Source organism: Streptomyces sodiiphilus, assembly GCF_039529215.1.
In the GTDB taxonomy this organism is placed as follows: domain Bacteria; phylum Actinomycetota; class Actinomycetes; order Streptomycetales; family Streptomycetaceae; genus Streptomyces; species Streptomyces sodiiphilus.
In genome coordinates this window covers 1-57,671 of record NZ_BAAAMJ010000002.1, presented here as the reverse complement: position 1 = coordinate 57,671, position 57,671 = coordinate 1, and the positions used below count along the sequence as shown (strand labels likewise).

Sequence of the window (57,671 nt, the reverse complement as noted above, 5' to 3'; positions counted from 1 at the left end):
TGTCAACCGCCGGCGGGGCCCTTCCGTCGCACATACCGACCGGTTAGTCTGCCCTCTGGCAGCGGGCCCAGCCGAAGGGACGGACAGCATGGAGACGATGCGCGACGCCGGTGTCGTGGTGACCGGGGCGGGCGGCGGGATCGGGGCGGCACTCGCCCGGGCCTTCGCGGACCTCGGCGCCCGGGTCGTGGTCAACGACCTGGACGCGGACAAGGCGGACGCGGTCGCGCGCGAGATCGGCGGCACCTCCGTACCCGGGGACGCCTCCGCGGTGGTCCCCGCCGCGAGGGACGCGCTGGGGGGCCGCATCGACGTCTTCTGCGCCAACGCGGGCATCGCGCCCAGGGGCGGGCCGGAGGCGGAGGACGCCGTCTGGGACGCCGCGTGGGACGTCAATGTGATGTCCCATGTCCGGGCCGCCCGGGAACTGGTGCCGCACTGGCTGGAGCGGGGCGAGGGCCGCTTCGTGGCCACCGTCTCCGCGGCCGGACTGCTCACCATGGTCGGTTCCGCTCCCTACAGCGTCTCCAAGCACGCCGCACTGGCCTTCGCCGAGTGGCTGTCGGTCACCTACCGGCACCGGGGCATCCGGGTGCACGCGGTCTGCCCCCAGGGAGTGCGCACCGACATGCTGCGCGGCAGCGGCAGGTCCGGCGACCTGGTGCTGGCCCCCGACGCCATCGAGCCGGAGGAGGTGGCCGCCGCGGTACTGGCCGGCATCGCCGAGGAGCGCTTCCTGATCCTGCCCCACCCGAAGGTGGCCGAGTACGCTACGGCGCGCGCCACCGACCCCGACCGGTGGCTGACGGGGATGAACCGCATGCAGCAGAAGCTCGAAAGGTGACGATCATGGAGCGCAGGACCGGGAACGGGACGGTGCCGGAGAGGCTGCTGGCGACCGCCACCCGGATGTTCGCCGAGCGCGGCTACGAGCGGACCTCGGTCCAGGAGATCGTGGAAGCGGCAGGCGTCACCAAGGGCGCGCTCTACCACTACTTCGGGGCCAAGGACGATCTTCTGCACGAGGTCTACGCCCGGGTGCTCAGACTCCAGCAGGAGCGGCTGGACGCCGTGGCGGGCGAGGACGCCCCCGTGGCCGACCGGGTGCGCCGCGCCGCCGCCGACGTCGTCGTCACCACCATCGAGAACCTCGACGACGCCATCATCTTCTTCCGCTCCATGCACCAGCTCAGCCCGGAGAAGCAACAGCAGGTGCGCGCCGAGCGGCGCCGCTACCACGAGCGCTTCCGGGCGCTCGTCGAAGAGGGCCAGCGGGCCGGGGTGTTCAGCGACGCCACCCCCGCGGACCTGGTGGTCGACTACCACTTCGGCTCCGTCCACCACCTGAGCAACTGGTACCGCAAAGACGGCCGGCTCACCCCGCAGCAGGTGGCCGATCATCTCGCGGACCTCCTGCTGCGTGCCCTGCGCCCGTGAAGCAGCAGTGATCCGCGACCCACAGAAGGAGAACGACCGGTGAAGGCATGGCGTGTCCACGAGAACGGCGAGCCGCGCGAGGTGATGCGCCTGGAGGAGGTGCCCGACCCGGAACCGGGCCCCGGGGAACTCCTCGTCGCGGTGCGCGCGGCGAACATCAACTTCCCCGACGCGCTGCTGTGCCGCGGCCACTACCAGGTCCGCCCGCCGCTGCCGTTCACCCCGGGCGTCGAGCTGTGCGGCGAGGTGCTGCGGGCCGGTGAGGGCGCCGGGGTGGCCCCCGGAACCAGGGTGATGGCCCAGCCCGGAGTGCCGGACGGCGCGTTCGCCGAGCGCGTGGTGGTGCCGGCCGCCGGGGTGCTGCCCGCTCCCGCCGCCCTGGACGACGCGGAGGCCGCCGCCCTGCACATCGGCTACCAGACCGGCTGGTTCGGTCTGCACCGGCGGGCCCGGCTCCAGGCCGGGGAGACGCTGCTGGTGCACGCCGCGGCCGGCGGGGTGGGCAGCGCCGCGGTCCAGCTCGGCAAGGCCGCCGGCGCCCGGGTCATCGGGGTCACCGGGGGAGCGGCCAAGGCCGAGGCCGCCCGGGAACTGGGCTGCGACGTGGTGGTGGACCGCACGGTCCAGGACATCGCGGAGGCGGTGAAGGAGGCCACCGGGGGGCGCGGCGCCGACGTGGTCTACGACCCGGTGGGCGGCGAGGCGTACGCGAAGTCGGTCAAGTGCATCGCCTTCGAGGGCCGGATCGTGATCGTCGGATTCGCCAGCGGCACCATTCCCAAGCCCGGCCTGAACCACGCGCTGGTCAAGAACTACTCGGTGCTCGGCCTGCACTGGGGGCTGTACAACACGCACGACCCGGCGGCGGTGCGGGCCTGCCACGAGGAGCTGGCCCGCCTCGCCGGCGAGGGCGCGGTGCGTCCCCTGGTGAGCGAGCGCGTGCCGATGGAGGGCGCTGCGGACGCGGTGCAGCGGGTGGCGGACGGCACCACCACCGGCCGCGTGGTGGTCACCCCCTGACCTGCCCCGGAGGCAGACGGAAACGGGCCGGGCCCGGACCGCGACGGCGGTCCGNGTCGGGGCCCGGCCCGTGTCTCACGCGTAGCGCTTGAGCTCGCGGCGGGCCAGCGAGCGCTGGTGGACCTCGTCGGGTCCGTCCGCCATGCGCAGCGAGCGGGCCGAGGTCCACAGCTCTGCCAGCGGGAAGTCCTGGCTGACCCCGGCCGCGCCGTGCACCTGAATCGCCCGGTCCAGGATCTCCGTCACGGTCCGCGGCACGGCGATCTTGATGGCCTGGATCTCGGTGTGCGCTCCGCGGTTGCCCACGGTGTCCATCAGCCACGCGGTCTTCAGCACCAGCAGCCGCATCTGCTCCACGGCCACCCGGGCGTCGGCGATCCATTGCTGCACGGCGCCCTGCTGGGCGAGCGGCTTGCCGAACGCCGTGCGGGTGACCGCCCGGCGGCACATCAGCTCGATGCCGCGCTCGGCCATGCCGATCAGCCGCATGCAGTGGTGGATGCGGCCGGGGCCCAGCCGGGCCTGGGCGATGGCGAAGCCGCCGCCCTCCTCACCGATCAGGTTGCTCACCGGCACCCGGACATCGTGGAAGAGGACCTCGGCGTGCCCTCCGTGGTGGTGGTCCTCGAAGCCGTAGACCCGCATGGCCCGCCGGATCTCCACGCCCGGGGTGTCCCGCGGCACCAGCACCATCGACTGCTGGCGGCGGACGTCGGAGCCCTCGGGGTCGGTCTTGCCCATCACGATGAAGATCGCGCAGTCGGGGTTCATGGCCCCGGAGATGTACCACTTGCGGCCGCTGATGACGTACTCGTCGCCGTGCCGCTCGATGCGGGTCTCGATGTTCGTGGCGTCGGAGGAGGCGACTTCCGGCTCGGTCATCGCGAACGCCGAACGGATCTCGCCCTCCAGCAGCGGGGTGAGCCACCGTTTCTTCTGCTCGGGGCTCGCGAACTGCGCCAGCAGCTCCATGTTCCCGGTGTCCGGCGCCGCGCAGTTCAGCGCGGTGGGGGCGAGCTGCGGGCTGCGGCCGGTGATCTCGGCCAGCGGGGCGTACTGCAGGTTGGTCAGGCCCGCGCCGTGCTCGGCGTCGGGCAGGAAGAGGTTCCACAGGCCGCGGCGCCGGGCCTCGGCCTTCAGCTCACCGACCACCGCCGGCGTCTGCCAGGGCGAGTCGAGCCGCTCGCGCTGTTCCTCGGCGACCGACTCGGCCGGGTACACGTGCTCGTCCATGAAGGACAGCAGCCGCTCGCGCAGCTCCTGGGTCCGGTCGTCGAATGAGAAGTCCATCGGTGCTCAGCCTTCCTGCAGCGTGGTCAGCCCGCCGTGCACGAAGTGCGGTACGACGGAGCCGATGCGGTCGAAGCCCCGGCCGACGGTCTGGCCCAGGGTGTAGCGGTAGTGGATGCCCTCGAGAATCACGGCGAGCTTGAAGTAGGCGAACGCGGTGTACCAGTTGATCCGCGACACGTCCCGGCCCGAGCGGGCCGCGTAACGTTCCACCAGTTCCCGGCCGTCGGGGTGCCCGGCGGCGCCGCGGGTGGTGTTGACGGGGGAGTCGGGCAGATCCATCGGCTGGCTGTACATCACCAGCAGCCCGAGATCGGTCAGCGGGTCGCCCAGGGTGGACATCTCCCAGTCCAGGACCGCCCGCAGCCGGTCGTCCTCGTCCACCAGCACGTTGTCCAGACGGAAGTCGCCGTGCACGACGGTCGCCTCCCGCGACTCCGGCAGGGAGGTCCCCAGTGCGACGTGCAACTCGTCGATCCCGGCCAGCTCCCGGTTCCGGGAGGCGTCCAGCTGCTTGCCCCAGCGGCGCAGCTGCCGCTCCAGGAACCCGGCCGGCCGCCCGAAGTCCGCCAGTCCGGCCGGCGCGGGATCGACGGCGTGCAGGTCCACCAGCGTGTCCGCGAGCCCGAGGACCACCTTCCGGGTCCGCTCGGGGCCGATGGCCTCCAGCTCCTCGGCGGTGCGGTAGGGCGTGCCGGGGACGAAGTCCATGACGTAGAAGGAGGCCCCGAGCACCTCCTGCTCCTCGCACAGCAGCACCGTGCGCGGCACCGGGACGGCGGTGGGGCCGAGCGCGGTCATGACCCGGTACTCACGTGCCATGTCGTGCGCGGTGGCCAGCACGTGCCCCAGTGGGGGCCGTCGCACCACCCAGGCGGAGGTACCGTCGGTCACCCGGTACGTGAGATTGGACCTGCCGCCCTCGATCAGCCGAGCGCTCAGCGGACCGCGCACCAGGCCGGGCCTGGCCCGGTCCAGATACTCCTGGAGGCGTGCCAGGTCCAGGCCTGGGGGGTGCTCCTCGCTCATGGGCTGCTCCTCGGGGAGTGGGAAGTGCGGTCGGGTCGGACACCATGATGCCGACCAGTCGGTATGCCGTCCAGTGCCGGGGTCACAAACCGCTCAGCGGCCCGGGGCGGACCGTCCGGAGCGCCGATCGGCGATGTCAGGTCGGAGTGGTGGGGCGGTGGCGGCATACCGCTTGGACGGCGCGAGCACCGGCACCCCCGAGGCCTAATACCAGGGCGAGCTCGGGCGGCTGCGCACGGTCCTGGCCACCGGTGACGGCCGAGCCCTGTGGCTGTCGACCACCAACGCCGACCGGAACGCCCCGCCCGGGACGGACGCGGTCCACGAGGTCACGCTGGAGTAGCGGGCCAGACCACCACCACGCCCAGCAGCGCCACGGCCACCACCGCCACCGCCGAAGCGATCATCGTGTGCGGCCGTGGCGCTGCCGGCCGGGCGGGCCTCAGCTCCCTGATCCTGCGGTGCGTCACCACCAGAAACGCCACCCAGAGCAGCCCGCACAGCGCGAAGGCGGCCACGGCGGGGGACACCGCATCCCCCTGCACCGCCTTCCTCCCGGCCAGCACCACCACCAGGGCGAACGTCAGCGAGGTGCGGCGCCAGGCCATGTGGGTGCGCTCCGGCTGGGCCGCCGGGTCCCGGACCGGAGCGGGGGGACGCCGGCTCACGGCAGATCCGCCCCGTTCAGCACCACCGCGGCGATCACCACCAGCGCCGCCACCGCCGTGCCCACCGCCAGCAGGGCGGGGAACCGGGTGGCCGGCAGGTCCTCCCCGCGCCGCATGGCCCGCTCGCAGCGCACCCAGTGGTTCACCGACCGCAGCGCGCACAGCGCCCCGCCCAGCAGCAGCACCAGCGCGATGGTGGTCCGCACCCCCCAGCTCAGATCGGTCAGGAACTGGTCGACCGCGATCCCGCCGGCCACCAGCGCCAGGGCCGTCCGCACCCAGGCCAGGAAGGTCCGCTCGTTCGCGAGCGAGAACCGGTAATCCGGGGTGCTGCCCTCGGCCCGCATCCTGGCAGGGGAGAACCACAGCCGCACCGCTTCCAGCACCCGTCTGATCATGTCTCCGAGCGTAAACGCCACGCTCCGCGGGGAGCATGCCGGGCCACGAGGTCCCCGGGTTCTGTTGACGTGATGTACAACGGGCCCCCAGGATCACACCGGATACGCAGCGGGCCCCGCGCGGCCGGACCGGAGGATCAGCCCATGGCATACGACGCCGACGTCATCGTGATCGGAGCGGGCCTGTCCGGGCTCGCGGCAGCCGCCGAGCTGACCGAGGCGGGCCGCACGGTCATCCTGCTGGACCAGGAGCCCGAGGCGAGTCTGGGCGGCCAGGCGCACTGGTCGTTCGGCGGGCTCTTCCTGGTCGGCTCACCCGAGCAGCGCAGGCTGCGCGTCCGCGACAGCCATGAGCTGGCCTGGCAGGACTGGCTCGGCACGGCCGGCTTCGACCGCGCCGAGGACCACTGGCCGCGGCGCTGGGCCGAGGCCTACGTCGACTTCGCAGCCGGCGAGAAGCGCGCCTGGCTGCGCGCCCAGGGCGTCCGGTTCTTCCCCGTGGTGGGCTGGGCCGAACGGGGCGGCTACGACGCGACCGGCCACGGCAACTCCGTGCCCCGGTTCCACATCACCTGGGGGACCGGCCCCGGACTCCTGGAGCCGTTCGAGCGGCGGGTGCGGGCGGCCGCCGCGCGCGGCCGGGCCGACCTGCGCTTCCGTCACCGTGTCACCGGGCTGAGCCGCACCGCCGGATCGGTCGACACCGTCACCGGCGAGATTCTCGCCCCCAGCACCGCCGCCCGGGGGACCGCCAGCAGCCGCGACGTCGTCGGTGCCTTCGAACTGCGGGCCCAGGCCGTCGTCGTCACCTCCGGCGGCATCGGCGGCAACCACGACCTGGTCCGGCAGAACTGGCCCGCCCGGCTGGGGCGCCCGCCCCGGCGCATGCTCTCGGGCGTCCCCGCCCATGTGGACGGCGCCATGCTCGGCATCACCGAGCGGGCCGGCGGCCGGGTGGTCAACCGGGACCGGATGTGGCACTACACCGAGGGCATCGAGAACTGGGACCCGGTCTGGAGCCGCCACGGCATCCGCATCCTGCCGGGACCCTCCTCCCTGTGGCTGGACGCCACCGGCAAGCGGCTGCCCGTGCCGCTCTTCCCCGGCTTCGACACCCTGGGCACCCTCCAGCACATCGGCACCACCGGCTACGACCACACCTGGTTCGTGCTCACCCAGAAGATCATCGAGAAGGAATTCGCGCTCTCCGGCTCCGAACAGAACCCGGACCTCACCGGCCGCAGCATCCGCGACGTCCTGGGGCGCGCCCGGTCCGGCGCCCCGGCCCCGGTGCGGGCCTTCATGGAGCGCGGCGCCGACTTCGTCGTGGAGAAGGACCTGCCGGCCCTGGTGCGCGGCATGAACGCGCTGACCGGGGACGCGCTGATCGACGAGGTGGCGCTCCGCGAGGAGATCGAGGCCCGGGACCGGGAGACCGGCAACACCTTCACCAAGGACCTCCAGATCACCGCCATCCGTGGTGCCCGCCGCTACCTGGGGGACCGGCTGATCCGGGTCGCCCCGCCCCACCGGCTGCTCGACCCCGCCGCGGGCCCGCTGATCGCCGTGCGGCTGAACATCCTCACCCGCAAGACGCTCGGCGGGCTGGAGACCGACCTGTCCGGGCGCGTGCTGACCGAGGACGGCGACCCGCTGCCCGGCGTGTACGCCGCGGGCGAGGCCGCCGGGTTCGGCGGCGGCGGCATGCACGGCTACCGCTCCCTGGAGGGCACCTTTCTCGGCGGCTGTCTGTTCTCCGGCCGGGCGGCCGGCCGGGCGGCCGCCCGCGCGATCGGCTGACGCGGCCGGGGAACCCGGCCCCTCACCGTCAGTCGTCGTCCTCGCAGACCACTTCGTCGCGCGGGGTGTAGCGGGTGGTGAACGCCTCCCGGCCCACTTCCTTGCCGCCGGAGGTGAGGACCCGCTCCACCTCGACGTCGAAGCCCTCCAGCGGCGGCTGCGGCACGCACTTGTCGCCCTTGGCCTCCCGGGTCCCCGGCTCCTTGACGTTCGTCCGCGGGCCGGTGACCGACTCCACCTTGTCGTAGACCTTGGTGCCCAGGAACGTGATGGTCACCGAGTTGTCGGTGGAGCTCGCCATGACGTAGATGGCGTTGCCCGAGTCGTTGTGCCAACGCAGGTCCAGACTGCCCCAGGCCACGGTGGCCTCGCGGCCCTCGGGGTAGCGCTCGATGTAGAACGAGTGCGGCCGGTACTCCACCGGCTTGACGCCCGCGAAGAAGACCGCGTTGAACATCGTGGTGGCCACGGCGGAGACGCCGCCGCCCTGGGCGTTCTGGTACCGGTCGTCGAGGATGATGATGCCCTCGACGAACCCGTTCTCCTTGGTGCGCTCGCCGACCGTGCGGTTGAAGCTCCACTCCTCGCCGGGCAGCACCACCGAGCCGTTGATCAGCTCCACGGCCCGGCCGATGTTGGTGGTGCGATAGGGGGCGGGATCGAAGCTCACTGTGAAGCTGGACATCTTCTCGGTGATGCCCAGTTCCCGGTAGTTCTCGCGGCTGACCTTCGGCTCGACCGTCTCGGTCTCCACCGGGCCGGTGCGCGCCGCCCCGGTGCCGGTCAGCAGCGGCATCACCGCGTCCCCGATGGCGTCCTTCACCACCCTGCTGCCCGGTTCCCCGCCGGCGGCCACCACGACCTCGTCGCCCTCCAGGCGCAGCCGGGCCTCGGTGGCCCGCACCTCCGCCTCGGCGACCGGCCCGGCCAGCCGTTCGTCACCGGCGAGCCCTTCGCCGTCCAGCTCCGGGACGAGCCGCCCCTCGTCGTCAGGCGTCATCGTCAGATGGTCGCCGAAGATCTCCGGGGCGATGAAGATCTCCTTGCCGTTCGCGGTCAGCACGACCGGGCCCGACACGGCCGGCCGGGCGAACTCGTTCAGCGCCCGCCGCACCTCCGCGTCGTCGGTCCGCGGCTCGGCCTCCGTCACCGGCAGCCGCACGGGGTCCGCGGCGGCCGGATAGCCCTCCCGGAGCCCGTCCAGCGCGCCGTCCACATCGAGCGCGGTGCCCGCCCGCGGCTCGGTCACCTCGATCTCGCCGCCCGCGAAGGAGATGGCGCCCTCCTGGACCGTGGACGCGGACTCCTCGGACAGGGCGTCCAGCTCGGCGCGCGCCTTCTTCTCGTCCACCAGCACCACGGGGGCGATCTCGCCGCCGCCGCTGCCGAAGAGCTTGCCGAGCAGCCCGGGCCGGTCCGCCCGGTCCACGGTGGCGGGGATGTCGAGGTCGAGTCCGGCGGCGACCGGATCCACCGTGTGGACCTCGTCCTCCGCTCCGCCGAGGATCACCGGCACCGGGGCCGTCCGGGCTCCGGCCAGCTCCCGGTCGAGCGTCTCACGGGCGGCCTGCGGGGTCAGCCCGCCGATGTCCACCCCGTGCACGCTGGTCCCCGGAGCGATGGTGCTGCCCACGACCAGCTGGCCGGTCAGGTAGGTGCCGCCGAGCGCGATGGCCACCGCGCCGCCGACCAGGGCGGGGCGGGGCAGCTGTGCCAGACGCTCGCGGAGCCCGCCGCGGGATATGCGGGGAGGCTCTGCGGGCGGTGGTGGGACGTTGGACACGGGTCTCCCTGAAGCGGCGGCAACGCGAGGTATCAGGGAAGGCTAGCAAAACGCAGATCCGCGGAGAAAAGGCAGACCCTGCCCGAAATGCCGCATCGGGTCCCGGGGTCCGGCCGGTGCGGGACGGAGGAAACCCCCGGCACCGGCCGGACGCGGAGCTCAGCTCACCGGCCGGCCCGCAGGCTCTCGGGCGGACCGAGATAGCTGGGGCGCAGACCGCCGGTGTCCACCACGATCTTCTGTACCACGACGGTGGGATCGACCATCCACAGCTTCAGCACGTGACGTCCCGGCCTGTTCACCGTGTGCGTCGTGACGGTGACGTTCACGTTGTCCGAGGTGTTCCGCTCCCACTGCTTGTTCATGGCGGTGTCGTCGGAACCGGTGGCGGAGATGATGTCCACCGTCTGTGGCCGGGCACCGTCCAGCGACACCGCGTACCGCAGCTCCGCCCGCGCCAGCACCGGATTCCTCGGCGAGAGGTACACCAGCACCCGTACCTCCCCGGCGGTCACCAGGTGCATGTCGTACTCCAGCCTGGGGCTGCCGCCCCCCGGAGTCCGGCTGGAGGCCGTGACGGGGAAGGGCGTCATGCCCGAGCCGGTGCGTCCGATGTCCGGCAGCTCCCCCCAGCGCACACCGTGGGCCGCCACCGCCCTGGAGCAGTGCGCGGCCTTCATCGAGACATAGCCGTTGGCCTCGACGAAGCCGGCGAACCGTCCCGGCAGCCGTCCGGGGTTGCGCACCACCGCGCGGACCTCGACCTCGGCCCCGTCAGGGCCGGTGACCGTGAGCGGCACCGTGGTGGTGCCCTTGGGGGCGCGGGCGAAGTCCACCCGCACGGTCGCGCGCAGTTCCTTCTCCACCCGGCCGCTGCCGCCCTCCACCTTCACCCAGGGCTCGGCCGCCCGGATGGTGCAGTCGAAAGGCTCCGACCCCCGGTTGAAGACATCGATGTACTGCTCGGGCTGGCTCTGGTGCGGACTGAACTCCGGCAGGACGGCAGGCTCCTGTGCCCGCGGCCACCAGCAATCCGAGCCGTCGACCGCCACGCCCATCTCGGCTCCCCGGGCGAGCTCGATACGCCGCACGGCGGGGAAGACCTCGTCTGGCAGGGCGACATGGTCGGGCGTCTGCGGCTGCTGCCAGGGGGCGTCCGGCCCGTACCTCTCGACATCGCCGTACCCGATCTTGGGCTGGGTCTGGAAGCCTTCCCATTTCCCGTCGGCCAGGGTGTAGTTGTAGTAGTCCGACAGCGCCTGGTCGTCCGCGAAGCGCGCGTCGGTGGCGTCCGCCAGGTCGTTGGTGGCGGCCCGCCCCTGTTCGGCGTAGAGGAGGTTGGTGAACTCCGCCTGCCGCAGCGCGTAGAGATTCGCGCTCGCCTTCACCGCGTACAGCACCAGCTGGAAGTAGGCGTCCTGCGCGGACTCCGGCAGTTCCCCGCCGATCCGCTCGGCCTCCTCGGCCAGTTCCCGCCACTCCTCGGTGACCCGGTCGATCTCCCGGTAGTCCGTGAGGCTGTAGGGGCTGGCCTCGTCGTCGTAGACGACGGCCGACGGGTCGGTGCTCAGGTCCTTGTCCGGGTCCAGGCTGATGTGGCGGTTGAGCAGCTCCGGCTTGCGCCGGGCCTGCAGGATGCCGTAGGTGTGCAGCACGGCGGCGATGTCCCGCGCGTGCCCGGGGCCGAAGTTCTCCTCGGCGTATGCCACCAGCCAATCGTCGAGCCGCTCCAGCGGCCGGCGCTCCGGGTCCCAGGCGTAGTCCAGGAAGAACTGCAGGGGCAGCTCCTCCGCCTTCATGTCGCCGGCGTTGACCACCCACAGCCGGTCGATGCCGTAGGCGTAGGACAGATGCAGCTGCTCCCAGGTGTTGGTGAGGTTGATGGTGTCGACCCACTTGTAGTTGCGGCCGCCGCCCACGTAGTCGAAGTGGTAGTAGAGGCCGTAGCCACCGCTGCGTTCGGGCAGCCGGGGGTCCGGGACCTTGCGCATGTTGCCCCAGTTGTCGTCGCAGAAGACGACGGTGACATCCTCCGGCGGGCGCAGCCCCTGGTCCCAGTACCGCTGGACCTCCTTGTAGAGGGTCTGCACCTGCGGGACGGTGGTGATGTCGGTGTCCCCGGTCAGCTCGTCGAGGATCTCCCGCTGGCTGGCGAGGATCTCCTCCATCAGGTCGATGCCGTCGCCGTCGGGCAGGCTGACGTCACCCGCGCCGCGCATCCCGAGGGTGACGACCCCCTCGAAGTCCTCCTCCAGCATGCGCGTGATGCCGTCGGCCCAGTACTTCTTGATGGCCTCGCCGTTGCGCCGGAAGCTCCACTCACCGGTGCCGCCGTAGGGGTCGCTGCCGGGGACGGTGATGTTGCCCTCGCTGTCCCGCTGGGCCGGGGTGGCGTGCCGGTTCCACTCCTCGATGCCGCGCATCATGGGCGCCTCGTGCGAGGTGCCCATGACGACGCCGTACTCCTTGGCGGTGCGGTGGTTGTCCGGGTCGTCCTCCGCGAACGCCCTGCCCCACACCGCCGGCCACAGGTAGTTGGCCTTGAGCCGGAGCATGACCTCGAAGACCTTGGCGTAGAAGGCGCTGTTGAACCCGTTCTCGAAACCCGGCGCGTGGCCCGGGCCGAAGTACCCGGGCGCCCAGGTGCCCAGTGCGGGGTTCTCGTCGTTGATGAAGAAGCCGCGGTACTTGACCGCGGGGGTCCCCTGGCTGTGCCGGCCCGGCCGTACGTACAGCTCCTCGTGCCGCTGGGCGGGGACGTCGTTCCACCAGTACCAGGGCGAGACCCCCATCTGGCGGGAGGTCTCGTAGATGCCGAAGATGGTGCCGCGCTGGTCGCTGCCCGCGATGACGAAAGCCCGGCGCACACCTGGCATCGGATGCTGGACGACCTGCTCGACGGTGGTCTCCCAGCGTCCGGCGATCCCCGTGACGTCCAGCTTCCCGGCCGCCACCAGGCCGTCGATCAGCGGGCTGTGGCCGATGGTGCCGATCAGCACGATGTCGCTCGTGCCTCGCGGCGGCTTGTCGGTGGCGACGACGGGCTGGACGCCCGTGACGCGCTCGGTGTCGTCCCGCAGATCGCCGACGGCCCGGCGCACGCCGGGGTAGTCCTCCGAGCTGACCACGAGGGGGGCCGCGGCCCCTCCGGCGACCAGCGGGAAGCCGCCGTGCACCGGCGAGGGGGAGACGTACCGGCGGCGGCTCCCGCCTCCCGGGGAGGGACGGCCGGCCGCGGCGGCCGGGCCGGCCAGGGCAGGTGCGGTGCCGGCGGCGACGGTGAGGGGAACCAGACCGAGGAATGATCGCCTGCTGGTCTGCCATTCGGGCCTTCTCATGGACTCTCCGAGACATGTGGGGCCGAAAATTTCCGGAGCGGTTCCGGAAGGCTAGTAATTGGTCATGGTCGGGTCAAGAGTGCGTTGCTGGGGTACCCCCGGCTCCTGAATGCCCTTGCTGGGGAGAAGGGAGGCGCGGGCAGTCGGAAAGTTTTCGGTGCGGCGTGTCTGCGAGCCGACTCCCGCGCCGCTGGTCACCCTGTCCGTATGTCGCACCATCAGACCCCTCTCCCGTACACCGGCTTCGACCGCATGCCGATCGGCGACCGATGGCGCGCCGGCGGCTCCGGGTCGGTGCAGACCGACACCGACCCCTACACCGGCGACGTCCTCACCGAGATTCCGCTGGCCGGGGCCTCCGATGTCGACGACGCCTACCGCTCCGCGCGCGTCGCCCAGCGCGACTGGGCCGACGCACACCCCACGGAACGGGCCGCGGTCCTGCGCCGCGCCGCCGGCATCATGGCGGAGCGCCACGAGGAGATCGCCGGCTGGCTGACCCGCGAGGCGGGCTGCACCCGGCTGCGGATCGGCATGGAGACGCAGATCTGCCGGGCCATCACCCAGGCAGCCGCGGGCCGCACGTTCCTGGAGATGGAGACCGTCCCTTCCGATGTGCCGGGCAAGGAGAACCGGGTCTACCGCCGGCCCGCCGGGGTCGTCGGCGTGATCAGCCCCTGGAACTTCCCGCTCTTCCTCTCCAACCGCTCCGTCGCCCCCGCGCTGGCCGTCGGCAACGCCGTGGTGCTCAAACCCGCCGGGGACACCCCGGTGACCGGCGGGCTGCTGCTCGCCAAGATCTACGAGGAGGCCGGGCTTCCCCCCGGCGTGCTGAGCGTCGTCATCGGCCGGGGCGGCGAGGTCGGTGACCCGATGGTCGAGCACGAGGTGCCCCGCATCATCTCCTTCACCGGCTCCACCCCGGTAGGCAAGGGCATCGCGGCCAAGGCCGGGCTCAAGCACCTGGCCCTGGAACTCGGGGGCAACGGCCCCCTGGTGATCCTCGACGACGCCGATCTGGACGCCGCCGCCGACGCGGCCGTGCACGGCAGCTACTTCCACCAGGGCCAGGTCTGCATGGCCACCAACCGGGTGATCGCGGACGCGGCCGTGCACGACGATCTCGTCGAGCGGTGCCTGGAACGGGCCAGGGCGCTGCGCACCGGCGACCCCCGGGACGAGAAGACCCAGATCGGTCCTCTGATCAGCGACAGCCAGCTGGATTCGGTACGGGACAAGATCGGCCGGGCCGTCGGGCAGGGAGCCGAGCTGCTGCTCTCCGGGGGACCGCAGGGCCCCACCGGACGGGTACTGCCGCCACACCTGCTGCTGGGCGGCAACGAGGTCGCGACCGCGGCGGAGGAGGTTTTCGGGCCGGTCGCCACCGTCATCCGGGCGGAGGGCGAGGAGGACGCTCTGCGCCTGGCCAACGCCACCGAGTACGGCCTGTCGAGCGGGGTGTTCACCCGTGACACCGAGCGGGGGCTGCGGTTCGCCCGGCGGGTGGAGGCGGGCATGACGCACGTCAACGGCAGCACGGTGCACGACGACATCAACGCCGCGTTCGGCGGTGAGAAGGAGTCCGGCCTGGGGCGCTTCGGCGGCCACTGGATCTTCGACGAGATGACCAGCAGGCACTGGATCAGCGTGCAGCACACCCGGCCCGGCCCGGGCTTCTGACGGCTCCTCGGGTGCGCCCTGCGGGGCGTCGGCCGTGCACTGGTCTTGACGCGGCAATGACAAGAATGGGTTGATAGGGAGGCGGCGCGGGGAGGCGGCCGGCCATCGTTGGGAGCGCTCCCATGCTCTCGGGAGGCCACCGTGCGCCAGTCCATCTCGGTCACCGGTCCCCCTGGCGGGGCCGCGTTCGTCTGGAGTCGCACATGAGAACTGGACCCCGCATCTTGGCGGCCTTCGCGGCCGCCATCGGCCTCCTGCTGTCCCTCCTGGGACTGAGTCGGACCGCGCAGGCCGAACCCGCCGCGGCAGCCACGGGCATCCACGTCCAGGACGGCCGGGTGCTGGAGAGCAACGGCAATGATTTCGTGATGCGGGGGGTGAATCATCCGCACACCTGGTTCACGGGGCGGACCGCCGCGCTCGGGCACATCAAGGAGCTGGGGGCGAACACGGTGCGGGTGGTGCTCTCCAGCGGTGACCGCTGGACCCGCAACGATGTCTCCGATGTACGGAACATCGTCTCGCTGTGCAAGCAGCACCGGCTGATCTGTGTGCTGGAGGTACATGACACCACCGGCTACGGTGAGGAGGGAGCTGCGGCCTCCCTGGATCAGGCTGCCGACTACTGGATCAGCATCCGGGACGCGCTGCGCGGCGAGGAGGACTATGTCGTCATCAACATCGGCAACGAGCCGCACGGCAACACCGGGTACGAGCGGTGGGCGGCCGACACCCGCGGGGCGATCGTCAAGCTGCGGCAGGCCGGGTTCGAGCACGCGCTGATGGTGGACGCCCCGAACTGGGGCCAGGACTGGACGCACACGATGCGGGACAACGCCCGGTCGGTGTTCGACGCGGACCCGCAGGGCAACACGATGTTCTCGATCCACATGTACGGGGTGTTCGAGCAGGAGTCGGTGATCCGTTCCTATCTGACGCACTTCGTGAACGCGGGGCTGCCGATTCTGGTGGGCGAGTTCGGGCATTACCACTCCGACGGCGACCCGGACGAGGACGCCATCCTGCGCATCACCCGGGAGCTGGGCCTGGGCTACCTGGGCTGGTCCTGGAGCGGGAACAGCGGCGGGGTGGACTACCTCGACATGGTCCGTGACTTCGACCCCGCCTCGCTGACCGACTGGGGCCGCCGCATCTTCCACGGCCCCGACGGCATCGGCGACACCTCCCGCGAAGCCACCGTCTACGGCTCCGGCGGCGGCGAGGACACCACACCGCCCACCACGCCCGGAACGCCCGTCGCCTCGGACATCACCGCCACGTCCGTCACCCTGTCGTGGGCCGCTTCCACCGACAACGTGGGGGTCACCGGATACGACGTGGTCCGCGTCGCCACAGGTTCGGAGACCGTGGTGGCCACCTCCGCCGGCAACTCGGCGACCGTCACCGGACTGACGCCGCAGACCGGCTACTCCTTCGCCGTCTACGCGCGCGACGCGGCCGGCAACCGCTCGTCACGCTCGCCCGCGGTGAACGTCACCACCGCGGACGGCGGCGGCCAGGAGCCGGGTGACGCCGCCTGTTCCGTCGCCTACCGGGTGGTGGGGGAGTGGCCGGGCGGCTTCCAGGGAGAGGTCGTGATCAGTAACACCGGCACCTCCGCCCTCGACGGCTGGACGCTGGGCTGGTCCTTCCCGGCCGGCCAGACCGTCACCAACCTGTGGGGCGGCACCGTGACGCAGTCAGGTTCGGCCGTCACCGTCCGGCCGGCCTCCTACACCTCGGTCATCCCGGTGAGCGGCTCGGTCACGCTGGGCTTCACCGGCACCTGGACCGGCTCCAACACCTCGCCGGACACCTTCACCCTCGACAACTCCGCCTGCACCACAGCCTGATTTCGGCGAAGGGCCGGACTGGGAGACCGGTCCGGCCCTTCGCCGTTCCTCCCGGGGCTCTGCTGCCCCCGGAGAGACGCCGATCCGGTCGTCCTCCGGCCGACGCATGATCGTCTGTCACCCGGCAGTCGGCGACGCTGGTGTCGGTCCGCCCGGGATCCGCCCCTCGTATGCACATTCCGTGACGCGGACCCCTGATGACGGATAGACTTCTGCCGCGGTGTGCACTTCTGCCCGTCGGTGGCGGTAATTGATTACGGCGCATCGAATCCGACCTTCCTGTGGCCACTCGGCGCCGGTAAATGTCGCCCTCGGGGCGTGCGGTAGACCCTGTGCGGCGCGTGCCATGAATGAAAATGCAGCCATGGCGCCGATAGTGCGCTCCCTCGTCCGTGGGATTTCTGCCCACGCAGTCTGGCGGCCGGGCAATAGGCGTGCGCCTACTGGAATCAGAGACACGCGGGCATCCAACTGTGCGTCGAATCAGTTGACTTCTGCGGCGCGAAGGCGCGATGAGCGGTGAGTGCTGCCATTTGGGGCCCGGAAGAGAGAAGTGCTTCACGGCGGCACGGAATCAGGCGAGCAAAAATGCCCCCTTCCTCGTCGTGAAGCTACCACGGAAGGGATCTCGATCATGTCAATCACCACACTGACCTCAGCACCCGACCCATCGGTCGTCGGGGAATTGGTCACCTTCACCGTGACGGTGGTCGCGGACGGAACAGAAACCGGCACGCCCACCGGCACGGTGCTGCTCACGATCGACGGCGTCCTGGTTGACGAGCCGCTGACTCTGGACGTGAACGGTCAGGCGGAATACTCGTTGGTCTTCGAGAACGCGGGCACCTACAACGCCACAGCGGCCTATCAAGGGGTGGTCGGCGAGTTCGATCCCTCGTCGGACACCGACACCCAGCAGGTCGATCCCGCGCAGACGACCACCACACTGGACCCTCCGCCCCAGGCGACCGCCGGTGAGCCGGTGACCTGGACCGCGTTCGTCGCGGTGGTGCCGCCCGGGGCCGGGACCCCGACCGGCACGGTGGACTTCACCTACAACGGCACCACGGTCACGGGCACACTGCAGCCCAATGGTGAAGCATCGGTCACCGTGCCTTCTCTCCCGGCGGGAACGTACACCGTCACGGCCGTCTACTCCGGGGACCCGGACTTCGTCTCCTCGACCTCGGCCGCGGTGAGCCAGGTCGTGGTGCCCGTCGACACCCAGACGGTCCTCACCTTCGAGCCGGTTTCCCCCGTGTCGGGTGAGACGGTGGATCTTGTCGCCACGGTGTCGGCGGTGGAGTTGGGTGCGGGAACACCGACCGGGACAGTGGAGTTCACGGTGGACGGTGTTCCGGTGGGAACGGGGACGCTGGACGGCAGCGGCGTGGCCACGGTCTCCACCTCACCGCTGCTGGTCGGTTCGTACACCGTGACCGCGGACTACCAAGGAGAGGGAGACTTCGGCCCCTCTTCGGACACGGCTGCACTGGTCGTGGCCCAGGCCGAGACGGGAATCGAGGTGACCGCAGACCCGGTTTCGCCTGTTGTCGGTGAGGTGGTGACGTTCACGGCGACGGTGTCGGCGGTGGCTCCGGGTGCGGGGACTCCGACCGGGACGGTGGAGTTCACGGTGAACGGTACGGTGCTGACCGGGACGCTGGACGGCAGTGGGGTGGCCACGGCATCCACTCCTCTGGATGTGGGCACCTACACCGTGACCGCGACGTATCAGGGTGATGGTGATTTCACGTCGTCTGTGGGCGTGGTGCAGCAGGTAGTTCAGCAGGCTTCGTCGGAAACTTCGGTTTCGGTTGATCCGAGTCCGTCGGTGGCGGGTGAGGTGGTGTCGCTGACGGCGACGGTGTCGGCGGTGGCTCCGGGTGCGGGGACTCCGACGGGTCTGGTGCAGTTCACGGTGGACGGCGTTTCGGTGGGGACGGGGACGCTGGACGGTAGCGGTGTGGCGACGGTGACGACCGCGTTGCCGGATGCGGGTTCGTATTCGGTGGTGGCGACGTATCTCGGTGATGCCGAGTTCGTGCAGTCGTCGGACACGGTGCTGCAGGTGGTGGAGCAGGCGTCGTCGGAGACGTCGTTGGTGTCGGATCCGAATCCGTCGGTGTCGGGTGAGGTGGTGACGTTCACGGCGACGGTGTCGGCGGTGGCTCCGGGTGCGGGGACTCCGACCGGGACGGTGGAGTTCACGGTGAACGGCACGGTGCTGACCGGAACGCTGGACGGCAGCGGAGTGGCCACGGCGTCCACCACCCTGACGACCGCCGGCCCCTACACACTGACGGCAACCTACTCGGGTGACGCCGAATTCCTCGGTGCAACGGACAGTGATTCCTTGGTCGTCCAACAGGCGTCGTCGGAGACGTCGTTGGTGTCGGATCCGAATCCGTCGGTGTCGGGTGAGGTGGTGACGTTCACGGCGACGGTGTCGGCGGTGGCTCCGGGTGCGGGGACTCCGACCGGGACGGTGGAGTTCGTGATCACCGGTGGTCCGACGCTGACGGGGACGCTGGATGCCGGTGGTGTGGCGACGGTGTCGGCTCCGCTGACCGGGGGGTCGTACCCGGTGACTGCGACGTATCAGGGTGATGGTGATTTCACGTCGTCCTCGGACAGTCTGGTCCAGGTCGTCGGGCAGGCCCAGACCACTACCTCGCTGGTCACCGACCCCAACCCGTCCGTGGTGGGCGAGACGGTGACGTTCACAGCCACAGTGGCGGCGGTGACGCCGGGCTCGGGAACTCCCACTGGGTCCGTGCTGTTCGAGGTGAACGGCACGATGCTGACGGGGACGCTGGATGCCGGTGGCGTGGCCACGGTGTCGACCGAACTGGACACCGCAGGACTGTTCGCGGTCACCGCGACCTACCAGGGGGACAGCGAGTTCGCGCAGTCCTCGGGCACCGTGCTGCAGGTGGTGGAACCCGCGGCTACCACCACCGTGCTGACCTCGGCTCCGAACCCCTCCTCCTCCGGAGAGCAAGTGACGTTCACCGCCACGGTGACAGCCGACGCTCCGGGGGCCGGGACACCGACCGGCACGGTTCAGTTCTTCGTCGACGGCGCCTTGCTGACCGGGACGCTCGACGGCAGCGGTGTGGCCACGGTGTCCACCGCATTGCCCGCCGGCACCTACACCGTGACCGCCAACTACCAGGGGGACGGGAACTACCAGTCCTCCTCGGACAGTCTGGTGCAGGTGGTGGAGCCGGCAGAAACCACGGTCACGCTCACCGCCGCCCCGAATCCGGCGGTCTGCGGCGAACAGGTGACGCTCACCGCGACCGTGGCATCCACGGGTGACGGTGTACCCACCGGTGCCGTCGAATTCGTGGTGCAGGGCGGCCCGACCTATACGGCCGTGCTGGACGGCACAGGAACCGCCACGGTCACCGCCGACTTCCAGCCGGGTACCTACCTGGTGACCGCCACCTACGCGGGAGACGGAGAGTACGCGGGCGCCACCTCGAACCAGGTGACGCTGCAGGTCAACCAGGCGCAGAGCAATCTGACCCTCACCTCGTCACCCAACCCGTCCTCCATCGGCCAGACCGTGACGTTCTGCGCCACTGTGCAGGCGAGTCCCCCCGGGGCGGGCACGCCCTCCGGAACGGTGACCTTCGTGGTCGCCGGCGGCCCCACGCTGACCGGCACGCTCAATGCGAACGGCCAGGTGTGCGTGACCACCAGCTTCGCCACGGCCGGGCCGCGCACCGTCACCGCGACATACAGCGGGGACACCTGCTTCGCCGGGTCCACGGGCAGCATGACGCACAACGTCGGTGCCACCGCCACGCGGATGACCGCCTCACCGGCAACGGTCAGGCTCCGCTACAACGGCACCCTCGTCATCCCGGTGCTCAGCGCCAGGCTCATCAACACCACCACCGGAGCCGGGATTCCGGGCCAGCCGGTCACGTTCCGGGCCAACACCACCTCCGGCCCGGTCCTGCTGGGCACCGCGGTGACCGATGCCAACGGTGTCGCCACCCTGACCAATGTGCCGGTGTCCTGGCTGGTGGTGACCGCCGACACCTACACGGCGAGCTTCGCCGGCGGCGGGGGCTACGGCCCGTCCAGCGCCCAGGGGCGGCTCACCACGGTCTACTACCCCCCGGTCCCCTGATCTGACCACGGTGCTGCCGGCCTGACACAGGCAGCACCCCGGACGCCGCCTCCCGCCGGCCCCTTCCGCCGGGAGGCGGCACGCACCGCCCCGGCTTCCCGCCCTCTTCCGGAGGGGAGGCCGGGGCGGTGTCCTGTCCGGAGCGCTGGGGGAGAGACAGTCGGGCACCCCCGCCACATCGCGCCTATGCCTGAGCCGGGCGGGCGGCGCCCCCGCGCAGAGCCCGCACCGCCAGCCCGAGCAGCGCCGCGTTGATCACGGCCGCCACCGCGACCGCCGCGAAGTAGGCCACGGCCGACCCCTCCGGCAGCAGCAGGACGACGAGACTCGTCGGCGCGGTGAACAGCATCGGGATCACCGCCGCGAAGGAGGCGTCCGCGTGGTCGACGAACATCGTGTCCACGGCCACCCAGGTGAGCAGCGCGAAGGCCGCCGCGAGGTAGATCCGCGACGGCCACGTGCCCGAGATCGCCGAAAAGAAGCGCTGCACCCGCTGGTTGCTGTTCATGTGTCCCCGTCCCTTTCCTGTCTGTGCCACGAGTCTCGCAACGGCGGCCGGCCATGCCATGAGTACGCGTACTCACTTCTGCCGGTGCGCCGCGCGCGGAGTCCTGGGGTCCGTGCACTGGGTGTCCCGGGCCGGGACCCCCGCTCACTCGATGTACAGCACCTCCTCAGCCGGGCGGCGCGGGGACCCGGGTGCTTCCGGTCCGTAGCCGAGCCGCATCACCATCTGCACGTACCCCATGTCGGACTGCGGGTCGCGGGCCACCCACCGCAGGTCGGGCCATTCCAGCGCGTGCGAGGTGAGGGCGGTGGACAGGCCGTTGAGGGTGGCGGCGAGCAGCACCCGCTCCATCGCCTGGCCGGCCCGCAGCCAGTCGCTCCGCCGGTCCTCGGCGGTGCCCAGCAGGACCAGATTGGGGGCGGATTCGAACACCGCCGCCTCGCGGTCGGTCACCGGCCTCCGGCCGGAGAAGTCCCGCACCGGCGCCTTGCCGTCGTGCTTGCGCGGCCCGAAGGTGTACTCCGGGACGCCGTCCCTGGCCGTCTCCGCGGCCTCGTGGCCGACGCGTGTCCAGCGGGCGAGATCCTCCGCACGCCCCGGGTCGGCCGCGTCCCGCCCCTCGGCGTCGTACACCAGGTCCAGCACGTTCTGGACGTGATAGCGGTCGGGAAAGACCAGGCACGCGGCCTCCCGTCGGGCGGCTTCCCGCAGCTCCTCCTGGAGCGCCGCCGGTACCTGCCGCTCATCGAAGGGGGCTCTGCTCGTCCTCCTGCGGGAGATCGCCGGGTGCAGCGCGGCAAGCTCCGCGGCGTCGTCACCGGCCGGGACCAGACGGACCAGGGCCAGCAGCTCCGGGTCCGAGGGGTCCGGCAGCAGCTCGGCCGAGGCCTTCCACCCGCGGTGTGCGGCGGCGACCCGCAGGTTGAGCAGGGCGGCGCCGCAGCCGATGTGCAGGGCCCGGGAGTCGGGGTCGGAGTGCGGCACGGTGCGTCCGGGGTCGGAGCGGAGCTGGAACGTCCGGCTTTCCTTCAGGTACCGGAAGCGCCACGGCTGGGCGTTGTACATCGACGGCGCGGCCGTCGCCTCGGCGACCAGGTCCGTCACGGTTTTCGTGTCGAGTGCGGTTTCGTGCACCGGGGGCCTCTCCCAGGGAGCGTCCCCGGCCGGGGGGCCGGACGCTCCGTCGCTCGTCGTTGATCCACTGCTGCCATCATGCGCGTCCCGACGCCCGGCGCAGCGGTGCCGAAGGTCCCTCACCTGGGCCGTTCGGGCTAAGACTGCCCGAGCCCTGTCCTGCCGGACCCGCCTGCGCGACCGGCGCGGCCACGCCTCACCGGGCCTCGCCGACCTCGAAGGCACCCAGGGCGCCGCGTTCGGCGTCGGTCATGATGTGCGAGACGAAGGGATAGGTCCCCGGCTCCGGGAAGGTCAGCTCCACGAACCCGCCGGCTGCCGGATGCAGGCCCAGCACCTGGGCCCCGCCCTGTTCCGGGTCATCGGGCCGCAGCCGGTAGGCACCCTCCTGGAAGACCGTGTCGAACTGGCCGCCCACGACGTGGAAGGAGCCCGGCCGGTCCGGTCCGGCCGCCAGCACCCAGATGCGCACCCGCTCACCGGCCCGGGCCGCGAGCGGGGCGTGGGCGTACTGGCCGGCGTAGCCGTTGAAGACCACACCGTCGTGGCGCCGTGCCGCCAGCTTGTCCGCGTCCGCCGTGCCGCCCTGGGGACCGAGGTAGAGGTCCGACTGCACCAGCAGGTACTCCCGGTCCGCGCCCGGGAGACCGGGCGGGTCGATGACGACCGCCCCGTACATGCCGTTGGCGATGTGCACCGACATGGGCATCGTCGAGCAGTGGTACATCCACACCCCGCTGCGGGTGGCGGTGAACCGGTAGGTGAGCGACTCGCCCGGCTGGATGGTGCGCATCGGCTCCTCGGGGGCCAGGGCTCCGGCGTGGAAGTCGACGGAGTGGCCGATCGACCCGTCGTTGACCAGGGTGATCTCGAAGGTGTCACCGACACGCCCGCGCAGGGCGGGCCCCGGTGCCGTCCCGCCGAACGTCCACCGGGTCTGCCGGATGCCCGGGGCGACCTCCCGCTCGGTCTCCGTCACGGTCAGGGTGTGCCGGTGCAGGCGGGGGCCGGGCCCGCCGGCGGCTGGCGGCAGCAGCGCATCGTGGGGGACGAACCCCTCACCCGGCTCCGCCGCGGGGTCCAGGACCGCGGGGGCGGACTCCTCCTCCGCCGCTCCCTGGCCGTGACCGGCCCCGCCGCCCTCCCCGTGCTCGTGCCCGGCGGCCGCGGACCCGGTGACCCGCACCTCGAAGACCATGCCCATCTGCCGGTGACCGGGCACCGAGCACCAGCCCTCGGTGTCGCGGCCGACGACCCCGGCGTCGAGGGTCTCCCGCTCGCCCGGTGCGAGCATGCCGGTGCGCGCCCCGGTGTCCAGCACCAGGTCGTGCCGGTCCGTCCCGGTGTTGTGCAGCTCCACCACCAGCCGGTCACCGGCGGGGACATCGACGGCGGCGGGGGAGAAGCGCATGCCCCGCACTTCTACGGCGACGGTCGTGGTGCGCCCGGTGGGGGCCACCTGCCCGCCGTCGTCCCCGGCCGCCGCGGNCGCCGCGGCGGCCGGGGACGACGGCGTCAGGCTTCCCAGGTCGAGGGTTCCGGCCGCGGCGGCGGCCAGCTCCACGGCCGCCAGCCCGGCGGTCACGCCCATCGGCACCCGGCGCGCGCGCACCCCGGCCCCTTCTCCCGTCGCCGCCTCCGGTCCCCGCGCCGGGGCGGGCACGTCCGGTGCGGCGTCCTGCCGCGGGCGCCTGCCGCGCACCACGGTGCGCACCAGCAGCGACAAGAACACCAGCAGCGTCACCAGCAGCAGCACCGCGCAGACCACCCGCACTGTTCCGCGCACCGGGAGAAGGGCCACCAGCAGCGCCGCGTTCGTCACCGTCAGCCGCAGCGGCCAGCCGCGCTCCATCGAGGCGGTGGCGGCCCGCACCGCGGCGGGCCCGCCGCCGAGCACCACCGGGACGAGGAAGCTCAGGGCGCCCAGCAGCACCTGGGCGATCCACCCGGCGGCCAGCGGAGCGGTCAGATACGGGGTGCGCTCGACCACCACCGCCCACGAGGGCGCGGTGACCAGGATGACGGCCAGGGCCACGAGGGCACCGGCCAGCCAGATGGCGCCCGCCGCCACCGACCAGGCGGCGAACGAATGCGGAGGCCTCACGCGGGCCTCGCGGATCCACGGTGCCCCCGCGACCACGAGCCCCGCCGCGTAGAGGGCCACCCCGGCCGCCGCCACCGCCGGCGGACCGGCGAGCGCGGCGGCGACCGCTCCCGTCAGGCCGACAAGCAGCACGGGCAGCGCCGAACGCGCGGCACGCTCCGCGCCGTCCACCACCCGGGTGCGCAGCATCGTCGGCCACAGCGTGATCAGCGTTCCGGCGACGGTCAGACCGATCCAGCCCAGCAGGTTGACCAGCTTGTGGGCGACCAGCACCCGCGCCTGCCAGTCCCCGGGAAGACCGCCGTGGGCCAGCAGAACCCCCAGCGCCGCCCCCGCCGGCAGCAGCGCGGCGGCCGCGACGTAGTAGCGCACCGTCATCGAGAAGCGGCCCGGCAGCGCCCGGCGCAGCAGCCGGACCAGCCACACCGCGTGCGCCGCCACCGCCCCCGCGACGGCGGCCGCCCCCGCCAGCACCGCCGGCCACGACCCGGCGATCATCCCGCCGATCACGGTGGCCGCCCCCGCGTTCAGGACCGCCAGCCGCACGGCCGCCGGCGCTCCGCGTCCGGCTTCGGGCAGCCGCAGCACCGAGGCGGCGAAGTGCCCGGACCAGATGACCACCGCGTTGCTGACCGCACCGAGAAGCAATAGATGGACCAGCAGCCAGCGGGCCACCGGTACGAACGGATGGACCAGCGCGACGACGGCGAAGAGCACCAGCCACACCACCACGACCGCGTTCACCCACAGGTGCCACGAGGCGCGGGGGAACACCCGGGCGTGCCCGGGGGAGGAGGGCAGACCCGGGCCGGGCTCGCTCAGCGAGACGGTCACCGGGAGCACGTCCCCGCGGTGCCGCCGGCCGGCGGGCCGCTTCCCGGCCCTGGTCCCAGGTGCAGCAGGCAGGCGCCGGGCTCGGCGAACGGGATCAGTTCCACCGTCTCCGCGTCTCCGCCCAGCCCGCTCAGGGCGGCCCGGGCCAGCCCGGCGTGCACATTGCAGATGACACCGGGATGCTCGCGGGCCACTTCGATGAACGGGCAGCGGAGAAGCCGCGCCGAAAGCGCCCGCTCGTCCGCCTCCGGCGCGAAGCCGATCTCCTCGAAGAGCTTCAGCACCCCGGCGCGCGCCTGCCGGCCGGAACCCGCGGGCTCCCGTCCGGCGAGCAGGGCACGGCCCCACTCCTCGCCGGCGGCCAGTGCGTCGGCCCGTGGATCGGCGGAGGTGCGCGCGATGCGGGCGGCCAGCACGGCGGCCAGCCCGGCGTACTCGCGTGCCGCCGCCTGCTGCGGCCCGCGGGCACGGTAGCGCCAGGCCGGGCGCCCGCGGCCGGCGGCCGGCGCCCGTTCCCTGGTGACCAGGCCGGTGTCGACGAGCGCGTCGAGGTGCTCCCGGACGGTGTTGGCGTGCAGGCCGCACTGCGGCGCCAGGTCGGCGACGGCGACATGGCCCGGATGCCCGCGAAGACGCAGCAGGACGGCACGGCGCTGCGGGGACATCGACGGGCGGTCGTCCGCCCCGCCGGGCAGCGGACCCATATTTTCCACGGACATAGCCGTAGTATATTGCCCTCGCCGGCCCCGGCACCCCCGGCCGGACCGGTCACCGAACGCCGGGAGCAGCCATGAACGCCGCCCGCACCGCACCAGGGTCCGCCCCCGGCCGCGCGGCACCGCCCCCGCCCACCCGGAGCCCGTGGCCGGGACCAAAGGTCCCGGCAGCCGGCCCGGATGGACCCTTACCCGCGCGGTGCCCCGGCAGAGATGGTTGCCCGGCGCCAAGAACCCTGGCACGCCGCAGCCCTGACACCGCGTCACCACCGGCCCCGGCACGTACCGTCGGTTGCTGGGCGGGGACATGACGAACCGAGCCGAACCCGAGAAGGGTGCGAGTACCGCCATGGACAACCCACGCGAGACAGGAACCGGCCCGCCCGTCCGCGACGCCGACCGGGCCGCGGCGCCAGGCCGCCGGGGCCTGATGCTGGCCGTCGTCACCGCAGGATTCGCCCTCAACTTCTGGGCCTGGGCACTGCTCAGCCCTCTGGGGCCCCGCTTCAAGGACATCCTGGACCTGTCCGCCTTCGAGCAGTCGCTACTCGTCGCCGTGCCCGTGGTGGTCGGCTCACTCGGCCGCATCCCGGTGGGCGCGCTCACCGACCGCTACGGCGGGCGCGTCATGTTCCCCCTGGTCTCCACGGCCACCATCGTCCCGGTGCTCTACCTCGGACTGGCCGGGCACACCTCCCTCGCCGGCCTCCTCGCCGGAGGCTTCTTCCTCGGCATCGGCGGCACCGCCTTCGCCATCGGCGTCCCCTTCGTCAACGCCTGGTTCCCGCCCGAACGCCGCGGGCTGGCCATCGGCGTCTTCGGCGCCGGCATGGGCGGCACCGCCATCAGCGCCCTCACCACCGTCCAGCTCGTCGACCGGTACAGCATCACCACCCCGTTCCTGGTGACCGCCGCCGTACTGGCCGCCTACGCGGTGCTCGCCGCCGTCCTGCTGCGCGACGCGCCCGGCCGCGCCGTCCCCACCCAGCCCCTGATCCGACGCCTGGGCGCCACCGGCAGACTGGGCATCACCTGGCAGGCCTCCGCCCTCTACGCGGTGGCCTTCGGCGGCTACGTCGCCTTCTCCGTCTACCTGCCGGTCCACCTGCAGAACGCCTACGACCTCGAACCCGCCGACGCCGCCCGCCGGATGGCCGGCTTCGTCCTGCTGGCCGTCCTGATGCGCCCGGCCGGCGGATGGCTCTCCGACCGCTTCGGCCCCGCCCGGGTACTGGCCTTCTCCCTCGCCGTCGTCACCGCCGGCGCCCTCCTCCAGTCCGGCACCCCGCCGCTCGCGCCCTGGGGCACCGTCGCCTTCCTGTCCATGGCCCTCGCCCTGGGAGCCGGCAGCGGCGCCACCTTCGCCCTGGTCGCGCTCCTCACCCCCGCCGACAAGGTCGGCTCCGTCACCGGCGTGGTCGGCGCCGCCGGCGGACTGGGCGGATTCATCCCGCCCCTGGTGATGGGCGCCGTCTACGGGGCCACCGACTCCTACGCCGGAGGCATGTTCCTCCTCGCCGCCGTCGCCGCCGGCGCCCTGGCCTACACGATGGCCCGGGTGCGCCCGGCCGAGATCCGCTCCCGGTCCGCACGTGACCCTTCCGCGCCGGGCGTGACGGATGTGCGCCCATGAGGTGACACCCGTTGGCAACAGCACCTGCCCGAACGCAGGCTGACATATCTCCATCTCTGCCCCGGGAGGGACACTGCGGTGAGCAAGAAGAACACTGAACCGGCCGGACGGACGAAGCAGCCACCGGGCATCGACGGCGAACTGAGCGACGCGCTGGTCGGCACCCGCCGCTTCTTCACCCGCGCAGAGGTCTCCGAGGACCACCGCACCCTGCACCGCATCGGCGGGCGGCAGGCCGACGAGTTCTACCGGGACCGCTGGAGCCACGACAAGGTGGTGCGCTCCACCCACGGAGTCAACTGCACCGGCTCCTGCTCCTGGAAGGTGTACGTCAAGGACGGCATCATCACCTGGGAGGCCCAGCAGACCGACTACCCCTCCGTCGGCCCCGACCGCCCCGAGTACGAGCCGCGCGGCTGCCCGCGCGGCGCCGCCTTCTCCTGGTACACCTACTCGCCCACCCGGGTCCGCTACCCGTACGTGCGCGGAGTGCTGCTGGAGATGTACCGGGAGGCCAGGACCCGCCTGGGCGACCCGGTCCTCGCCTGGGCCGACGTCGTCTCCGACCCCGAGCGCTCCCGCCGCTACAAGTCGGTGCGCGGCAAGGGCGGCCTGGTCCGGGCCGGCTGGGACGAGGTCTCCGAGATGATCGCCGCCGCCCACGTCCACACCATCAAGGAGTACGGGCCCGACCGGCTGGCCGGCTTCTCACCGATCCCCGCCATGTCCATGGTCTCCCACGCCGCCGGGGCCCGCTTCTACTCCCTCATCGGCGGGGTGATGCTCTCCTTCTACGACTGGTACGCCGACCTGCCGGTCGCCTCCCCCCAGGTGTTCGGCGACCAGACCGACGTCCCCGAGTCGGGGGACTGGTGGGACGCCGGATACCTCATCATGTGGGGCTCCAACCTGCCGGTCACCCGCACCCCCGACGCCCACTGGATGGCCGAGGCCCGCTACCGGGGACAGAAGGTCGTCGCCGTGGCCCCCGACTACGCCGACAACGTGAAGTTCGCCGACGAATGGGTGCCCGGCAAGCCGGGCACCGACGGCGCTCTCGCCATGTCCATGGGCCACGTGATCCTCAAGGAATTCTTCGTCGACCGGCAGACCGGCTACTTCACCGACTACGTCAAACGCTTCACCGACCTGCCCTTCCTCGTCAGCCTCGAACAGCGCGGCGGCGAGGGGGGCCCCTGGGTCCCCGGCAAGTTCCTGACCGCCTCCGAACTCGCACCGGACGCCGCCGGACAGGAGAACGCCGAGTTCAAGACCGTCCTGCTGGACGCGGCCACCGGAGAGCCCGTGGTGCCCGGCGGCTCCCTCGGCCACCGCTACGGCGAATCCGGCGCCGGACAGTGGAACCTCGACCTCGGCGACACCGACCCCCTGCTCACCGCCGCCGGCGGCGACGAGGCACCCGTCGAGATCGAACTGCCCCGGTTCGACACCGCCGACGGCACCGCCGGCCGGCTGCGCCGGGGAGTCCCCGTGCGCCGCGTCGCCGGCCGCCTCGTCACCACCGTCTACGACCTGCTCCTCGCCCAGTACGGCGTCGCCCGCGACGGCCTTCCCGGACAGTGGCCCACCGGCTACGACGACACCGCCGAGCCCTACACCCCCGCCTGGCAGGAAGAGATCACCGGCGTTCCCGGCAAACAGGCCGCCCGCATCGCCCGCGAGTTCGCCGCCAACGCCGAGGAATCCCGCGGCCGCTCCATGATCATCATGGGCGCCGGCACCAACCACTGGTTCCACTCCGACACCATCTACCGCGCCTTCCTCACCCTCACCACCCTCACCGGCTGCCAGGGCGTCAACGGCGGAGGCTGGGCCCACTACGTCGGCCAGGAGAAGGTCCGCCCCATCACCGGCTACTCCGCCCTGGCCACCGCGGCCGACTGGAACCGGCCCGCCCGCCAGATGATCCAGACCGCCTACTGGTACCTGCACACCGACCAGTTCCGCTACGACCCCTTCAGCGCCGACACCCTCTCCGCCGCCTCCGCCGGAGGCACCTTCGCCGGACGCAGCACCGCCGACGTCATCGCCCAGTCCGCCCGCATGGGCTGGATGCCCTCCTACCCCACCTTCGACCGCAACCCCCTGCGCCTGGCCGAGGACGCCGCCGCCGACGGCCGCGACACCGGCGAATACGTCGCCGCCGAACTCAAGTCCGGCCGCCTCCGCTTCGCCGGCGAGGACCCCGACAACCCCCGCAACTTCCCCCGCGTCCTCACCATCTGGCGCGCCAACCTCCTCGGCTCCTCCGCCAAGGGCAACGAATACTTCCTCAAACACCTCCTCGGCACCGACTCCTCCGTCCGCGCCGACGAGGCACCACCCGGCGCCCGCCCCAAGGACATCGTCTGGCACGACGAGGCCCCCACCGGAAAACTCGACCTGCTGCTCTCCGTCGACTTCCGGATGACCAGCACCACCATCTACTCCGACATCGTGCTCCCCGCCGCCACCTGGTACGAGAAGTACGACCTCAGCAGCACCGACATGCACCCGTTCGTCAACTCCTTCAACCCCGCCATCTCCCCGCCCTGGCAGACCCGCAGCGACTGGGACACCTTCAACACCATCGCCAAGGCCTTCAGCCGCCTGGCCGCCGACCACCTCGGCACCGCCAAGGACGTCGTCGCCGCCCCCCTCATGCACGACACCCCCGACGCCATGGCCACCCCCCACGGCCGCGTCAAGGACTGGAAAGCCGGCGAGTGCGAACCCGTCCCCGGCCGCACCATGCCCAAGATCATCACCGTCGAACGCGACTACGCCGCCGTCGCCGACAAGATGACCGCCATCGGCCCCCTCCTGGACACCCTCGGCGCCACCACCAAGGGCATCACCTTCGACGTCGGCAAAGAACTCGACTACCTGCGCAGCAAGAACGGCACGGTCCGCGGCGGACCCGCCGACGGCCGGCCCAAGATCGTCCGCGACGTGCACGTCTGCGAAGCCATCCTCGCCATGTCCGGCACCACCAACGGCCACCTCGCCACCCAGGGATTCCGCACCCTGGAGGCCCGCACCGGCACCGAACTCGCCGACCTCGCCGCCGAACACGAAGGCAAACGCATCACCTTCGCCGACACCCAGACCGCACCCGCACCCGTCATCACCTCACCCGAATGGTCCGGCTCCGAATCCGGCGGCCGCCGCTACGCCCCCTTCACCATCAACACCGAACGCCTCAAGCCCTGGCACACCCTCACCGGCCGGCAGCACTTCTTCCTCGACCACGACTGGATCGCCGAACTCGGCGAATGGATGCCCGTCTACCGGCCACCCCTCAACATGCACATGCTGTTCGGCGAACCCGACGTCGGCCACAAAGGCGCCCAGGGCATCACCGTCCGCTACCTCACCCCGCACAACAAGTGGTCCATCCACTCCGAATACCAGGACAACCTCTTCATGCTGTCGCTCTCCCGCGGCGGCCCCACCATCTGGATGAGCAAGGAGGACGCCGAACGCATCGGCGTCCACGACAACGACTGGATCGAGGCCGTCAACCGCAACGGCGTCGTCGTCGCCCGCGCCGTCGTCTCCCACCGCATGCCGGAGGGCACCGTCTACATGCACCACGCACAGGACCGCCTCATCGACGTACCCCGCAGCGAAACCAGCGGACGCCGCGGCGGCATCCACAACTCCCTCACCCGGCTGCTCGTCAAACCCAGCCACCTCATCGGCGGCTACGCCCAGCTCTCCTACGCCTTCAACTACCTCGGCCCCACCGGCAACCAGCGCGACGAAGTCACCGTCATCCGCCGCCGCGACCAGGAGGTGACCTACTGACATGCGCGTCATGGCCCAGATGGCAATGGTGATGAACCTCGACAAGTGCATCGGCTGCCACACCTGCTCCGTCACCTGCAAACAGGCATGGACCAACCGCCCCGGCGTCGAATACGTCTGGTTCAACAACGTCGAGACCCGGCCCGGCCAGGGCTACCCCCGCCGCTACGAGGACCAGGACACCTGGCTCGGCGGCTGGGAACTCAACAAACGCGGCCGCCTCGTCCTCAAATCCGGCGGCCGGCTCAAAAAACTCCTCACCATCTTCTCCAACCCCAAGCTCCCCGCACTCGACGACTACTACGAGCCCTGGACCTACGACTACGAAACCCTCATCAACGCACCCCTCCAGGAACACACCCCGGTCGCCAGGCCCAAATCCCTGACCACCGGCAAGGACATGAAGATCACCTGGTCCGCCAACTGGGACGACAACCTCGGCGGCTCGGTCGAACACGGCGACAAGGACGTCCTCGCCGCAGGCCTCGCCGAAAAGATCAAGTTCGAGTTCGAGCAGTCCTTCATGTTCTACCTGCCCAGGATCTGCGAACACTGCCTCAACCCGTCCTGCGCCGCCTCCTGCCCCTCCGGCGCCATCTACAAGCGCAGCGAGGACGGCATCGTCCTCGTCGACCAGGACAAGTGCCGCGGCTGGCGCATGTGCGTCACCGGCTGCCCCTACAAGAAGATCTACTTCAACCACCGCACCGGCAAAGCCGAGAAGTGCACCTTCTGCTTCCCCCGCATCGAGGTCGGCCTGCCCACCGTCTGCGCCGAGACCTGCGTCGGCCGCCTGCGCTACATCGGCCTCGTCCTCTACGACGCCGACCGCGTCCTGGAGGCCGCCTCCACCCCCGACGACCAGGACCTCTACGAAGCCCAGCGGCAGGTCCTCCTCGACCCCGAGGACCCCGAGGTGATCAGGGAGGCCGAACGCTCCGGCATCCCCCGCGACTGGATCGAGGCCGCCCAGCGCTCCCCGGTCCACTCCCTCATCAACACCTACAAGGTCGCCCTGCCCCTGCACCCGGAATACCGCACCATGCCCATGGTCTGGTACATCCCGCCCCTGTCCCCGGTCGTCGACGCCGTCCGCGACACCGGCTACGACGCCGAGGACAGCACCAACCTCTTCGCCGCCATCGACGCCCTGCGCATCCCCGTCGAATACCTCGCCGAACTCTTCACCGCCGGCGACCCCGAACCCGTCAACGCCGTCCTGCGACGCCTGGCCGCGATGCGCAGCTACATGCGCGACATCAACTTCGGCCGCGAACCCGACGCCACCATCCCCGCCGGCGTCGGCATGGCCGAAGAAGAGATGTACGACATGTACCGGCTGCTCGCCCTCGCCAAATACGACGAGCGCTACGTCATCCCGCCCGCCCACGCCGAACAGGCCCACAACCTCGAAGAACTCGCCACCGAATGCAGCCTCGACTACGAGGGCGGCCCCGGCATGGGCGGCTCAGGCCCCTTCGGGGAATCGTCCGGCGGCGCCTCACCCGTGGCCGTGGAGAACTACCGGATGCTCCACGAACGCCAGACCACCGACTCCCTCACCGACCCCGCCGACAAGAAGAACCGCGTCAACCTCCTGAACTGGGACGGCAAGGGCCGCCCCAAAGGGCTGTTCCCCGACCGGGGCGAGGCGCCCCCGGCCGGACTCATGGACGGCACCGACCCGAACGCCGAGGGGAAGCCCACACCATGACCTCCCGCACCCGCCACCGGACAGCGGCCTGGCAGGTCCAGTCCCTCATGCTCGCCTACCCCGACGAGCAGCTGCCCGGCCGCCTCCGGCTCGCCCGCCGCGCCGCCGCCGCACTCCCCGCCGGCATCGCCGCACCACTGAACCGCTTCCTCGACCACGCCGGCCGGACCGACCCCCGCGACCTCGCCGCCGACTACGTCGCCACCTTCGACCACCGCAAACGCTGCTGCCCCTACCTCACCTACTACGCCCACGGCGACACCCGCCGCCGCGGCGTCGCCCTGCTCAGCATGAAACAGACCTACGCCGCCGCCGGACTCCAGCTCAGCGACGAGGAACTGCCCGACCACCTCGCCGTCGTCCTGGAATTCGCCGCCGCCCAACCCGACGCCGGCAACCGCCTCCTCACCGAACACCGCGCCGGCCTCGAACTCCTCCGCCTCGCCCTCCGCGAAGCCGACTCCCCCTGGCAGCACATCCTCGACTCGGTCTCCGCCACCCTGCCCCCGCTCGCCGGCGACGAACGGCAGGCCGTCGCCCGCCTCGCCGCCGAAGGCCCACCCGAGGAACAAGTCGGCCTCACCCCCTTCGGCCCGCCCCAGTCAGCACTCGACCCGGTCGGAGGCCGCCGATGACCACCTGCACCACGGCCGCCGACACCCTGCTCTGCACCGCCGCCACCCCCATGGCCGCCACGGGCGGCGAAGGCGCCCTCGACGTCCTGCTGTGGGTCGTCCTGCCCTACGTCGCCCTGGTGATGTTCATCGGCGGACACATCTGGCGCTACCGCTACGACAAATTCGGCTGGACCACCCGCTCCTCACAGCTCTACGAAAGCCGCCTGCTGCGCATCGGCAGCCCGCTGTTCCACTTCGGCATCCTGGTCGTCATCATCGGCCACGTCGTCGGCCTGCTCATCCCCAAGAGCTGGACCGAAGCGGCCGGCATCAGCGAGGGCGCCTACCACGTCACCGCCGTCGTCCTGGGCACCATCGCCGGCTTCTGCACCCTGGCCGGCGCCGCCATCCTCGTCTACCGCCGCCGCACCGTCGGCCCCGTCTTCAGCGCCACCACCAAGAACGACAAGTTCATGTACCTGGTGCTGGTACTGACCATCGTCCTCGGACTCGCCGCCACCGTCGCCGCCAACGTGGTGGGGGAGACCTACGACTACCGCACCACCATCTCCCCCTGGTTCCGGGAGATCTTCTCCTTCCAGCCCGACCCGGCCGGCATGAGCGGAGCACCCCTGCTCTTCCAGCTCCACGCCCTCAGCGCCCTGCTGCTGTTCGCCGTCTGGCCCTTCACCCGCCTCGTCCACATGCTCACCGCCCCCGTCGGCTACCTCACCCGCCCCTACGTCGTCTACCGCAGCCGCGACGCCCACCTCGGCTCCCGGGCCCCCCGCCGCGGCTGGGAACGCACCAAGTAACCCACCCGCCCCGGGGCGGACCGCACACCACACGCGATCCGCCCCGGCACGGGGACCTCTCAGGACCTACAGGGCCCGCTCCAGACGACCGGCCAGCAGCCGCGTGAAACGCGACGGGTCCGCGGGCAGGCCACCCTCCGCCAGCAGCGCCATCCCGTGCACCAGCTCCGCCATGCCCTCCAGACTCGGATCCGACGGACGATCCGCGTGCGCCTTGCGCAGACCGGTGATCAGCGTGTGATCCGGGTTGATCTCCAGGATCCGCTTGCTCTCCGGCATCTCCTGACCCATCGCCCGCATCATGTTCCGCAGACCCGGCGTCACATCATCGGTGTCCGAGACCACGCAGGCCGGCGAGACGGTGAGCCGGGAGGACAGCCGCACCTCCTTCACCTCGTCACCGAGCCGTTCCGACAGCCACTCCAGCAGCCCGGCGTACTCCTCGCGCTGCTGCTCCCGCTCCGCCTTGGCGGCCTCCTTCTCCTCCTCCGTGCCCAGCTCGGCCTCGCCCTTGGCGATGGAGAGCAGCTTCTTCCCCTCGAACTCGGGCACCGCGTCGACCCACACCTCGTCCACCGCGTCGGTGAGGATCAGCACCTCCAGCCCCTTGTCCCGGAACGCCTCCATGTGCGGCGAGTCCTCCACCGCGCTCCGGGAAGAGCCCGTCAGGTAGTAGATGTGCTCCTGCCCCTCCCGCATCCGCTCCACGTACTCCTGGAGCGTCGCCGTCTTCTCCGCGTCATGGGTGGTGGCGAACGAGCAGGCGGCCAGGATCGCGTCCTTGCTGTCCGGGTCGTTCACCAGCCCTTCCTTCACGACCGGCCCGAACTCCCGCCAGAAGTCCGCGTACTTCTCGGGCCGCTGCGCCCGCATCTCCTTGAGGGTGGACAGCACCTTCTTCGCCAGCCGCCGCCGCATCAGCTGGATGTGCCGGTCCTGCTGCAGGATCTCCCGCGAGATGTTGAGCGACAGGTCCTGGGCGTCCACCACACCCTTCACGAAGCGCAGGTACGGCGGAACCAGCTCCTCGCACTCCTCCATGATCAGGACGCGCTTGACGTAGAGCTGCACACCGCGCTTGTCATGGGAGAAGACGCCGTGCGGCGGACGCGCGGGAAGGAACAGCAGCGCCTGGTACTCGAAGGTGCCCTCGGCGTTGATCCGGATGGTCTCCAGCGGATCGGTCCAGTCGTGGCTGATGTGCCGGTACAGCTCGTGGTACTCCTCGTCGGAGACCTCGCTCTTCGGCCGGGCCCACAGCGCCTTGCGGGAGTTCAGCGTCTCCGGCTCGGGCTTCTCGCTGTCGCCGTCCTCGGCCTTCTCCTCGCCGTCCTTGCCCGCCTCCGCCGGCGTGACCAGCCTGATCGGCCAGGTGATGAAGTCGGAGTAGCGCTTGATGATCTCCTTGATCTTCCAGGGCTCGGTGTAGTCGAAGAGCTGGTCGTCGGTGTCCGCCGGCTTGAGCCGCAGCACGACCGCCGTGCCCTGGGGCGCGTCGCCGACCTCCTCGATGGTGTAGGTGCCCTCACCGGTGGACGTCCACCGGGTGCCCGTGGCCTCCCCGGCGCGGCGGGTCAGCAGCGTCACCTCGTCGGCCACCATGAAGGCGGAGTAGAAGCCGACACCGAACTGTCCGATCAGGCCCTCCGCGTCGGCCGCGTTCCCGGCCTTCCGGGCCTCCTCCAGCTTCTGGAGGAACTCCGCGGTACCGGACTTGGCGATCGTGCCGATCAGCCCCACCACCTCGTCGCGCGACATCCCGATGCCGTTGTCGCGCACGGTCAGCGTGCGGGCGTCCTTGTCCGTCTCGATGGCGATGTGCAGGTCGGAGACATCCGCCCCGAGCGAGTCGTCGCGCAGCGCCTCGATGCGGAGCTTGTCGAGCGCGTCGGAGGCGTTGGAGACCAGCTCTCGCAGGAACACATCCTTGTTCGAGTAGATCGAGTGGACCATCATCTGGAGGAGCCGGCTGGCCTCCACCTGGAACTCGAACGTCTGGGCCGTCATGATCGTGTAATTCCCCCAGGTCTCGTCCATGGCCGGAGGACCGGAGCGCCGCCGGGCGGCGCGGGCCTCCGGATTGCTTGTCACGCCGATGTTATGCCGGGTGGTGGAGGAAGCGGGCGTGCTGCTGTTGCCGGAACGTAACCCACCGCAGTCTCCTGACGACTCGACAGCCGCCTTACGGTCGTACCATCGTGCTACGCACCCATCGCCAAACTCCCGTGTTGACAGCGTCAACGCAATTATGTGATGGTCTGCTGGCGAACGTGCGTACGCTCCCTGCGGGATGTGCTCACCGTGCGTGCGAGGTGTGGTGAACCAGGGAGGGGTAGTGGGCCTGCGGACGGTCGACGGACGGTTCCGGATCACGGGGATCGTGGGTCGCGGGAACATGGGCGAGGTGCACCGGGCCGAGGACCTTCGGGCCGCCCCGGAGTCCGGGCACCGGGAGGTGGCACTCAAGACCGTGCTGCGCAGCCGGACCGGAGTAGCGGTCGACGCCTCGGGAGCCGGCAAGGAGATCAACCGCTTCCGCCGCGAAGTGCGGATCATGCGCATGCTCTCCCGCGGCCACCCGAACCTCACCCTCCTGATCGACGGCGGAGTGGACGGCACGCCGGACGGCAGCGGTCTTCCGTATCTGGCCATGGAGCTGCTGGACGGCAGTCCGCTCGCCGACCTCATCGACGAGGAACCTCAGCTCCCGGTCTCCTGGGCCGCCGCGATCGGAGCACAGCTCGCCGCCGGCCTGGCCGCCGCGCACACTGCCGGCGTGGTTCATCGCGACCTCAAGCCGGCCAACGTGATGCTGACCCGTGACGGCACCGTCAAGGTCCTCGACTTCGGTATGGGGTCGATCGTCGACGACCCCGACCAGACGCAGCTGACCAGCACCGGCGTGAGCGTGGGCACGGCCCGCTACATGGCCCCGGAGCAGTTCCGGGCGGAGCGGGTCTCCGCCGCGGCCGACCTCTACGCGCTCGGCTGCATCCTCTACGAACTGCTGCTCGGACGACCGCCGTTCTCCGCCAGGACCCCCTATGAGCTCGCCGAACAGCACCAGCACCAGCGGCCGCCGCAGCTCACCCTGGTGCGCCCGGACCTGCCGGCCGGTCTCGTCCGGCTGGTGCACCGCCTCCTGGAGAAGGACACCGACCTGCGGCCCGAGAACGCCCTCCTGGTCCGCGAGGCCCTGCTTCCCCTCGCGCTGGAGCCGGACGACACGGCCGCCCTGCTGGCTCCCCACTGGCAGGTGAGCGACCCGGTGGCGCGGCTGCGGGCCCTGATGCCCGAGCCCGCCCCCGCCGCCCCGGCCCCCGCCCCGCGCCGGGAACCGCGCCTGCCCGAGGCGATGGACGTCTTCGGCATCCATGCCGGACTCATCAACGAGTACGAGAAGTTCACCCGTAGCGCCACGGTGTTCCGGGACGCACGGATCGAGAGCTTCGTCGAGGAGGACCTGGCGAAGAAGTCGCAGTGGCCCGACCCGTGGCTGTCGCTCAACCCGTCCTTCGCCGACGGGGGCCAGGTCACCGACCTGGTGCGCGACGGGGTGCTGCACCCCCGGTGCGCGGAGATCTTCCAGGAGGGCAAGAAGGAGAGCTCGCCGCGCCCGGACGGCCGGTCGCTGATCTTCCACCTCCACCAGCGGCAGGCCGTCGAGGCCGCGCAGGCCGGCGACTCCTACGTCCTCACCACGGGCACCGGCTCCGGCAAGTCGCTGGCGTACATCGTGCCGATCGTGGACCGGGTGCTGAAGGAGCGGCAGGCGGCGGGAGCGGAGGCGGGGGGCCGGGTGCGGGCGATTGTCGTCTACCCGATGAACGCCCTGGCCAATTCGCAGCTGATGGAGCTGGAGAAGTACCTGCGCCGCGGTTTCGGCGCCGGCCGCGAGCCGGTGACCTTCGCCCGCTACACCGGCCAGGAGTCCGACGAGCAGCGCAGGGAGCTGCGCCGGAACCCCCCGGACATCCTGCTGACCAACTACGTGATGCTGGAACTGATGCTGACCCGGCCGGACGACCGGGCCAGCCTGATCCGGATGGCGGAAGGGCTGCAGTTCCTCGTCTTCGACGAGCTGCACACCTACCGGGGCCGGCAGGGCGCGGACGTGGCGTTCCTGATCCGCCGGGTCCGGGAGGCCTGCCGGGCCTCGGAGACCCTGCAGTGCGTCGGCACCTCGGCGACCATGTCCACCGAGGGCTCCTGGGAGGACCAGCGGCGCGAGGTCGCCAGGGTCGCCGGCAGGCTGTTCGGCACGACGGTCCTGCCGAAGCGCGTCATCGGCGAGACCCTGATCCGGGCGACGGAGGGGGCCCCGGGAACCGTGCCCGCCGAGCGGCTGCGGGTGGGGGCGGCGCCCCGCTCGTACGAGGCGCTGAGGAAGGACCCGCTGGCCCGCTGGGTGGAGTCCCGGTTCGGTCTGGAACGGGAGGAGGGCACGGGCCGGCTGCGCCGCTGTCCCCCCGCCACGGTCGAGACGGCCGCCGCCGAGCTCGCGGACCGGACCGGGGTCAGCGAGGGGAGCGCGCGTGAGGCGATCCGGGCGACCCTGGAGGCCGGCGCCCAGGCCAAGGACCCGGTGAGGGAGCGGCCGCTGTTCGCCTTCCGGCTGCACCAGTTCCTCTCCAAGGGGGACACCGTCCACACGACGCTGGAGGACCCGCTCACCCGGCCGCTGACCCGCACCTACCAGCTGGAACAGCCGGGCAGCGGCGGCAAGCCGCTGTTCCCGCTGGCGTTCTGCCGCGAGTGCGGTCAGGAGTACCTGACCGTCTGGCGCACCGAGGACCGCGGCGCGTTCCGGTACGAGCCGCGCCGGGACACGTTCGCCTCCGGGGGACGTGACGGCGAGGGCTACCTGTATCTGGGCACGCCGGGGGAGGACTACGAGTGGCCCGCCGACCCGCAGCGGGCCGTGGACGACCGGCGGCTTCCGGAGTCGTGGCTGGAGCCCGACACGCAGGGCATGACGGTGGTCAAGAAGTCCTACCGGCCCCGGGTGCCCAAGCGTGTCGTCGTGGACGCGCACGGCGGTGAGTCCGACGAGGGGCTGGCGGCGGCGTTCGTCCCGGCGCCCTTCCTGTTCTGCCTGCACTGCCAGGTCTCCTACGAGCAGGTGCGCGGCCGGGACTTCGCCAAACTGGCCACCCTGGACCAGGAGGGACGTTCCTCGGCGACCTCGCTGATCTCCGCGTCGATCGTCAAGTCCCTGCGCGCGGTTCCCCGCGAGAGCCTCGGCAAGGAGGCGCGCAAGCTGCTGACCTTCGTCGACAACCGCCAGGACGCTTCGCTCCAGGCCGGGCATTTCAACGACTTCGCGCAGGTCACCCAGTTACGCGGTGCTCTTCACCAGGCCGCGGTGCGGGCGGGCGAGGACGGGCTGCGCCACGACGACCTCGCCGAGGCCGTCACCGAGGTGATGGGTCTCACGCCCCGCGAGTACGCGGCGGGTGCGAACCTGGCGCCCTCCATGGAGCGCAGGGCCACGAAGGCCTTCCGGGACGTCGTCGGGTACCGCCTCTACCGGGACCTGGAGCGGGGCTGGCGCGTCACCATGCCCAACCTGGAACAGACCGGCCTGCTGCGGATCGACTACGAGGACCTGGACTGGCTCGCCGGCCAGTGCGACCGCTGGCAGGCCGCCCACGCCGTGCTGCGCGACGCCGATCCGGCGCTGCGCGCGGAGGTCGCCCGGACGCTGCTCGACTACATGCGGCGTTCCCTCGCCATCGATGTCCGCTATTTCCGCGACGACTTCGACCCCCTGCAGCGGGCGAGCGAGGAGCGGCTGGCCGGGCCGTGGGTGCTCAGCGACAGCGACCGGCCGGCCGTCGGCACCGCCTACCCCTACGGCTCCCGCCCGGGGATGGAGCGCACCGCGCTGTTCCTGTCCCCGCGCGGCAAGTTCGGGAAGTACCTCAGGCGCAACATGTCCGGCCTGCGCGACCTCCCCGTGGGGGACGTCCAGGAGGTCATCGAGGACCTGCTGAAGGTTCTGTGCGAGGCGGAGCTGGTGCGCGAGGTGGAGGCGGTTCCCGAGCGCTCCGGCCCGGCCTACCGCCGCCGCCCCGCCGAGCGGCGCACCGGCTACCGGGTGTCGGCCGCCGCCTTGATCTGGCGGGCCGGGGACGGCGAGCGGGGCGCGGTGGACCCGCTGGCACGCACCTACAGCAGCGGCGAGGGCCCGCGCGTCAACCCGTTCTTCCGCGACCTGTACCGGACGGCGTCCGCCGAGCTGGCGGGGCTGTTCGCACGGGAGCACACCGCGCAGGTCACCCCGGAGGACCGGCTGGAGCGCGAGCGGCTGTTCCGGAACGCCGAACTGCCCCTGCTGTACTGCTCGCCGACGATGGAGCTGGGCGTGGACATCTCCTCGCTCAACGCGGTGCTGATGCGCAACGTGCCGCCCACCCCGGCGAACTACGCGCAGCGCTCGGGCCGGGCGGGCCGCTCGGGCCAGCCCGCCCTGGTGACGACGTACTGCGCGACGGGCAACAGCCACGACCAGTACTACTTCCACCGTTCGCAGGACATGGTGGCCGGGCAGGTGGCGCCGCCGCGCCTGGACCTCGCCAACGAGGACCTGGTCCGCTCCCACATCCAGGGCATCTGGCTGGCGGAGACCGCCATGCGGCTGGGCACCGCCATTCCGGACATCATCGATGTCGCCTACGACCCCGACGACGGCGACCGCCCCGATCCGCAGATGCCGCTGCCGCTCCTCCCCGACATCCGTGACGCCTCCCTGGACGAGGACGCCCGCCGGCGCGCGGTCACCGCCGCCCGCGCCGTACTCGCCCCGCTGGTCGCGGACTTCGACGCCACCACCTGGTGGTACGACGAATGGATCGAGGACCGGATCGAGCGGGCGCCCCGGGAGTTCGACGCCGCCTTCGACCGGTGGCGCCAGCTGTTCCGGGCGGCCGTCATCGACCAGTACGAGCAGAACAAGCGCGTCGTCGACCACACCCTCTCCCCGGGCGAGCAGGGCCGGGCGCGCAGCCGGCGCCGGGAGGCCGAGACGCAGACGAACCTGCTGCTGAACCGCTCCGCCGACAGCAAGTCGGTGATGAGCGACTTCAATCCGTACCGCTACTTGGCGTCCGAGGGGTTCCTGCCCGGCTACAGCTTCCCGAGGCTGCCGCTGGCCGCGTACATCCCGCGCTCGGGCAACCGCCGCAACGCCGACGGCGACTATCTGCAGCGTCCCCGGTTCCTGGCGATCCGTGAGTTCGGCCCGGGCGCGCTCATCTACCACGAGGGGGCCCGCTACCAGGTCACCCGGGTCCAGCTGCCGCCGGACGCCTCGGGCGACCTGGCGACGGGGGAGGCGCGGCGCTGCGACGGCTGCGGCTACCACTACGAGGTGCGGGCCGGCACCGACATCTGCGCCATGTGCGGCGACCAGCTCCGGGGCAAGCGCACCGGCCTGCTCCACCTCCACACCGTGTACACCACGCCGCGCGAGCGGATCTCCTCCGACGAGGAGGAGCGCCGCCGGGCCGGTTTCCGCCTCCAGACCTCGTACGCGTTCCAGGACCACGGAGCCCGCAAGGGGCGGCTCACCTCGCATGTCGCCGACACCGCGGGGGCGCCCGTCCTCGACCTGGACTACGGCGATTCGGCGACCGTCCGCATCACCAACCTCGGCCGGGTCCGGGACAAGCCGGGCGAGCCGGACGGCTACTGGCTGGACGTGGGCGACGGCCGCTGGCTCAACGACCGGGCCGCCGCGGACGCCATCGAGGGCACCGGCATGCCCGTGGCGGACGAGGACGGCAACGAGAAGCGCCGCAAGAAGAGGGTGCTGCCCTATGTGGAGGACCGCCGCAACATCCTGGTGGTGACCCTGGACGAGCCGAGGCCCGAGCCGGAGGCCCTGTCCGTGCTGTACGCGCTGGAGCGCGGCATCGAGGCGGCGTTCGAGCTGGAGGACTCCGAGCTGACCGCGGAGCTGCTGCCGCCGGACGAAGGCCCGCGGCGGCGCCTGCTGTTCACGGAGGCGGCCGAGGGCGGCGCCGGTGTGCTGCGCCGGATCCAGCACGAGAAGGACGCGCTCGCCAGGGCCGCCCGGACCGCCCTGGAGATCTGCCACTTCGACCCGGCAACCGGCACGGACCGGGGAGGACCCAGGGAAGGCGAGGAGTGCGCCCGCGGCTGCTACGCCTGCCTGCTGACCTACGCCAACCAGGGGCACCACCGCCTGCTGAGCCGGCACGCCGCCCGGCCGCTGCTTCAGCGGCTCGCCGGGGCCCGCACCCGGCGGGAGGAGCGCGGCGAGTCCCGCAGCGAGCGGTTCCGCAGGCTCGCCCCCGCCGCGGGCGGCTCGCAGGCCCCTGCTCCTGCCCCGCCGGACGCGGACCTGGCGGCCCTCGTCGAGGACGGCGACCTGGTCGGCTGGCTCAGGGCGAAGGGCTACCGGCTGCCGGACACGGTCGGCGCCCTGGTCACGGAAGCGGCCGCCCGCCCCGACCTGGTCTTCCACGTGGACGGCGCCCACGTCGCCGTGTTCGTCGACCTCCCCGGCCGCCCGGCCGACTCCACCCGCGACATCGAGGCCGGCTACCGCCTGGAGGAGGCCGGCTACGACGTCCTGCGCTTCGCGGCCGGCACCGACTGGCAGACCATCGTGGACCGCAACGCCGCCTACTTCCACATACGTTGACCACTCCGCCCGGGGGCCCCGGCCCCCAGAAACCGAGACATCCCATGAGCCTCACCTACTCAGCCGGCTCGCTGGTCGCCGCCCGTGGCCGGGAATGGGTGGTGCTGCCCGAGAGCGCCCCCGACATGCTGGTGCTGCGCCCGCTGGGCGGCAGCGAGGACGACATCGCGGCCGTCTTCCCGTCCTTCGAGAACGTGCGGCCCGCCGAGTTCGCCCCGCCCGCCCCGGCCGACCTGGGCGACCAGCGCGCCGCCGGCCTGCTGCGCACCGCGCTGCGCATCGGGTTCCGCTCGGGCGCCGGCCCGTTCCGCTCACTGGCGTCGATCGCCGTGGAGCCCCGCGCCTACCAGCTCGTGCCGCTGCTCATGGCGCTGCGGCAGCGCACCGTGCGCCTGCTGATATCGGACGACGTCGGCATCGGAAAGACGGTCGAGGCCGGCCTGATCGCCACCGAGCTGCTCGCCCAGGGGGAGGCGGTCCGGCTGGCCGTGCTGTGCTCCCCGGCGCTGGCCGAGCAGTGGCAGGCGGAGCTGCGGGAGAAGTTCGGCATCGACGCCGAACTGGTCCTGGCCTCCACGGTGTCGCGCCTGGAGCGCGACCTGGAACTGGGCCAGTCCCTGTTCGACAAGCACCCCTTCACCATCATCTCCACGGACTTCATCAAGTCGGCCCGCCACCGCGAGGACTTCGTGCGGCACTGCCCCGATCTGGTGATCGTCGACGAGGCCCACACGTGCGTGGCCGCCGACGACCCCGGGAAGGGCGCCGCGTCCTCCGCCTCGAACCAGCTGCGCCACGAGCTGCTGCGCAGGATCTCCGCCGACACCGGCCGCCACCTGATACTGCTGACCGCGACCCCGCACTCCGGCAAGGAGTCCGCGTTCCGCAACCTGCTCGGCCTGGTGCGGCCCGAGCTGGCCACGGTGGACCTGGAGTCACCGGCCGGGCGGGCGAAGCTGGCCGAGCACTTCGTGGCCCGCAAGCGCGCCGACGTCCGCGACTACCTCACCCGGGAGGACGGCCTGGCCGACGACTCCCTGGCCGAACGGACCGCCTTCCCCTCCGACCGCTGGACGAAGGACGAGCCGTACAAGCTGACCCCCGCCTACCGGGCGCTGCTCGACGACGCAATCGCCTACGCCAGGGACCGCGTCGAGGCGGCCGGCGAGCAGGGCCGGCGCGAGGCCCGCATCGCCTGGTGGTCGGTGATCGCGCTGCTGCGCTCGATGGTGTCCTCCCCGGCGGCGGCCGCCCAGACCCTGCGGACCCGCTCCGAGTCCGCCGTCGCCCGCACCGCGCACGAGGCCGACGTGCTGGGAGCCCCGGTGGCCGCCGACTCCGCGGAGAACGACCGGCTGGAGGGCATGGACGTCGCTCCGGGCGCCGCCGAGACGGAGAACGCCGGCGCCCGGCTGCTCGAACTGGCCGAGCGCGCCGGGCAGCTCGCCGGCCCGGCCGGTGACGCCAAGCTGAAGGCCCTCACCAGGCACCTCAAGAAGCTGCTCGCCGACGGCTACCACCCGATCGTCTTCTGCCGCTACATCCCCACCGCCGAATACCTGGCCGACCAGCTCGAAGGCAAGCTCGGCCGGAGGACGAGGATCGCCGCGGTGACCGGCACCCTCTCCCCGCAGCAGCGCCTGGAGCGCATCGAGCAGCTCGCCGCCGCCTCCGCCGGGGAGGCCGGCGACCCGGGCGTCCGCCATGTGCTGATCGCCACCGACTGCCTGTCGGAGGGCGTCAACCTCCAGCATCACTTCGACGCCGTCGTCCACTACGACCTGGCCTGGAACCCGACCCGCCACGACCAGCGCGAGGGCCGCGTCGACCGCTACGGGCAAAAGCGCGACCAGGTGCGCGTCATCACCATGTACGGCGAGGACAACGGCATCGACGGCAAGGTCCTGGAGGTGCTGTTCGCCAAGCACCGGCAGATCAAGAAGGACCTGGGCATCTCCGTGTCGGTGCCCGACGAGACCGCCTCGGGCGTCACCGACGCCGTGGTGGAGTGGCTGCTCCTGCACGGACGCCAGGGCAGCCAGGAAAGCCTGTTCGACGTCGGTGACCACCAGGGGTCCTTCGACCGCGTCGAGCGGGAGTGGAACTCGGCCGCCGAGCGGGAGAAGACCTCCCGCTCCAAGTACGCCCAGCGCGCCATCCACCCGGAGGAGGTGGCCCGTGAGGTCGCCGCCGTCCGGGCGGCGCTCGGCGGCTCCGACGAGGTCCGCGACTTCGCTCTGGAGGCGCTGCGCGACCTGGACGCCCTGGTCCGCGACCCGCGCGACGGCACCGGCGACTTCACCGCCCAGGTCGGCGGCACCCCGGCGGGCCTGCGGGACGCCCTGGCCGCCACCCTCGGCGGCCGGCTCGTCGAGGAGGACCGCCAGGTCCCGTTCCGTACCACCCCGGCGATCGCCCGCGGCGAGGCCGCCCTGGTCCGCACCGACCCGGTGATCGGCGCCCTCGCCTCCTACGTCCTGGACTCGGCGCTGGACGAGAACACCCTCGGCCCCCGCCCGGCCCGCCGCTGCGGAGTGGTCACCACGGACGCGGTCACCGTCCGCACCACCCTCCTCCTGGTCCGCTACCGCTTCCACCTCACCCTCCCGTCCCGCACCGGCGAGCGGCAGCTGGTCGCCGAGGACGCCCGCCTGCTCGCCTACGAGGGCGTACCGGCCCGCGCCCGCTGGCTCGACGACGAGGCGGCCGCCGCCCTGCTCGCGGCCCGCGCCACCGCCAACACCCACGAACAGATGGCCCGCAACCAGATCACCCGGGCCCTGGACGGCCTGCCGGACCAGTCCGCCCACCTCACCGGCTACGGCACCCGCCTGGCCGCCGAACTCGACGCCAGCCACCGCCGGGTCCGCAAGGCACACGACGAGATCGTCCGCGGCCTGAAGGTCGTCCCGCAGGAGCCCGCCGACGTCCTGGGCGTGTACGTCTACCTGCCGCAGCGGCCCTCCGCCGTCCCAGCCGCCTCTACCGTGTCCGGAGCCGAAGCCTGATGTCCGCCGCCCCCCGTACCTCCCTGGCCTTCACCGCCGTCACCACGGTCGGCGGCCTGCTCCCCGCCGACATGCTGCTGCGCATCGCCGAGGCGCGGAACCTGCCGGGCACCAAGTCCGCCGACTACGGCCTGCCCGCCTCGGTGCCCGTCCGCGACGAGGCCGAGCGCGCCTGGGAATACCTCAAGCCGCTCTGGCGCGACCTGCGCGAAGCCCTGCCCCCCGATCCCGTCACGGGCAGGCCCGCCGCCGACGCCACCGGCCGGGCCGGCAGCGACTGGCTCTCCCAGCTCTTCCGCAAACTGGACTTCGGCACGCTCACCGAGGTCGGCCGGGAAGGGATGACGGCCGACTCCGACCCGGACAAGCGCTTCCCGGTCTCCCACCGGCACGGACCCGCCCTCGTCCACCTCATCCCCTGGAACCAGGAGCTCGACAAGCGCCCGGCCCCCGGCCAGGTCCCCGCGCAGTCCATGCTCCAGGACTGCCTCAACCGCACCGACGCCCACCTGTGGGCGGTGCTCTCCAACGGCCGCCGCCTGCGCCTGCTGCGCGACTCCTCGTCCTTCGCCACCTCCGCCTACGTCGACTTCGACCTCGAAGCCATCTTCGACGGCGAGCTGTTCAGCGAGTTCGTCCTGCTGTACTGCGTCCTGCACGCCTCCCGCTTCGAGGTGCCGGAGGGCGCGGCGCCGTCGGGCTGCTGGCTGGAGAAGTGGCGGACCGAGGCGGTCAACTCCGGCGCCCGCGCCCTGGACCAGCTCCGCCTGGGGGTCCAGAACGCCCTGACGGTCCTCGGCACCGGCTTCCTGCGCCACCCGGACAACGTCCGGCTCCGCGAGAACACCGACCCCAAGGCCCTCCGCGACGCGCTGCTCCGCCTGGTCTACCGCCTGCTGTTCGTCTTCGTCGCCGAGGACCGCGGCGCCCTGCTCGACCCGCGGGCCGGTGAACGGCAGCGAGCGGCCTACGACCGCTACTTCTCCTCCGCACGGTTACGCGCACGCGCCCGCCGCCGCCAGGGAACCGCCCACGGCGACCAGTACGAGGCGCTGCGCATCGTCCTGAACGCCCTCGGCACGGAAGGGGGCCGTCCCGAACTCGGCCTGCCCGGTCTCGGCGGCCTGTTCTCCCACACGGAGGCCGACGCCCCGCTGGACGGCCTGAAGCTGTCCAACGAAGCGCTGCTGACCGCCGTCCGCCACCTCGCCCAGGTGCGCGACCCCGGCGCCCGCCGCTGGCGCGCCGTCGACTACCGGCACCTGGACGCCGAGGAACTGGGCTCGGTCTACGAGTCGCTGCTGGAACTGGAACCCAAGCACTCCGCCACGGACCGTTCCTTCGAGCTGATCGAGGTCGCCGGCAACAGCCGCAAGACAACGGGGAGCTACTACACCCCGTCGTCCCTGATCGAGTGCCTGCTGGACACCACGCTCGACCCGGTGCTGGACGACGCCGTCAAGTGCGCCGAACAGCGCGCCACCCAGGCAGGCCGCCCCGACCCGGCCGACGACATCGTGGACGAACTGCTCTCCCTGACCGTCTGCGACCCGGCCTGCGGCTCCGGGCACTTCCTCGTCGCCTCGGCCCGCCGCATAGCCAAGCGCGTGGCATCCGTGCGCGAGCACAACCCGGAGCCGACGCTCGACGCGGTCCGCCACGCGCTGCACGAGGTCGTCGCCCGCTGCGTCTACGGCGTGGACCTCAACCCGATGGCCGTGGACCTGGCCAAGGTGTCGCTGTGGCTGGAGGCCCTGGAGCCGGGCAAGGCCCTCGGATTCCTCGATGCCCACATCAAGCACGGCAACGCCCTGATCGGCGCGACACCGAAGCTGCTGACAGAGGGCATTCCCAACGACGCCTTCAAGCCCATCGAGGGCGACGACAGGAAGTACGCGGCAGGGATCGTCAAGCGCAACAAGGCGCAGCGGGCAGGCCAGGACGAGCTGATCTTCGACACGGAAACCCTCCCCGGTAACGACCGCTACGCCGCCGAACTTGCCCGGATCACCACCGCCCCGGCGGACTTCCTGGAGCAGGTTCGGGCCCAGGAGTCCGACTACCTCGCTTACACACGGTCCACGACGTTCGTCCAGGACCTGCACGCCGCCGACGCGTGGTGCGCCGCGTTCGTCTGGCCCAAGCACGAGGGCGCCCCCGAGGCCCCCACCGACCAGGTGTTCCGCGCCCTGCGCAGCCGTAACCAGTCCGCCGTGCCGGAGACCACCCACGCCGAAATCATCCGCCTGCGGGACCAGTACCGCTTCTTCCACTGGCACCTGGAGTTCCCCGATGTCTTCGCCGTCCCGGAGTCGGGCGCCGGGGTCCAGCCGGGGACGGGCTGGGTCGGTGGGTTCGACGTGGTGGTGGGAAACCCGCCGTGGGAGCATCTTGAGGTCAAGGAACAGGAATTCTTCGCGGCGCGATCTCCGGAGATTTCCGAGGCTGCTGGAGCTCGCCGTAAGAAGCTCATCGATCAGCTCATCGCAGAGAATCCAGACCTCTATCACACGTACCAGAGCGCCAAGAGGGAGATCGATGGTACCCGGCATTTCGCAAGCGCCTCGGGGCTTTATCCGCTGTGCGGGCGGGGACGTATCAAGACTGACACGATCTTCGCGGAACAGGACCGTCGCCTAGGTGCACCACGCGGCCGCGTGGGTTTCATCGTTCCCACGGGCATCGCGACAGACGCAACCACGCAGTTCTTCTTCAAGGACCTGGTCCAGCGCAAGTCGCTGGCCGCGCTCTTCGACTTCGAGAACCGAAACGGGCTGTTCGCTGACGTTGATTCGCGTGTCAAGTTTAGTGTGCTGTCTCTGGTCGGCCCTGAGCGTCCTGCGCACGCCGCTCGGTTCGGATTCTTCCTCCACGACCCGACAGAACTGGATGATCCGGGAAAGACTTTCCCCCTGACTCCCGAAGAGATCATCCTCCTCAATCCCAACACTGGCACTTGTCCGGTGTTTCGCACTCGCCGCGATGCGGAGATCACGTTGGGCATCTACCGCCGCATCCTTGTGCTTGTCAATGAAGGGAAGGGCGAGACAGGTAACCCCTGGGGTGTGCGTTTCATGCAAGGTCTATTCAACATGACGAGTGACTCGCATCTATTCCGCCCATCCGCACAGAGCGGTGAAACCTTCGACGATCTCCTCAGAGAAGGGTGGCGTATCGAGGGGAACGTTCTTGTCCGTGGCGAGGAGCGTTTGCTGCCACTCTACGAGGCCAAGATGCTCCATCACTACGATCACCGTTGGGCCACATACACAGAGGACGGATCCGTCCAATACATGAACCTGATCGAAAAAGCGGATCCCAGTGTCGTTCCATTGCCCCGCTACTGGGTTCCAGAGAACGACGTCCCAACGGGGAAGTTCGACAAGAACGGCCAGGAGATAAAGGAGCCCGGTGTTACCTCACGCCTGGCCAGTAAGGGATGGAGCCGTCAGTGGCTGCTGGGCTGGCGCGACATCTGTCGGGCAACCGACGAGCGGACGTTGATAGCAGCAGCAGCCCCAGTGTGCGGGGTCGGTCACAAGTTTCTACTGGCTCTCACCTCGCAGCCAACGCTGCTCGCAGCAGCCCTCTCCTCATTTATAGTTGACTACTCTTCTCGGCAGGCAATCGGCGGCACTTCAATGAGTTATTTCGTGGTCCGGCAGCTGCCAGTACTTCCTCCGGCCCAGATCGCCCCTCACGCGCCCTTCGTAAACCCCCGCATTCTTGAGCTTGTTTACACGGCTGACAATATGGTGAGCTTTGCCCGAGATCTCGGCGACGCGAATGCTCCCTTTTGCTGGCAAGAAGACCGTCGATCCATGATGCGCGCTGAGCTTGACGCGCTCTTCTTCCACCTCTACGGAATCAAACGCGATGATGTGTCCTACATTCTCGATACCTTCCCGATCGTCAAGCGCAAGGACGAGGAGGAGTACGGTGAGTACCGCACCAAGAACCTGATCCTCGCCGAGTACGACCGTATGGCCGCCGCTGGCTTGACTCTGGAGACGCCGCTTATCGAGGGCGAGTCCGGCACTTACCGATCCACCCTCACTCCGCCCCCTGGCCAGGGACCCCGTCACGAATGAACCGGCCCCTGGGCGGCAGCACCTGTGGCCGCCCAGGGCTCGCGCCCGTCCGGCCCGAAGGAGTCAACGCCCGTGGTACGTCGAAGCCAGAGCAGCAACCCGCGACCGCTCGTCGTTCTGACCGCGGGCACTGACTGGGGTACCCGTGCCGCCAAGCAGCGGCGTGCAAGCGGGGCCGAATTCCCCATGCCTCGGAAGCAGGGAGCGAAGGTCGCGGCACTGCGGAAGACCATCAGGCTGGTGGGTACGGCTATCAAGGCTGAGCGTTGGCGTGAGGCGCGCTACCAACTGAGCCATGCCCGAGCCCTCGTCAATGCTCTTCCCGCAGCCCAGACCACCCAGGAGCGTGAGCAGCTCGCACGGCTTCGGCAGCGCTTCGCAGCCCGTGACACGCCGGCCGCCAAGGCTGCAAGGAGATCCAAGAAGACGAAGTCAACGTCCTCCGCTCGTTCGGGCAGCAAGAAGTCGGCCGCGAAGTCCACGGCGAAGAAGCGGTCCACTGCCAAGGCCATGCAGAAGCCCAAGCCCGTACCCGTCCGGGACCTGGGTGACCGCTACATCAACCGCGCTGCCCTCGGCTATGGGACCGCTGAGGAGACGTGAGGCACGCAACTGCCGCGAACGGTCAGCTGTCCGCCTCTCTCCGGTGTTGGCGGGCGGCATCTCACCAGTCAGCTCCTCGATGCGATCCATGGACGACGCCCGGCTCGACTCATTCCTGGATTACAGAGCGCACGCTGCGTCATTGACCTCCGAGAGGGGACTGCACCTCCCATGGAACCGCGCGGCTATCGAATGGTGGTTTCGACCGAGCTGGACTACGTCGGCACCTGTGCCGTCGTAGAACAACAACTCGTCGCCTGGCTACGCGACAAGGCGTACGACACTTCCGGACTGGACGAGGGGCGCACCGAGATCGCTCCTCACGCCACCCTTGACCGTGACTTCGAGTCCGGCCAGAAAGGCGCGTTCAGCCGGTGGCGGATGCGCGAGACGCCTTCCGACACTTCGGGCACCTGGCAGTCGACGCTCGTCATACGCTCTGGCTTGCCCTCGGACGAGGGCCGCACCTGGGTGCAGGTGGACATTGACCATCAGCCAGCTCGTGAGGGCGAGAGGCTCAAACGTGCCAACACTCCGAACATCGTCCGTTCCCTTCTCGAGCCGCTGAAGGCACGTGACGGATTGGCCGACGTCATCCCTGCGCCGGCATTCGTCGAGGTCGATGACGTCGACGAGCTGATCGAGGAACTGTGTGACACCGGCCGTCGGATGCCCGTCGTCGTTGCCACAATTCCGTATGGGAAGAACCCCGACGACTGGTCGCGTTCGGTTGTGGAACCACTCTTCCGGAATCTGCACGGCCTTGCGGTACTGTACGTTCTCACCCCGGAGGCACAGACCAAGTTCAACATGGCGCTGGAGTACCACCCCGTGTTCGGCGGCGGTGTCCGTACTTATGTGCCGGGACTTGATCCGGCGTGGAAGCCTGATGCGCAGCGGCACCCCGTCATGTCACGCCGGACCATCGAGGGAGGTGTGCGACGTGCCGCGTCCTTACTCGCAGCGCTTCCGCAACGGATCGCCTCACGTCAGCCATTGCCTGCCGCACTGCTCAGCGTTCCCCGCCCGCGAACGCGGCTGAGGCTCAACCCGGACAGCACTGATGTCGTCCAGCTCCGCAACGACAACGCGGCCCTCACCGCATTGCTGGACGAGGCGGAACGCGCGGAGGCGATACGGGACAACGAGATCAACGAGCTGTACGTGGAGCTCGGAAAGGCCGAGCGAGCAAGTGACGAACTGCGGGGAGAGAATGAGGAGCTGTACGACAAGTTCCAGGAGTCCCAGCGTCTCATTCGATTCCTGCGGGAGAGACTCGAAAGTGCTGGAGAGTACGCGGCTGCCTATACGCCGGGCGATGCCCCGGCCATCGCGTATCCGACGTCCTTCGCAGAACTACTTGAGCGTCTGAATGAGTTGCCCAGCATCTCGTTCACAGGAAACCCCAAGAAACTTCGTGAACTTGACAGCCAATCCGTGGACAACTGGCTCAACGTCGCCTGGGACGGATTGCTGGCTCTCAACCACTTCGCCCGAGCCTCTGCCGAGGGCGGGGCCTGTGGTGACTTCCTGAGCTGGTGCAAGTCCGACGAGTCGAGCGCCTTTCCATTCCCGGCAGCCAAGGTGGCCATGCGCGAGTCCGACACCGTCGCCAACAACAGGAAACTGCGCGGCGAGCGTCTACTTGCCGTCCCGGAGACGGTTGACCCGAGCGGCCGGGTGTTCATGCAGGCTCACTTGAAGATCGGCGGGGGCAACACCATCGCGCCACGCCTCCACTTCTACGAAGACGGCCCTCGCTCGGGCAAGGTCTACGTGGGGTATCTCGGTCCGCACCTGCGCAATACCCTCACCTGAGTACGACCGCTTCCGTTCTCCCCCTCACGGGGGTGCGGACGTGGACGTACACGGGGTGCGCCTCCCACCCCCGGTACCCCGGAGGTGGGAGGCGCCTGGTGACTCAGCGCTTCGACGCGAAGGTCACGAACGATGCCCAGCGCTCGCGGCCGACCGTGAAGGCCGGGCGGGTCACGTCCTTGGAGTCACGTACGTGGATGGCCTGTTCGGCGATCGCGACCTCCACGCAGCTGTCGCCCTCGCTGCCGCTGTAGCTGGACTTGAACCAGGCGAGTTCCGTCGTACCGCTGCTCATAGCTCTCCTCGCAGTCGCTTCAACAGGCCCCGGGATTCCTTGGGGCTCAGGGTCTGCGAGCGCAGTGTTTCATAGCGCTGACAGATCGCACTCACCTCTTTCGGGTCAGAGATCAGCCGCCCGTTCTTCTGCCCCTCCGAGTACCCGAGCCGACGCCTCTCCGGTGTCTCCACGACCTGCACCGGCCCGTCCAGGCACGCGTGCAGTTCTCCGTCCAGCGGCACCACCTGGAGCGTCACGTTGCGCGGGGCGGTGAGCTCCAGAACGTGGTCCAGCAGCTCGTGCATCGCCTCCGCGTCACCGAACTTCCGCCGGAAGACGTGCTCCTCGACGATGAAGCTGAACGGCACGGTGGGCCGATCCCGCATCATCACCTGCCGCTCCATGCGGGCGGTCAGCTGTGTCTCCATCTCCTCGTCAGTCCTCAGTGGGATGGTGCCCTCGAAGACCGCCCGTGCGTAAGCCTTCGACTGCAACAGCCCCGGCACCAGCCTGCACTCGTAGGTGCACAGACTCACTGCCTCCCGTTCCAGCCGGGCCCAGCGGCGGAACCATGCCGCCAGGCCCGGCTCGCCCCGGGTGAGGTGCCGGGCGGCCCGCCGCAGGGCGCCGGTGTTGCCGAGGGCTTCCTCCGCGCGTTCCACGAACGCCTCGTCCGGCATCCGGCGGCCCAACTCGATGGACTCCACGGTGTGCTTGGAGTACCGGACACGGACGCCGAGTTCGGCACGGGTGAGGCCCGCGTGTTCCCGCAGGGCCTGGACAACCGCTCCGAACGTGCGCAGGCTGTCCGAGGGGTGCGGTTCACGCTCCCACTCCCCGGCCGGAATTGACCGCCCGCCGATGCTCCCGGCTCCACTGTGTCCGATGATTTCCATCTGTCGCCTTCTCTCCGTACGCGTGCCGCGATGAGCTCTCGTGCCCCCGCGCCCAACCGGTCCAGAGTGACCGCGCGATCGCCGTACTGTCCACTCTGAGTGTCCGTACACTGACTCCGCGTACGGGCTTCTGGCTGGCCAACGGCCGTCGCGGCACGCCACGCTGGCGGCATGAACCACGCATTTCCGCACGTCAACGCGCCCGCCCGCTCCTTCACGCAGCTGCTGTCGGCCACGCGGCGAGGGGCCAGGCTCGCCCGGCTGCTCACCCTGAAGGAGCTGCGGTCATGGGGCGCCCCGGAAGGGCTGGCCGAGCGCGCCGAACTCGTCGTCGCGGAGCTCGCCGCGAACGCCGTGCTTCACGGCAGCCTGCCCGGCCGCGGTTTCCGGCTCACGCTCGCCTTCGACCCGTCAGACCGCCGCCTTCGCGTCGATGTCACCGACTCCCGCGGGGACCGGTGCCCCCAGACCGCTCCGGCGGGCGCCGGGACCGGCGCGCTTCCCGCCGGCGGGCGAGGGCTGTGGCTCGTCGCCGCCCTCGCCGACCACTGGGAGACCATCCCGCACCCGCCCAGCGGCAAGACCGTCCGGGCCGTGCTCTCGATGCCGGCGGCCGAAGAGTGACCCTCCGCCGTCCCGGCTCCCAGGCATCACCGGCCCGGCCAGGGCCCGCCCTCACCCCTCACCCCTCACCTCCTCGGCGGTCTCAGACCGGAGGAGAGGCGCATCGTTCGCACCACCGTCCACGTCACCGGAGCGCATCGTGACCTCACCACCCCCGAAGCCCTCTCACTGGACCACGCCCGTACGGGCCCTCAGACGCTGTGACGGCTGCGGAGACCTGATCCAGCGGGGCGACGGGCACACCTGCCCCACGCCCACCCCCATTGGCACAGCTGACCCGGCGCAGGGGAGCGACGAACCCGCGGCGGCCGGCAGCGGGGAGCCGGACTCCACCGCGGCGACGGACTCGTGAGGGCCGGAAGATGCCGCCACGGCCTTCACGGGCCGACTACCGGGGCCCGCTCGGGTGGACAACCGGTGCGTGCTGGCTGGGATGTCGTCGCACCGGGGTGGACGTGCGATGGATCGGCCCGGCCCGCTTCAACGGACCGCACGGAATCATCGACACCAAGCTGTTCGCCTGCGCGGACTGCATCGAGCGCATGCATGACCAAGCGGTCGCGGAGCTGTACTCAAGGCACTGAGCCGATCAGCCCTCCCCGGCATCGTGTGCGGCTTCGGCCGTGCCTCCTTCTCCCACGGCGGCCCGCAGCGGAACCGCGCAGGGCGGCCGATGAACTGTGTTCCGGCTCTGCCGTCCTCGGTTCCCGCCACGTGGCGGTTCAGGGCGAGAGAAGGACGCACACGTTCCAGCCGCGCTCCTGGGCGAGCCGGGCCCGCCAGCCTGGCTCCCCACCTTGCGGGCTCCCGGTCTCTCAGGCTGTCCCGGTGTCATGTCGTCGCCGCATCCACCAGGCAGCCAGCCCTCCCGCGACGATCACCACACCGGCCAGCCCGAACAGCACCGCCGGTCCTCCGATGCCCCGTTCCTCACCGTTGCTTTCCGCAGCCCGTTCCTCCGTGCCATCCCCCGCCCCCGCCGACGCACCCGCGGACTCCGTGTGCGCGTCCTCGGCAGCCCCACCGCTCTTCCCCGGCTCCTCCTGCCCTCCTGCCGAAGGCTCCGGCGTCGCTGGCGGATCCAGCGCCGCCTCGTACCGCTCGAACATCGGGTTGACGTCAGGGTCCCCGGGGTCTCCCTCGCCGTCCAGAAGCACCCGGTCCGGACGCACGGTCCCGTACCCCACATAGTGATTGCGTGGCGTCTTCGATGGCCCGTCAGCCGTCTCCATCATCACCCGCAGCACCTGGTTCTTCGTCCACTCGGGGTTCGCCGACCAGATCAACGCGGCAGAAGCCGAAGCCAACGCAGACGCGCTACTCGTACCACCTTCCCGGACACACACATCACCTGCAGGAAAGTCACACCTCAAGGAGATCTCTCTGCCAGGAGCCGCCAGCCCCACATACGACCCGTGAGCCGAGTACGGGGCGCGCTTGCCGTCACGTCCCGTCGCCGCCACTCCAATGACCCCTTCCTGAAGGGCGAGCGCGGAGTTTTTTATGTCATCGCCGCCACCATTGCCGGCGGCCACAAAAATCAACTTGCCCCGGCGTGCCGCCTTGGAAATCGCTGCATCGACCCTCTCCTGATGCCTCGTAACCCTTAGTTGATTCTCCACGGCGATGCTCAGGATCCGTGCGTCCGAGTTCGCCGCGAATTCAATAGCCTCGATGATGCTTTCCTCGATGCTCCCGAGTTCGAAGCCATCCGGCTGGTTGGCTACCCGGAGCGGAAGAATCTTTGCCTCGGGGGCAAGTCCTTGGACTCCTCCACTGGCCCCCGTCCCTGCCACCAGGGCAGCCATGGCTGTCCCATGGCCGTCATTGTCGAGCAGACCGGTTCCCTCTCCTGCGAGAAAGTCCATCCCCTCAAGGACTTGGCCGCGCAGTTCTGGCACAGTGGAGTCGACACCGGTGTCGATGATCGCGACAGTGATGCCCTGGCCTTGCGATCGCTGCCACATCTCGGCGGCCCGGAATTCTTCCAGGTACCACGCCTGGTTCAGCTCGTCGGCCGCAGCACGGTTCGGCACGGAGACCGCTACCAGGAGCAAGGACGCCAGCGCACCGAAAGCCCGTATTCCTCTCCTCACCGCTGACCTTTCTGTAGTCGTGAGAAACAGCTGAACACAGGGGGAGTCGCAATCCAGACTGCATATGATGAATGAGCCGTTCCTGGAGGCTCGCCAACAGAACTGTCTTTTCCTCGTCTGCTCTTAGTCATAGCCTCGTTCGTGGATCGGGCTCGCGGGCTCCGGCGGCTCTACTGTCCTTGGGTAGTTCCCGTGCCGTGCGGCCGTCCTGGACTTTCCGGCCTCCCGAAATGGGCGCCGTCCCCTTCCCGGCCTCCCGCCGGGAACTGTTTTTCGTCTGACCGGTCGGAGAAGGGCCGACTACCGGGCCGACATGCGGCTGTGGGCGTCGGTCCGGGCCGTTCCTATCACTGCGCCCAGGGGAACTGGGGCCGATGACTACGCCTTTCGGGATGCCACGAGCAACCTGTGAGGCCTCGGCAGACCGAGGGATTCCTCCCACCACTCCGTCCCTGCCACTGGGGTTTGCACTCCTCTTGCCTTGGCCTCCAGAAGAGCCGGATCCGGCTTGGCGCCCCACCGGTGAAGCCTGTGGTTCTCCGGGGCGGTTGGCAGGTCGTCCGGCACTGCCCTCCCCTGCACCCGGTGAAGGGCGCCCTACCAACGGGCTGCGGGCACCAGGCTGGTTCGCCGGCCCACTCGGTGGACGCGCTGCACCCGTCGGCCCTCCTGGCTGGAGGGCCCCTCCCCTGTGTCTTCCCGTCGCCGGGAGTCCCGGGGGCGTTCCTTTGGGACTCGGCGCTGCATGTGCCTGCGTTATCGGCAACGCGCCGGGGGCAGTATGCCCTCCGCCCCCCTGTCCCCCCACTCCGGTTCCTGGAATGGCGGGACCTCCTCCAACGGGCGAGGCGGGCGAGTACATGCCCTGCCCCACGGAATCCACGGACGTACCCACGCGCCCCTCGTCCACGTTCCCCTGAACTTCCAGTGCCGGCTTTCCCTGGCCTGTACCGTTCTCCGCAGGCTGCTCGCCGACCGGTTCGAACTGCCGAAACCCGGGCGGCACTGCCGATGACAAATCGGGGAAGCTGTCGTCAGGCGTAGCGGGGCCCCTGCCCGTACCTGGCAACCTTTCTCCCGGCGGTTCAGGGAACTTGGGTTCTTCCGCGCTCGTCATGCGTTGGGCGGCCACACGGTAGTTCGAGGAGAGCCGTTCCATGACACGGATGGCTTCCTGGCGGTTCTCCTCCGCGCGGGCGGCCGCCACTTCATCAAGGAAGTCCGCACCCGCGAAACCCGAACCCGCCGCCGAACCCCGG

33 protein-coding genes are annotated in these 57,671 nt (G+C 70.7%); 19 read left to right on the top strand and 14 right to left on the bottom strand.

The annotated features are described in order from the left end of the window. Positions 1-88 precede the first annotated feature (88 nt). Genes ABD299_RS00970 through ABD299_RS00960 form a run of 3 tightly spaced genes read left to right on the top strand, consistent with a single transcriptional unit; the run spans position 89 to position 2,457 of the window. Complete coding sequence (locus ABD299_RS00970) at positions 89-844, top strand: SDR family oxidoreductase (RefSeq protein ID WP_344257981.1); 756 nt, start codon at positions 89-91, stop codon at positions 842-844. 5 nt (positions 845-849) lie between these two features. Continuing rightward, positions 850-1,437 (top strand): TetR/AcrR family transcriptional regulator, encoded by a 588-nt coding sequence (locus tag ABD299_RS00965; RefSeq protein WP_344257980.1) that lies wholly within the window; start codon positions 850-852, stop codon positions 1,435-1,437. Positions 1,438-1,476: 39 nt separating this feature from the next. Continuing rightward, positions 1,477-2,457, top strand: coding sequence for an NADPH:quinone oxidoreductase family protein (locus ABD299_RS00960; RefSeq protein WP_344257979.1), 981 nt, complete (start codon positions 1,477-1,479; stop codon positions 2,455-2,457). Positions 2,458-2,532: 75 nt separating this feature from the next. On the opposite strand, the gene ABD299_RS00955 is transcribed toward ABD299_RS00960, so the two are convergent. The 4 genes from ABD299_RS00955 to ABD299_RS00940 all read right to left on the bottom strand — a co-directional run bounded on the left by ABD299_RS00955 (position 2,533) and on the right by ABD299_RS00940 (position 5,842). Next, on the bottom strand, positions 2,533-3,747 hold the full coding sequence (locus ABD299_RS00955; protein ID WP_344257978.1) for an acyl-CoA dehydrogenase family protein: 1,215 nt from the start codon (positions 3,745-3,747) through the stop codon (positions 2,533-2,535). Positions 3,748-3,753: 6 nt separating this feature from the next. Further along, positions 3,754-4,776: a phosphotransferase family protein gene (locus tag ABD299_RS00950; protein ID WP_344257977.1), complete on the bottom strand. Its 1,023-nt coding sequence runs from the start codon at positions 4,774-4,776 to the stop codon at positions 3,754-3,756. A gap of 329 nt (positions 4,777-5,105) precedes the next feature. Beyond that, a complete protein-coding gene (locus tag ABD299_RS00945) occupies positions 5,106-5,444 on the bottom strand; it encodes a DUF202 domain-containing protein (RefSeq protein ID WP_344257976.1) in 339 nt (112 codons plus the stop codon). After that, the gene (locus tag ABD299_RS00940) at positions 5,441-5,842 is read right to left on the bottom strand and encodes a YidH family protein (protein ID WP_344257975.1); all 402 of its coding nucleotides are present in this window, start codon (positions 5,840-5,842) and stop codon (positions 5,441-5,443) included. The genes ABD299_RS00945 and ABD299_RS00940 overlap by 4 nt, the downstream gene beginning before the upstream one ends. Before the next feature lie 144 nt (positions 5,843-5,986). Here ABD299_RS00940 and ABD299_RS00935 point away from each other — a divergent pair, with 144 nt between their 5' ends. Next, entirely contained in the window at positions 5,987-7,642 is a 1,656-nt protein-coding gene (locus tag ABD299_RS00935) for an FAD-binding dehydrogenase (protein ID WP_344257973.1), read from the top strand. A gap of 28 nt (positions 7,643-7,670) precedes the next feature. On the opposite strand, the gene ABD299_RS00930 is transcribed toward ABD299_RS00935, so the two are convergent. Beyond that, on the bottom strand, positions 7,671-9,425 hold the full coding sequence (locus ABD299_RS00930) for a VanW family protein (RefSeq protein WP_344257972.1): 1,755 nt from the start codon (positions 9,423-9,425) through the stop codon (positions 7,671-7,673). A 164-nt stretch (positions 9,426-9,589) separates the two neighbouring features. Continuing rightward, on the bottom strand, positions 9,590-12,763 hold the full coding sequence (locus tag ABD299_RS00925; protein ID WP_344257971.1) for a glycosyl hydrolase 115 family protein: 3,174 nt from the start codon (positions 12,761-12,763) through the stop codon (positions 9,590-9,592). Positions 12,764-12,970: 207 nt separating this feature from the next. Between ABD299_RS00925 and ABD299_RS00920 the strand changes: the two genes are divergently transcribed. The 3 genes from ABD299_RS00920 to ABD299_RS00910 all read left to right on the top strand — a co-directional run bounded on the left by ABD299_RS00920 (position 12,971) and on the right by ABD299_RS00910 (position 20,443). After that, complete coding sequence (locus ABD299_RS00920; protein WP_344257969.1) at positions 12,971-14,443, top strand: aldehyde dehydrogenase family protein; 1,473 nt, start codon at positions 12,971-12,973, stop codon at positions 14,441-14,443. Between the two features lie 203 nt (positions 14,444-14,646). After that, complete coding sequence (locus tag ABD299_RS00915; protein ID WP_344257968.1) at positions 14,647-16,296, top strand: cellulase family glycosylhydrolase; 1,650 nt, start codon at positions 14,647-14,649, stop codon at positions 16,294-16,296. Positions 16,297-16,930: 634 nt separating this feature from the next. Then, complete coding sequence (locus ABD299_RS00910) at positions 16,931-20,443, top strand: beta strand repeat-containing protein (RefSeq protein WP_344257967.1); 3,513 nt, start codon at positions 16,931-16,933, stop codon at positions 20,441-20,443. A gap of 184 nt (positions 20,444-20,627) precedes the next feature. On the opposite strand, the gene ABD299_RS00905 is transcribed toward ABD299_RS00910, so the two are convergent. The 4 genes from ABD299_RS00905 to ABD299_RS00890 form a co-directional block, all read right to left on the bottom strand. Beyond that, the gene (locus tag ABD299_RS00905; protein ID WP_344257966.1) at positions 20,628-20,951 is read right to left on the bottom strand and encodes an SCO4225 family membrane protein; all 324 of its coding nucleotides are present in this window, start codon (positions 20,949-20,951) and stop codon (positions 20,628-20,630) included. A 144-nt stretch (positions 20,952-21,095) separates the two neighbouring features. Next, positions 21,096-22,085 carry an Acg family FMN-binding oxidoreductase gene (locus ABD299_RS00900; RefSeq protein WP_344257965.1) on the bottom strand — a complete coding sequence of 330 codons (990 nt, stop codon included), beginning with the start codon at positions 22,083-22,085 and terminating at the stop codon, positions 21,096-21,098. A 196-nt stretch (positions 22,086-22,281) separates the two neighbouring features. Then, positions 22,282-23,283: a multicopper oxidase domain-containing protein gene (locus tag ABD299_RS25085; RefSeq protein ID WP_425581225.1), complete on the bottom strand. Its 1,002-nt coding sequence runs from the start codon at positions 23,281-23,283 to the stop codon at positions 22,282-22,284. Positions 23,284-25,019: 1,736 nt separating this feature from the next. Further along, positions 25,020-25,742 carry a helix-turn-helix transcriptional regulator gene (locus ABD299_RS00890; protein ID WP_344257962.1) on the bottom strand — a complete coding sequence of 241 codons (723 nt, stop codon included), beginning with the start codon at positions 25,740-25,742 and terminating at the stop codon, positions 25,020-25,022. A 346-nt stretch (positions 25,743-26,088) separates the two neighbouring features. On the opposite strand from ABD299_RS00890, the gene ABD299_RS00885 reads away from it, so the two are divergent. The 5 genes from ABD299_RS00885 (at position 26,089) to narI (ending at position 34,328) form a co-directional block, all read left to right on the top strand. After that, positions 26,089-27,372 (top strand): nitrate/nitrite transporter, encoded by a 1,284-nt coding sequence (locus ABD299_RS00885; RefSeq protein ID WP_425581223.1) that lies wholly within the window; start codon positions 26,089-26,091, stop codon positions 27,370-27,372. A 78-nt stretch (positions 27,373-27,450) separates the two neighbouring features. After that, on the top strand, positions 27,451-31,182 hold the full coding sequence (locus ABD299_RS00880) for a nitrate reductase subunit alpha (protein WP_425581222.1): 3,732 nt from the start codon (positions 27,451-27,453) through the stop codon (positions 31,180-31,182). A gap of 1 nt (position 31,183) precedes the next feature. Continuing rightward, positions 31,184-32,896, top strand: coding sequence for a nitrate reductase subunit beta (gene narH / locus ABD299_RS00875; RefSeq protein WP_344257961.1), 1,713 nt, complete (start codon positions 31,184-31,186; stop codon positions 32,894-32,896). Continuing rightward, a complete protein-coding gene (narJ, locus tag ABD299_RS00870; protein WP_344257960.1) occupies positions 32,893-33,531 on the top strand; it encodes a nitrate reductase molybdenum cofactor assembly chaperone in 639 nt (212 codons plus the stop codon). Before narH ends, narJ begins: the two co-directional genes overlap by 4 nt. Before the next feature lie 50 nt (positions 33,532-33,581). Beyond that, positions 33,582-34,328, top strand: coding sequence for a respiratory nitrate reductase subunit gamma (gene narI, locus ABD299_RS00865; RefSeq protein ID WP_344258067.1), 747 nt, complete (start codon positions 33,582-33,584; stop codon positions 34,326-34,328). 66 nt (positions 34,329-34,394) lie between these two features. On the opposite strand, the gene htpG is transcribed toward narI, so the two are convergent. Next, complete coding sequence (gene htpG / locus ABD299_RS00860; RefSeq protein ID WP_344258066.1) at positions 34,395-36,335, bottom strand: molecular chaperone HtpG; 1,941 nt, start codon at positions 36,333-36,335, stop codon at positions 34,395-34,397. A gap of 328 nt (positions 36,336-36,663) precedes the next feature. Here htpG and ABD299_RS00855 point away from each other — a divergent pair, with 328 nt between their 5' ends. The 5 genes from ABD299_RS00855 (at position 36,664) to ABD299_RS00835 (ending at position 52,519) form a co-directional block, all read left to right on the top strand. Continuing rightward, a complete protein-coding gene (locus ABD299_RS00855; protein WP_344257959.1) occupies positions 36,664-42,999 on the top strand; it encodes a protein kinase domain-containing protein in 6,336 nt (2,111 codons plus the stop codon). Between the two features lie 44 nt (positions 43,000-43,043). Further along, the gene (locus ABD299_RS00850) at positions 43,044-46,007 is read left to right on the top strand and encodes a DEAD/DEAH box helicase (protein ID WP_344257958.1); all 2,964 of its coding nucleotides are present in this window, start codon (positions 43,044-43,046) and stop codon (positions 46,005-46,007) included. Further along, positions 46,007-50,098: an Eco57I restriction-modification methylase domain-containing protein gene (locus ABD299_RS00845; RefSeq protein WP_344257957.1), complete on the top strand. Its 4,092-nt coding sequence runs from the start codon at positions 46,007-46,009 to the stop codon at positions 50,096-50,098. Before ABD299_RS00850 ends, ABD299_RS00845 begins: the two co-directional genes overlap by 1 nt. Positions 50,099-50,170: 72 nt before the next feature. Further along, a complete protein-coding gene (locus ABD299_RS00840) occupies positions 50,171-50,701 on the top strand; it encodes a hypothetical protein (RefSeq protein ID WP_344257955.1) in 531 nt (176 codons plus the stop codon). Between the two features lie 171 nt (positions 50,702-50,872). Next, entirely contained in the window at positions 50,873-52,519 is a 1,647-nt protein-coding gene (locus ABD299_RS00835; protein WP_344257954.1) for a hypothetical protein, read from the top strand. Positions 52,520-52,622: 103 nt separating this feature from the next. On the opposite strand, the gene ABD299_RS00830 is transcribed toward ABD299_RS00835, so the two are convergent. Next, a complete protein-coding gene (locus ABD299_RS00830) occupies positions 52,623-52,814 on the bottom strand; it encodes a DUF397 domain-containing protein (protein WP_344257952.1) in 192 nt (63 codons plus the stop codon). After that, a complete protein-coding gene (locus ABD299_RS00825; RefSeq protein ID WP_344257951.1) occupies positions 52,811-53,692 on the bottom strand; it encodes a helix-turn-helix domain-containing protein in 882 nt (293 codons plus the stop codon). Before ABD299_RS00825 ends, ABD299_RS00830 begins: the two co-directional genes overlap by 4 nt. Before the next feature lie 171 nt (positions 53,693-53,863). Here ABD299_RS00825 and ABD299_RS00820 point away from each other — a divergent pair, with 171 nt between their 5' ends. Next, positions 53,864-54,316 (top strand): ATP-binding protein, encoded by a 453-nt coding sequence (locus tag ABD299_RS00820; RefSeq protein WP_344257949.1) that lies wholly within the window; start codon positions 53,864-53,866, stop codon positions 54,314-54,316. Between the two features lie 455 nt (positions 54,317-54,771). Then, positions 54,772-54,900, top strand: coding sequence for a hypothetical protein (locus ABD299_RS00815; protein ID WP_344257947.1), 129 nt, complete (start codon positions 54,772-54,774; stop codon positions 54,898-54,900). A gap of 231 nt (positions 54,901-55,131) precedes the next feature. Here the strand turns inward: ABD299_RS00815 and ABD299_RS00810 are convergent, their stop codons facing one another. Next, positions 55,132-56,373 carry a S8 family serine peptidase gene (locus ABD299_RS00810; RefSeq protein WP_344257946.1) on the bottom strand — a complete coding sequence of 414 codons (1,242 nt, stop codon included), beginning with the start codon at positions 56,371-56,373 and terminating at the stop codon, positions 55,132-55,134. Between the last annotated feature and the right edge of the window lie 1,298 nt (positions 56,374-57,671).

What these genes read in the sequence shown, in the direction of transcription:
- narJ (WP_344257960.1), top strand. Translation starts at nt 32,893, where the DNA reads ATGACCTCCCGCACCCGCCACCGGACAGCGGCCTGGCAGGTCCAGTCC.
- ABD299_RS00885 (WP_425581223.1), top strand. Translation starts at nt 26,089, where the DNA reads ATGGACAACCCACGCGAGACAGGAACCGGCCCGCCCGTCCGCGACGCC.
- ABD299_RS25085 (WP_425581225.1), bottom strand. Translation starts at nt 23,283, where the DNA reads ATGGTCTTCGAGGTGCGGGTCACCGGGTCCGCGGCCGCCGGGCACGAG.
- ABD299_RS00910 (WP_344257967.1), top strand. Translation starts at nt 16,931, where the DNA reads ATGTCAATCACCACACTGACCTCAGCACCCGACCCATCGGTCGTCGGG.
- ABD299_RS00950 (WP_344257977.1), bottom strand. Translation starts at nt 4,776, where the DNA reads ATGAGCGAGGAGCACCCCCCAGGCCTGGACCTGGCACGCCTCCAGGAG.
- ABD299_RS00920 (WP_344257969.1), top strand. Translation starts at nt 12,971, where the DNA reads ATGTCGCACCATCAGACCCCTCTCCCGTACACCGGCTTCGACCGCATG.
- ABD299_RS00890 (WP_344257962.1), bottom strand. Translation starts at nt 25,742, where the DNA reads ATGTCCGTGGAAAATATGGGTCCGCTGCCCGGCGGGGCGGACGACCGC.
- ABD299_RS00925 (WP_344257971.1), bottom strand. Translation starts at nt 12,763, where the DNA reads ATGAGAAGGCCCGAATGGCAGACCAGCAGGCGATCATTCCTCGGTCTG.
- narH (WP_344257961.1), top strand. Translation starts at nt 31,184, where the DNA reads ATGCGCGTCATGGCCCAGATGGCAATGGTGATGAACCTCGACAAGTGC.
- ABD299_RS00935 (WP_344257973.1), top strand. Translation starts at nt 5,987, where the DNA reads ATGGCATACGACGCCGACGTCATCGTGATCGGAGCGGGCCTGTCCGGG.
- ABD299_RS00905 (WP_344257966.1), bottom strand. Translation starts at nt 20,951, where the DNA reads ATGAACAGCAACCAGCGGGTGCAGCGCTTCTTTTCGGCGATCTCGGGC.
- ABD299_RS00965 (WP_344257980.1), top strand. Translation starts at nt 850, where the DNA reads ATGGAGCGCAGGACCGGGAACGGGACGGTGCCGGAGAGGCTGCTGGCG.
- ABD299_RS00825 (WP_344257951.1), bottom strand. Translation starts at nt 53,692, where the DNA reads ATGGAAATCATCGGACACAGTGGAGCCGGGAGCATCGGCGGGCGGTCA.
- ABD299_RS00820 (WP_344257949.1), top strand. Translation starts at nt 53,864, where the DNA reads ATGAACCACGCATTTCCGCACGTCAACGCGCCCGCCCGCTCCTTCACG.
- ABD299_RS00915 (WP_344257968.1), top strand. Translation starts at nt 14,647, where the DNA reads ATGAGAACTGGACCCCGCATCTTGGCGGCCTTCGCGGCCGCCATCGGC.
- ABD299_RS00845 (WP_344257957.1), top strand. Translation starts at nt 46,007, where the DNA reads ATGTCCGCCGCCCCCCGTACCTCCCTGGCCTTCACCGCCGTCACCACG.
- htpG (WP_344258066.1), bottom strand. Translation starts at nt 36,335, where the DNA reads ATGACGGCCCAGACGTTCGAGTTCCAGGTGGAGGCCAGCCGGCTCCTC.
- narI (WP_344258067.1), top strand. Translation starts at nt 33,582, where the DNA reads ATGGCCGCCACGGGCGGCGAAGGCGCCCTCGACGTCCTGCTGTGGGTC.
- ABD299_RS00955 (WP_344257978.1), bottom strand. Translation starts at nt 3,747, where the DNA reads ATGGACTTCTCATTCGACGACCGGACCCAGGAGCTGCGCGAGCGGCTG.
- ABD299_RS00940 (WP_344257975.1), bottom strand. Translation starts at nt 5,842, where the DNA reads ATGATCAGACGGGTGCTGGAAGCGGTGCGGCTGTGGTTCTCCCCTGCC.
- ABD299_RS00835 (WP_344257954.1), top strand. Translation starts at nt 50,873, where the DNA reads ATGGAACCGCGCGGCTATCGAATGGTGGTTTCGACCGAGCTGGACTAC.
- ABD299_RS00970 (WP_344257981.1), top strand. Translation starts at nt 89, where the DNA reads ATGGAGACGATGCGCGACGCCGGTGTCGTGGTGACCGGGGCGGGCGGC.
- ABD299_RS00850 (WP_344257958.1), top strand. Translation starts at nt 43,044, where the DNA reads ATGAGCCTCACCTACTCAGCCGGCTCGCTGGTCGCCGCCCGTGGCCGG.
- ABD299_RS00830 (WP_344257952.1), bottom strand. Translation starts at nt 52,814, where the DNA reads ATGAGCAGCGGTACGACGGAACTCGCCTGGTTCAAGTCCAGCTACAGC.